At 64.5% G+C, this 57,671-nt stretch carries 48 protein-coding genes and 1 pseudogene (2 of these 49 running past the window's edge); 21 read left to right on the top strand and 28 right to left on the bottom strand.

The window, feature by feature from the left end:
- Together QE394_RS12465 and QE394_RS12460 are read left to right on the top strand one after the other, a co-directional pair.
- Positions 1–1,353: the 3' portion of a DUF3100 domain-containing protein gene (locus QE394_RS12465; protein ID WP_349034666.1), read on the top strand. It extends 24 nt beyond the left edge of the window; the window shows 1,353 of its 1,377 coding nt (coding positions 25–1,377); its start codon lies off the left edge, out of view; it ends in the stop codon at positions 1,351–1,353.
- A 185-nt stretch (positions 1,354–1,538) separates the two neighbouring features.
- Positions 1,539–2,075 (top strand): flavodoxin domain-containing protein, encoded by a 537-nt coding sequence (locus tag QE394_RS12460; protein WP_349034665.1) that lies wholly within the window; start codon positions 1,539–1,541, stop codon positions 2,073–2,075.
- A 118-nt stretch (positions 2,076–2,193) separates the two neighbouring features.
- Here the strand turns inward: QE394_RS12460 and QE394_RS12455 are convergent, their stop codons facing one another.
- Both QE394_RS12455 and QE394_RS12450 read right to left on the bottom strand, forming a co-directional pair.
- Entirely contained in the window at positions 2,194–3,045 is an 852-nt protein-coding gene (locus QE394_RS12455) for a hypothetical protein (protein WP_349034664.1), read from the bottom strand.
- Between the two features lie 20 nt (positions 3,046–3,065).
- Complete coding sequence (locus tag QE394_RS12450; protein WP_349034663.1) at positions 3,066–4,004, bottom strand: LysR substrate-binding domain-containing protein; 939 nt, start codon at positions 4,002–4,004, stop codon at positions 3,066–3,068.
- Positions 4,005–4,246: 242 nt separating this feature from the next.
- On the opposite strand from QE394_RS12450, the gene QE394_RS12445 reads away from it, so the two are divergent.
- From QE394_RS12445 to QE394_RS12415, 7 genes are all read left to right on the top strand, one after another.
- A complete protein-coding gene (locus QE394_RS12445) occupies positions 4,247–5,380 on the top strand; it encodes a PrpF domain-containing protein (RefSeq protein ID WP_349034662.1) in 1,134 nt (377 codons plus the stop codon).
- Between the two features lie 120 nt (positions 5,381–5,500).
- On the top strand, positions 5,501–6,850 hold the full coding sequence (locus tag QE394_RS12440) for an SLC13 family permease (protein WP_235501469.1): 1,350 nt from the start codon (positions 5,501–5,503) through the stop codon (positions 6,848–6,850).
- A 195-nt stretch (positions 6,851–7,045) separates the two neighbouring features.
- Complete coding sequence (locus QE394_RS12435) at positions 7,046–8,197, top strand: DUF6226 family protein (protein ID WP_349034661.1); 1,152 nt, start codon at positions 7,046–7,048, stop codon at positions 8,195–8,197.
- Positions 8,198–8,341: 144 nt separating this feature from the next.
- The gene (locus QE394_RS12430) at positions 8,342–8,575 is read left to right on the top strand and encodes a hypothetical protein (protein WP_261621085.1); all 234 of its coding nucleotides are present in this window, start codon (positions 8,342–8,344) and stop codon (positions 8,573–8,575) included.
- A 100-nt stretch (positions 8,576–8,675) separates the two neighbouring features.
- Complete coding sequence (locus QE394_RS12425) at positions 8,676–9,230, top strand: hypothetical protein (protein ID WP_349034660.1); 555 nt, start codon at positions 8,676–8,678, stop codon at positions 9,228–9,230.
- Positions 9,227–12,103: an ATP-binding cassette domain-containing protein gene (locus tag QE394_RS12420; protein ID WP_349034659.1), complete on the top strand. Its 2,877-nt coding sequence runs from the start codon at positions 9,227–9,229 to the stop codon at positions 12,101–12,103. Before QE394_RS12425 ends, QE394_RS12420 begins: the two co-directional genes overlap by 4 nt.
- Before the next feature lie 446 nt (positions 12,104–12,549).
- Positions 12,550–13,500, top strand: a complete 951-nt coding sequence (locus tag QE394_RS12415; RefSeq protein ID WP_314214943.1) for a serine protease — start codon at positions 12,550–12,552, stop codon at positions 13,498–13,500.
- A 135-nt stretch (positions 13,501–13,635) separates the two neighbouring features.
- On the opposite strand, the gene QE394_RS12410 is transcribed toward QE394_RS12415, so the two are convergent.
- A complete protein-coding gene (locus QE394_RS12410; RefSeq protein ID WP_015938498.1) occupies positions 13,636–13,788 on the bottom strand; it encodes a hypothetical protein in 153 nt (50 codons plus the stop codon).
- A 206-nt stretch (positions 13,789–13,994) separates the two neighbouring features.
- On the opposite strand from QE394_RS12410, the gene QE394_RS12405 reads away from it, so the two are divergent.
- On the top strand, positions 13,995–14,819 hold the full coding sequence (locus QE394_RS12405; RefSeq protein ID WP_349034658.1) for an alpha/beta hydrolase: 825 nt from the start codon (positions 13,995–13,997) through the stop codon (positions 14,817–14,819).
- A 23-nt stretch (positions 14,820–14,842) separates the two neighbouring features.
- Here QE394_RS12405 and QE394_RS12400 read toward each other — a convergent pair whose 3' ends face one another.
- The 5 genes from QE394_RS12400 to QE394_RS12380 all read right to left on the bottom strand — a co-directional run bounded on the left by QE394_RS12400 (position 14,843) and on the right by QE394_RS12380 (position 20,283).
- On the bottom strand, positions 14,843–15,997 hold the full coding sequence (locus tag QE394_RS12400; protein WP_349035406.1) for an enoyl-ACP reductase: 1,155 nt from the start codon (positions 15,995–15,997) through the stop codon (positions 14,843–14,845).
- 154 nt (positions 15,998–16,151) lie between these two features.
- Entirely contained in the window at positions 16,152–17,111 is a 960-nt protein-coding gene (locus QE394_RS12395; protein WP_349034657.1) for a carbohydrate kinase, read from the bottom strand.
- Positions 17,112–17,215: 104 nt separating this feature from the next.
- Positions 17,216–18,010 carry an ATP-binding cassette domain-containing protein gene (locus tag QE394_RS12390; RefSeq protein WP_056077930.1) on the bottom strand — a complete coding sequence of 265 codons (795 nt, stop codon included), beginning with the start codon at positions 18,008–18,010 and terminating at the stop codon, positions 17,216–17,218.
- A complete protein-coding gene (locus QE394_RS12385; RefSeq protein ID WP_056077933.1) occupies positions 18,007–19,053 on the bottom strand; it encodes an ABC transporter permease in 1,047 nt (348 codons plus the stop codon). The genes QE394_RS12390 and QE394_RS12385 overlap by 4 nt, the downstream gene beginning before the upstream one ends.
- A gap of 111 nt (positions 19,054–19,164) precedes the next feature.
- A complete protein-coding gene (locus QE394_RS12380; protein WP_349034656.1) occupies positions 19,165–20,283 on the bottom strand; it encodes a substrate-binding domain-containing protein in 1,119 nt (372 codons plus the stop codon).
- A 165-nt stretch (positions 20,284–20,448) separates the two neighbouring features.
- Here QE394_RS12380 and QE394_RS12375 point away from each other — a divergent pair, with 165 nt between their 5' ends.
- From QE394_RS12375 to QE394_RS12365, 3 genes are all read left to right on the top strand, one after another.
- Positions 20,449–21,447, top strand: a complete 999-nt coding sequence (locus QE394_RS12375; protein WP_056077938.1) for a LacI family DNA-binding transcriptional regulator — start codon at positions 20,449–20,451, stop codon at positions 21,445–21,447.
- 53 nt (positions 21,448–21,500) lie between these two features.
- Positions 21,501–21,794 (top strand): antibiotic biosynthesis monooxygenase, encoded by a 294-nt coding sequence (locus tag QE394_RS12370; protein WP_268155864.1) that lies wholly within the window; start codon positions 21,501–21,503, stop codon positions 21,792–21,794.
- 260 nt (positions 21,795–22,054) lie between these two features.
- Positions 22,055–24,676 (top strand): GH32 C-terminal domain-containing protein, encoded by a 2,622-nt coding sequence (locus tag QE394_RS12365; protein WP_349034655.1) that lies wholly within the window; start codon positions 22,055–22,057, stop codon positions 24,674–24,676.
- 119 nt (positions 24,677–24,795) lie between these two features.
- On the opposite strand, the gene QE394_RS12360 is transcribed toward QE394_RS12365, so the two are convergent.
- Together QE394_RS12360 and metH are read right to left on the bottom strand one after the other, a co-directional pair.
- On the bottom strand, positions 24,796–25,209 hold the full coding sequence (locus QE394_RS12360; RefSeq protein ID WP_056077946.1) for an ester cyclase: 414 nt from the start codon (positions 25,207–25,209) through the stop codon (positions 24,796–24,798).
- Between the two features lie 329 nt (positions 25,210–25,538).
- Positions 25,539–29,183: a methionine synthase gene (gene metH, locus QE394_RS12355; protein ID WP_349034654.1), complete on the bottom strand. Its 3,645-nt coding sequence runs from the start codon at positions 29,181–29,183 to the stop codon at positions 25,539–25,541.
- Positions 29,184–29,421: 238 nt separating this feature from the next.
- On the opposite strand from metH, the gene QE394_RS12350 reads away from it, so the two are divergent.
- Complete coding sequence (locus QE394_RS12350) at positions 29,422–30,513, top strand: type I restriction endonuclease (RefSeq protein ID WP_349034653.1); 1,092 nt, start codon at positions 29,422–29,424, stop codon at positions 30,511–30,513.
- Complete coding sequence (locus QE394_RS12345; RefSeq protein ID WP_349034652.1) at positions 30,510–31,175, top strand: hypothetical protein; 666 nt, start codon at positions 30,510–30,512, stop codon at positions 31,173–31,175. Before QE394_RS12350 ends, QE394_RS12345 begins: the two co-directional genes overlap by 4 nt.
- Before the next feature lie 34 nt (positions 31,176–31,209).
- Here the strand turns inward: QE394_RS12345 and QE394_RS12340 are convergent, their stop codons facing one another.
- Together QE394_RS12340 and QE394_RS12335 are read right to left on the bottom strand one after the other, a co-directional pair.
- Positions 31,210–31,365, bottom strand: a complete 156-nt coding sequence (locus QE394_RS12340) for a hypothetical protein (RefSeq protein WP_349034651.1) — start codon at positions 31,363–31,365, stop codon at positions 31,210–31,212.
- Positions 31,362–31,616 (bottom strand): annotated as a pseudogene (locus QE394_RS12335) (CpaF family protein); the annotation flags it as partial. The gene QE394_RS12340 and the pseudogene QE394_RS12335, both read right to left, overlap by 4 nt.
- A gap of 73 nt (positions 31,617–31,689) precedes the next feature.
- Here QE394_RS12335 and QE394_RS12330 point away from each other — a divergent pair.
- On the top strand, positions 31,690–32,715 hold the full coding sequence (locus QE394_RS12330) for a hypothetical protein (RefSeq protein ID WP_349034650.1): 1,026 nt from the start codon (positions 31,690–31,692) through the stop codon (positions 32,713–32,715).
- A 25-nt stretch (positions 32,716–32,740) separates the two neighbouring features.
- On the top strand, positions 32,741–33,688 hold the full coding sequence (locus QE394_RS12325) for a hypothetical protein (protein ID WP_349034649.1): 948 nt from the start codon (positions 32,741–32,743) through the stop codon (positions 33,686–33,688).
- A 231-nt stretch (positions 33,689–33,919) separates the two neighbouring features.
- On the opposite strand, the gene QE394_RS12320 is transcribed toward QE394_RS12325, so the two are convergent.
- From QE394_RS12320 to QE394_RS12265, 12 genes are all read right to left on the bottom strand, one after another.
- Positions 33,920–35,221, bottom strand: coding sequence for a hypothetical protein (locus QE394_RS12320; RefSeq protein WP_349034648.1), 1,302 nt, complete (start codon positions 35,219–35,221; stop codon positions 33,920–33,922).
- A 275-nt stretch (positions 35,222–35,496) separates the two neighbouring features.
- Positions 35,497–37,584, bottom strand: coding sequence for an ABC transporter ATP-binding protein (locus QE394_RS12315; protein ID WP_349034647.1), 2,088 nt, complete (start codon positions 37,582–37,584; stop codon positions 35,497–35,499).
- 202 nt (positions 37,585–37,786) lie between these two features.
- Positions 37,787–39,502, bottom strand: coding sequence for a thiamine pyrophosphate-dependent enzyme (locus QE394_RS12310; RefSeq protein WP_349034646.1), 1,716 nt, complete (start codon positions 39,500–39,502; stop codon positions 37,787–37,789).
- Positions 39,503–39,565: 63 nt separating this feature from the next.
- Positions 39,566–41,107 carry an amino acid permease gene (locus tag QE394_RS12305; protein ID WP_349034645.1) on the bottom strand — a complete coding sequence of 514 codons (1,542 nt, stop codon included), beginning with the start codon at positions 41,105–41,107 and terminating at the stop codon, positions 39,566–39,568.
- A 72-nt stretch (positions 41,108–41,179) separates the two neighbouring features.
- Entirely contained in the window at positions 41,180–42,112 is a 933-nt protein-coding gene (locus QE394_RS12300) for a glutaminase (protein ID WP_349034644.1), read from the bottom strand.
- The gene (locus QE394_RS12295; RefSeq protein WP_349034643.1) at positions 42,109–43,707 is read right to left on the bottom strand and encodes a helix-turn-helix domain-containing protein; all 1,599 of its coding nucleotides are present in this window, start codon (positions 43,705–43,707) and stop codon (positions 42,109–42,111) included. Before QE394_RS12295 ends, QE394_RS12300 begins: the two co-directional genes overlap by 4 nt.
- Positions 43,708–43,916: 209 nt before the next feature.
- A complete protein-coding gene (locus QE394_RS12290) occupies positions 43,917–45,662 on the bottom strand; it encodes an ABC transporter ATP-binding protein (RefSeq protein WP_349034642.1) in 1,746 nt (581 codons plus the stop codon).
- Between the two features lie 78 nt (positions 45,663–45,740).
- Positions 45,741–46,694 carry a carbohydrate kinase gene (locus QE394_RS12285; RefSeq protein ID WP_349034641.1) on the bottom strand — a complete coding sequence of 318 codons (954 nt, stop codon included), beginning with the start codon at positions 46,692–46,694 and terminating at the stop codon, positions 45,741–45,743.
- Positions 46,695–46,696: 2 nt separating this feature from the next.
- Positions 46,697–47,758: an NAD(P)-dependent alcohol dehydrogenase gene (locus tag QE394_RS12280; RefSeq protein ID WP_261620850.1), complete on the bottom strand. Its 1,062-nt coding sequence runs from the start codon at positions 47,756–47,758 to the stop codon at positions 46,697–46,699.
- Between the two features lie 29 nt (positions 47,759–47,787).
- The gene (locus tag QE394_RS12275) at positions 47,788–48,726 is read right to left on the bottom strand and encodes a carbohydrate ABC transporter permease (protein ID WP_056080655.1); all 939 of its coding nucleotides are present in this window, start codon (positions 48,724–48,726) and stop codon (positions 47,788–47,790) included.
- A complete protein-coding gene (locus tag QE394_RS12270) occupies positions 48,723–49,691 on the bottom strand; it encodes a sugar ABC transporter permease (protein WP_261620848.1) in 969 nt (322 codons plus the stop codon). The genes QE394_RS12275 and QE394_RS12270 overlap by 4 nt, the downstream gene beginning before the upstream one ends.
- 20 nt (positions 49,692–49,711) lie before the next feature.
- Positions 49,712–51,064, bottom strand: a complete 1,353-nt coding sequence (locus QE394_RS12265) for a sugar ABC transporter substrate-binding protein (RefSeq protein WP_349034640.1) — start codon at positions 51,062–51,064, stop codon at positions 49,712–49,714.
- A gap of 282 nt (positions 51,065–51,346) precedes the next feature.
- On the opposite strand from QE394_RS12265, the gene QE394_RS12260 reads away from it, so the two are divergent.
- Complete coding sequence (locus QE394_RS12260) at positions 51,347–52,270, top strand: AraC family transcriptional regulator (RefSeq protein ID WP_082497425.1); 924 nt, start codon at positions 51,347–51,349, stop codon at positions 52,268–52,270.
- 74 nt (positions 52,271–52,344) lie between these two features.
- On the opposite strand, the gene QE394_RS12255 is transcribed toward QE394_RS12260, so the two are convergent.
- Entirely contained in the window at positions 52,345–53,307 is a 963-nt protein-coding gene (locus QE394_RS12255; RefSeq protein WP_349034639.1) for a helix-turn-helix domain-containing protein, read from the bottom strand.
- 126 nt (positions 53,308–53,433) lie between these two features.
- On the opposite strand from QE394_RS12255, the gene QE394_RS12250 reads away from it, so the two are divergent.
- The 3 genes from QE394_RS12250 (at position 53,434) to QE394_RS12240 (ending at position 54,860) form a co-directional block, all read left to right on the top strand.
- Positions 53,434–54,072, top strand: a complete 639-nt coding sequence (locus QE394_RS12250; RefSeq protein WP_349034638.1) for an isochorismatase family protein — start codon at positions 53,434–53,436, stop codon at positions 54,070–54,072.
- A gap of 114 nt (positions 54,073–54,186) precedes the next feature.
- Positions 54,187–54,543, top strand: coding sequence for an SMR family transporter (locus tag QE394_RS12245; RefSeq protein ID WP_349034637.1), 357 nt, complete (start codon positions 54,187–54,189; stop codon positions 54,541–54,543).
- Positions 54,540–54,860, top strand: coding sequence for an SMR family transporter (locus tag QE394_RS12240; protein WP_261620843.1), 321 nt, complete (start codon positions 54,540–54,542; stop codon positions 54,858–54,860). The genes QE394_RS12245 and QE394_RS12240 overlap by 4 nt, the downstream gene beginning before the upstream one ends.
- Positions 54,861–54,945: 85 nt before the next feature.
- Here QE394_RS12240 and QE394_RS12235 read toward each other — a convergent pair whose 3' ends face one another.
- The 3 genes in view from QE394_RS12235 to ligK are tightly spaced (at most 34 nt apart) and all read right to left on the bottom strand, a layout consistent with a single transcriptional unit that may run on beyond the window.
- On the bottom strand, positions 54,946–56,325 hold the full coding sequence (locus QE394_RS12235) for an MFS transporter (protein ID WP_349034636.1): 1,380 nt from the start codon (positions 56,323–56,325) through the stop codon (positions 54,946–54,948).
- 34 nt (positions 56,326–56,359) lie between these two features.
- Positions 56,360–57,283 carry an amidohydrolase family protein gene (locus QE394_RS12230; protein WP_261620841.1) on the bottom strand — a complete coding sequence of 308 codons (924 nt, stop codon included), beginning with the start codon at positions 57,281–57,283 and terminating at the stop codon, positions 56,360–56,362.
- Between the two features lie 25 nt (positions 57,284–57,308).
- On the bottom strand, positions 57,309–57,671 hold the 3' portion of the coding sequence (gene ligK / locus QE394_RS12225) for a 4-carboxy-4-hydroxy-2-oxoadipate aldolase/oxaloacetate decarboxylase (protein WP_349034635.1). Its footprint extends 321 nt past the window's final position; the window shows 363 of its 684 coding nt (coding positions 322–684); its start codon lies off the right edge, out of view; the stop codon is at positions 57,309–57,311.

The raw sequence follows: 57,671 nt of genomic DNA, 5'->3' as shown, positions 1-57,671 counted from the left end.
ACGGACACTGCCGGCACCAGGCTGACCATCCCCATCGCCGCCCTGGCGTTCGTCATCGCCCTGACCGTCCAGTTCATTGGGCAGGCCAAGATCGATCTTGGAATCGGCGCCATCATCATCTTCCCCATGGTGTGGGGCCTGATCCTCGGCCTGCTGGTCTCGGTCCAGAAGTTCAAGCCGCTGGGCATCGACCTGCAGCGGGTGGCCGCGGCCCTGGTGGGCGTGGCGGTGCTGCTGCTGGTGGCGCGGCTGGCGTTCAACATCGGCCCCAGCCTGCCCACCATGCTGAAGGCGGGCCCCGCGCTGCTGCTGCAGGAAGTGGGCCACCTGCTGGGCACCATCGTGCTGGCGCTGCCCCTGGCCGTGCTGCTGCGCATGGGCAAAGCCACCGTGGGTGCCACGTTCTCGCTGGACCGCGAACCGTCCTTCGCCATGGTGTCCGAGAAGTACGGGCCGGACTCGGACCAGTACCGCGGCGTGCTGGCCATGTACGTGTTCGGGACGCTGTTCGGCGCCGTGTTCATTACGCTGCTGACCTCGCTGGTGGCCAACTGGAAGATCTTCGATCCGCTGGCCCTCGCCATGGGCGCCGGCGTGGGCTCGGGTTCCATGATGGCTGCCTCGGTGGCGAGCATCACCGCCGCCTACCCGGGCGACCAGGAAGCAGTGCTGGGCATGGCCGCCGTTTCCAACCTGATCACCACCGTGCTGGGCGTCTACGTGGGCATCTACATTGCGCTGCCGCTGGCGGACAAGTTCTACCGGGCGCTGACCCGCAAGCAGGAAACCCGGCAGGCAGTGGCTGCCGGTGCCGCCGGAACCACGGCCGGGCCCAGCGCCGCAGACCTTGAGCGTGAGGCAGCACAGGCCGAGGAAAACCGGCTGTTCCGGGAGCGCGTGGCCGAATCGTCCGCGGCGATCAAGCTGCCGCTGTGGCTTTCGCTGTCCGTGCTGACGGTCCTCGGCATCGGCACGGCGTCGGTGGCGGCCAAGGGCTTCAGCCTCAGCATTGTGGGCGGCTACGCCGTGATGCTGGCGCTGGTGCTGGTCAGCATCGTGCTGGCGAAGCTGACCCGGAAAATCTCGGCCATCGTGTTCATCACCACCATCGGCGCCTACATCTCCAGCCCGTGGTTCTTCGGGGCCGAACCGCTCAACGCCGCCGTCAAGACCGTTGACTTCCTGTCCATCGCCACCGTGATGCTCACGTTGGCCGGCCTGTCCCTCGGCAAGGACATCCCGCTGCTGAAGAACATCGGCTGGAAGATCATCCCGGTGGGCCTGGTGGCCATCACGGCCTCCTTCCTCCTCTCCACGGTGATCGCCGAGTTCGCCCTGGGGCTCTGGCACTGACACCTGCACGGCCCTAGCGGAACCTACGGAAGCGGACGGCGGCGGGTACATCCCGGCGTCGTCCGCTTCCGTTTCATTGGCACGTTCCGGAAAGCTGTGCGCGCCGGGGACGTTCGGCCCTACGCCTGCGGGGAAGGGCTTGGCAGAGTGGCTTCGACAGGCACGCCATCCCGAGGAGGCCAGCGATGAGCAGGATCTACATTCCCTACGGAACCACCGAGGGGCAGACGGCAAAGATCGCCGAGTTCATCGCGGACGTGTTCCAGGCACACGGCCATGACGCCACAGCGGCGGACATCAAGGACGCCGGCGAAGCCATCCCCGACGGGTATGACGCTGTCCTGGTGGGTGCCTCCGTCCACGTGGGCAAGCACGAGAAGTACGTTGGGGAGTTCGTCCGGAAGAACCGCGAAACCCTGGAGCGGCTGCCCTCCGCGCTGTTCTCGGTGAGCATGGCGGCGCACGGCGACACCGAAAGTGCCGAGGGCTACGTGGGCAAATTCGAGGACGAAACCGGGTGGCGGCCCGCGCAGGTGGGGCTGTTCAGCGGTGCCATCCCCTACACCCACTACGGGTTCGTCAAACGCCTCATCATGAAGCGGATCGCCAGCAGCCAGGGTTCAACGGACACGGACACGTCCCGCGATTACGTCTACACGGAGTGGGACGGCGTGAAGCATTTCGCGGAGGATTTCCTGGCGCGGCTCCAGCCGGCCACCTGAGTTTCCGGGCGCGGTCCGATTCCACATCACAGACGGACGGACGACGGCGTGAGGTTGCCGCCGCCGCCCGTCTTCCTGCCGTGGTATTCGTGCCATCGGGCGAACCTCCGTGATCCATCTACCGTGCTGCGGACTCCGCCGACTGGTCCTTCGGCGCGCGCGGCGTTGCCTGTTTTGCCTTGGGGCGGCGCTTCCCCCTCCGCCGGCGTTGGCCGGGGATGACGAACGGCGGCCGGGGAGCGCCGAGCTTCGGCCCGATCCAGTGCCGCCCGCCGATCAGGATCCCGGCGAGGGTGCCGAAGGCCCACGCGTGGGGGATCCCGATCTGGCCGACGGCACCACCTACGAAGCCCATCGCGATGTAGACCACCGGAATAGCCAGCAGCAGTCCGTTCCTGATACCCAGGGGCGGCGGGAACCGGAAAAGCGCCCACCCCGCCAACATGGCTGTGGCCAGAACGGCGGCGCTGCCCGCCGTCGGTGAGAGCAGCAGCAGTTGCCACGCTCCTACCGCCAAGAGCACCAGCGCGCAGGCCGCGTTGATGAGCGCGAGCCGCCATCCGCCGTCGTACGTGCCGTCATCCCTGAGGACGCGCTTGCGGGACTGCCGGAACTCCGCACCCGCCGCCCGCCCGGACCAGACGTGCCCGCCGACGATGCCGCCCACCAGGAACCCGACAAACCACGGTGCCGACGCGGGGACGGCCAGCCGGTCCGCCACATCGATGGAAATCAGGGTGAAGTAGTTCAGCAGGAGGGTCCACTGCATCACCACGAAAGCCCTGACAGATTGCGAGACCACGCGGTACATGACGAACGCGTACACCGCGCCCACCAAGAGGAACGGCAGGGTCTGCAGAATCCTGCCTCCGGCCAGCCACGCGAACACTCCGAGCACCACAGCGATCAGGGTGCCGTAGAAAATCCGCCCGGCCCACACGTCGTTCTTCAATAAGTCCTTAACCCCCACAGGTCCAAGGGTAGGGGAACCTAGAGGTAGTCGCCGGCCCGTTCGCGGGCGATCTCCAGCAGTGTGGTCTGGAAGGCCACCTCGGCCGGGGCGTAGACCTTGTCCTGCCGCTGGGCGAGCAGGACGCGGCGCAGCGGCGCTTCGTCGCCAAGGCTGAGCACCCGGACGTCGGGGTGTTGAAGCGCGACGGCGGTTTTGGGCACCATGGCCACGCCCATACCCACGCTCACCATGGCCTGGGCTTCCTGGTAGTCGTTGGCGAGGAACCCGATGGCCGGTTCGAACCCGGCGTCGTGCGCTGAACGCTGCAGGACCTCCACCACCGGGTGTGCCTCCGCGCGGACAATCCAGGACTCGTTGCGCAGGTCCTCCATGCTCACCTGTTCCTTCCCGGCCAGCGGGTGGCTGGCCGCCACCAGGATGACGGTGCTTTCGCGGAACACCTCGGTGACCCGAATGGAATCGTTCTGGAACCTGTTCCACGGGTAGTCCCACAGCAGGCACAGTCCCGTCACCCCGGACTGCAGGTCTGCCACGAGCTCGTCGAAGCGGGCGCTGCGCAGCGACAGGCTGATGGCCGGGTACCGCTTCTTGAAGGAACGGATGACGATCGGCAGGAAGGACCCGGCCAGCGTGGGGAACGTGCCCACCGTCAGGGCGCCCCGCTTGAGGCCGGCGATCTGGTCCAGGTCTGACTGCGCCGCCTTCATCTGGCGCAGGATCTGGCGTGCGTGGCCGGCCAGCACCTGCCCCGCCTCGGTGGGCACCACCCCGCGGGAACGGCGGGTCAGCAGCGGCTGCCCCACCTCCTGCTCCAGCTTCCGCAGCTGTTGGGACACCGCGGACGGCGAATACAGCATCAGGTCCGCCGCCGCCGTGATGGAACCCTGCTCCACCACCTCCAGCAACACGGCCAGGCGGCGTACATCGAAAAGTTGGGCTTCGTCATCGTGAAGCATTGCTTTACCCCTTGGCGGAACTGGTTAAAACGGTTCATGCGGACTGGCATCCCTGCGGTAGCAACGACGCAAGCTGCGCCGTATGTGGCCAATAGCCAGCGAAAAGAGTCAGCAACCACAGTGATTGAAGCAATGCTACATCCCCCTTCAATTATTGAACATTGTCTTAATTTGTGATCCGGATCAATCTTTTATCAGGGCCCCTCGCAGTAACCGAGGCAATGAGGAGATGTGAAAGACCAATGAAGATCGAAGCAGAGTGGATGCGCGGAGGCACGAGCAAGTGCTGGGTGTTTGAAGCCGGCCATCTGCGCGAAGGCACCAGCCTGGACGCGCTGCTCCCCCGCGTATTCGGCAGCCCGGACTCGCGGCAGATCGACGGCGTTGGCGGGGCAACCTCCACCACCAGCAAGGCCATGATCCTGCACCGTCCCGACGACGAGGGCATCGACGTCGACTTCACCTTCGCCCAGGTTGGCATTGAGGAAGCCGCCGTGGACTGGGGCAGCAACTGCGGAAACTGTTCCGCCGTGGTTGGCCTCTACGCCATCGAAAAGGGCTGGGTGGTTCCCGGCGGCGACGTCACCAGGATTGTCACCCGCAACACCAACACCGGCCAGGTCATCGTCCAGCGGGTAGCCACCCCCGCCGGCGCCCTGCCCATCGTCCCCGACGCGCAGATGCCGGGCGTCCCGTTCCCCGGCTACCGCGTGGGGCTCGGCTTCCAGGATCCTGCCGGGAAAACCACCGGTGCGCTGCTGCCCACCGGATCGGCCACGGACACCATCACCGCCGGCGGAACCCGGTGGACGGTATCCATGGTGGACGCCGGCGCCCCCGTGGTGATCGTCCGCGCCGAGGACCTCGGCCTGGACCCCGCCCGCTACGAAAGTTGGCTGCCCGGCGTCGAACTCCAGCTCGACACCCTGGACCAGATCCGCCGCCAGGCCGCCGTCCGCATGGGCCTGGCCGCCACCACCGCCAGCGCGGCGCGGGCCATCCCGAAGCTCGCTGTCGCCGCAGCCCCCGCTCCGGCGGGTTCGTCTCCGGCAGAAGCGGAAGCCAGCGACCTCAACGTCATGATGCTCTCGATGGGCCGACCCCACCCGGCGCTGGCCATCACCGGCAGCATCGCGCTGACCCTGGCAGCCCGCACACCGGGCACCGTCCTGCACCAGATGACAGGCGGCACCCAAGGTGCCGCACTGAAGCTGCGGACCCCCGCCGGGGTCCTCGAAACCTGGACCGAAGAGAACGCCGGCGGAGTGCTCGTCGGCGTCGACCGCACGGCCCGGACCATTGCCACCACCGTTATCCACCTCCCCGAGGCCCTCGGCAACGCTGCCGAGGAAGCCCTCGCGGGAGCCACTCGATGAGGAGTAACCGCCATGACTAACACCGTGCAGCAGCCCACCAGCACCGTTGAGGAAACCCGGGACCAGCAGTCACCGGACCAGAGGTCACCGCGTCCCAACCGCCGCCGCCGTATCCTGCTGATGGCGGTGGTGGGCATCACCCTCCTGGGCGCGCTTGCCCTGTTCCTGGCGGGAGGCGTCTTCAACCAGGCGCCAACCGCAGGATCGGAGCCGAGCATGACCGCAGTGCAGATCATCCCGCTGATCATCCTGGTGGTGATGTTCGTCGTCGCCACCAAGTGGCCGCTCAACATCGGCGTGATGGGGCTGGTAGCGTCCTTCGGCGTCGGCTATTTCATGCTGGGCATGACCGACAAGGAGATCCTGGCGGACTTCCCGGCCAACATCGTCATCACCATCATCGGCGTCACCTACTTCTTCAGCATGGCGCAGCGCAACGGCACCATCGACATCATTGTCCAGTCCTGCGTCCGCATGGTCCGGGGCAAGACGCTCCTGCTCCCCTGGGTGTTCTTCCTGATGGCCGCAGCACTGACCTCGCTGGGCACCTTCTCCCCCGCCGCCGTCGCGCTTCTTGCACCCGCTGCCATCGGCCTGGCCTATGAGTCCCGCATCCACCCGGTAGTGATGGGCGCGTTCCTCATCAACGGCGCCCACGCCGGCGGCTTCTCCCCGCTCTCCGTGGCCGGCGTGCTGGTGCACGACATCGCGGTGAAGAACGGCTTCCCCATCTCACAGGGCGCACTGTTCACCGCCAGCTTCGCGATCAACCTGATCCTCTCCGTACTGACCGTGGTGCTGTTCGCCCTGCTGGGCAAGCTGCGCGAAGGCGACGGCCAGCACGCCGACCTCGAAACAGGCAGCACCGGCCGCCCGCACGGCCAGCAGATCCTGACCCTGGTACTGATCGTCGCCATGCTGGTCTGCGCACTGGGCTTCCACATGCCCATCGGCTTCGTGGCCCTCTCCGCAGGCCTCCTGCTGGCCTTCGTCAACATCAAGGAACACCAGACCTTCATCGGCGGCATCTCCTGGTCCACCGTCCTGCTGGTGGCCGGCATGATCACCTACGTATCCCTGCTGCAGCACGTCGGCGTCATCGACACCCTCGCCGAGCAGGCCCTCGCCCTGGGCGCACCGCTGCTGGTGGCACTGGTGCTCTGCTACGTGATCGGCGTCGGCTCGGCCTTCGCATCGTCGACGGCGCTGCTCACCGCGTTCATCCCGCTGGCCGGGCCGCTGCTGGCCACCAGCTCGCTGAGCGCCTCCGGCACCGTGGCGGCCCTGGCCATCGCGGCCACCGTTGTGGACGTCTCCCCGTTCTCCACCGACGGCGCCCTGGTGGTGGCCAACGCCCGTGAGAACGACCGCCAGCGCGTGTACAAGCAGCTGATGATGTACGCCGGCGGCGTGGTGCTGGTTGCCCCGGCACTGGCCTGGGTCCTGCTGGTTCCCACCGGCATCATGTAAGCCCGGATGCCGCTCCCGCACTCCCTTCGCAACAGGAACCCCGAAAGTCGGGCGCAGGAGCGCGCATCCGTCAGTCAAAAGGCAGGACCCTCCAGAGGTCCTGCCTTTTGGCATGTGCGGCCGACGCGCACCGCAGCCCGTAACCGGCGCTGCTTCCCGGCTGCGGCCTGTTGCCGCTCCGGCTAGGATCGCGGCATGGGGTCAGCGGAGGAGTTGTTCGAAGGAAAGCCAACAGGATTGCCGGAGCCCATGGCGCGCGGCAGTGCAACCTACCGGCTGGCGTCGGACCCGGCCCCACCCGTCAGGCACCTTGGCGGCTACGAGCGGTTTGTTGAGTTCTGCACGGGCCAGGGCGTCGAGGCCGGGGAGCTCGCCGCGGATCCGATCAGGCTCTTTCGGTTCCTGCGCGATGTGGGCCAGGACATCGCGGACGACGCAGCCCTCAAGCATGCGGCGGGCGTGTTTGCGGGCAACGCCCTCGCGAGTGCCAGGCCGGACGCGGAATGGACAGCGTACGAGGGCGCGCCCGTCATGGTGGGAACGGAAGACCTGCGGTTCGACGTTGACCGCCTGCTCGACGCCCTGCGCGAAGTGGACGAGGCAGCGCTCCAGGGGTTCATCGCCAAGGTGTCCGAGTGGTCCGGGGACCAGCCCGATCCGCCGATGATGCAGCCGCAGCCGAAGTCCCTGCCAGCAGCCCGCGCCTATATCCGGCCCGCACTCCCGGAGGATAGGTACTACGCCGAAGACGGCACTGCCATCCCCTACGGCCGGAGGTGGGGCGATGGACCACCTGACCCGGATTCGTACAGTGTGGACAGCCACACCGAGAGGTTCGCGGGGCTGCACCTGGTGGCCCGCGCCCTCATCGATCACCTGGTGGCCGTGTACGACGTGGAGGTCCGCGAGGACAACGCGGTGGCTGCCGACCTGCTGGTGGACGTCAGGGACGTGGTGGCCCCCATCAAAGTCACGCCGCGGGCTTCCGGCGCAGCCCCGCTGACATTTGTGCTGACCGGCTACCCGGGAGTTGTGGTCCACGCCGGGATGCTGCACAGCTTCCCTTTTCCCGTGTGTGGCTGCGATGCGTGCGACGAGACCGTCCTGACCGAGGCCGACAGGCTGGAGCGGCTGGTTCTCAGCGTGGCGGCCGGCGGATATGCCGAACGCTACCCGGTGGGGCGCCGGCGATGGCGGGAATATGCACTGACAGCGTTCGACGGATCCGGCGCCGAAAGCGGCAAAGGCGAGCCCGGCCCCATCGATGAAGCCATACTCCACAAGGCGGAAATCCGGCTCAGGGACGTACAGGGCGGCTGGGCTCCCTGGCCGCTGCGGCAGCGCTGAGGACCGGGGCAAGGCACTGACGGAAGCGTACGACGGCGGGCGCCCACCCGGCGTCGTACGCTTCCGTTCTGGTGCGCGGGGCCGCAGCCCGCAAACGGCGCACCGCTACACTGGCGGATACCAGCCATCACAGGGGGAAGTGCAGTGCTGAACAATTTTCGCGAGGCAGCGGAGGCCAGGCGGGCAACACGGGGCCGACGAATGTACGGCTACATTTCCGCGGCCATCATTGTCGTTTTGATCCTGGCAGTCATTTTCTGGAGCCTGCCTCTGTGGCTGTTCATCGCCATCGTGGTGGCCGGGATCGCGCTCGACATCGTCCTGCTCCGCAAATGGGTCAACGAGGACCTTCTCAGCAAGTCCAGAGCCGGGCAGTAGCGCCAGGGTCTTGCTGACCGGGAAGCACCCGGCCCGGAACGCAGCGTCACACAACGTGACGGCACCTGTATCCGGCCGGGCAACGCCCTACCCTTGACAGGTGACTTTGACTACGATGCGCACCGCCGCCGCGAGCTCCCTCGCCGCCGCCGGTCTCCTGTTGACCCTTGCCGCCTGTTCCACGCCGGCCGCCACCCAGCCTTCCTCTTCCGCCCCCGCCTCCTCCGCGAGCGCATCCGCCAGCGCCGATGCCGGCCCCTGCACCGGTGTGAAGGTCATTGTCGATTCCGGTTCGCTGGACCAGGCCGCCGCGGACACCTCGGTCTGCGTGGACGCGGACGGACCCACCCTGGCCTCGGACGTGCTGGGCAAAGCTGACGTGAAGATCGAAGGCACCGCCAAGTACCCCACGAGCTTCGCGTGCCGCGTCAACGGTGTGCCCGCTGCGGACTTCGACATCAAGCACAAGGGCGGAACTGTCCGCGAAGCGTGCGATGACAAAAACACTGTCTCCTATTGGGCCCTCTGGGTGAAGCCCGCCGCCGGCACGTGGGGTTACGCGCAGGAAGGCCTGGACAGCCTCAAGCTCAACCCGGGCGACAGCCTTGAACTGCTCTACACGGTGGACAACGAACCGGCAGCCCCCGCGGCATGACCTTCCGACCCGCGCCGTTACGCGCAGCGGCGGTTCTCGCCGTTGTGTTTATCGCGGCGCGGGTCATCTACCGCGTTCTCTTCAACGGGGCGGGCCTCGGTGCGCCGCTCCTGCTGGACCTGCCCCCGCTGCGGCTGCCGGCCCCTTATGCCCATGTGGTCCTCCTCGGCCCGGTCTCGGCGCCGGGGGTGTGGGCGGCAGTCGTTTCAGCCCTCCCCATTGCCGCGACCATCCTCGCGTTCGGCCTGCTGAACGCCTGGGTGGACGTGGCCCGCGGCTTCGTCCACCTGGCCCGCCGCGGCCCCCTGCAGGGCATCGCCCGCATGCTGGTGGTGGCGTGGTCCGCGCTCCCTGCGCTTGCCGACGCCGTCACTTCCGTGCGCCTGGCGTTCCGGTTGCGGGGCGAACGGTTCGGTCCGCGCGCCCTGGTGCCGATACTGGAGCGGACGCTGGAGCACGCCGGCCGGGTTGCCGCCGCCCTGGAGCTGCGCGGCTTCGGCAGCAGGGGTACGCCCGGTTCCCTTGACGACGACGGCGGCCCGCTTCAGGTGCGCGGCGCCCGGTTCCGCATTGGCCGGACGCAGCTCCGCGTCGCCGAGTTCACGCCGTCGTCCGGGACGGTGTCGGTGATGACCGGGCCTACCGGTTCCGGCAAGTCCACCATCCTGCGGGGCATTGCCGGGCTGCTGTCCCATGTTGACGGCGGTGAGGTGGCCGGGACGGTGCGCGTTGGCGGGCTGGACCGGGTGTCGACGCCGCCGCGGGAGACCGCCGGGGTGGTTGGGGTGGTCCTGCAGAACCCCCGGGCCGCGTTCGCCACCACCCGGGTCCGTGACGAGATCGCCCTGGCCCTGGACCTCCGCGGTGTGGCAGCGGCCGATTCCAAGGCCCGCGTGCAGGAAGTGGCGGACCGCATCGGCGTTTCGGCATTGCTGGACCGGACCATCAGCACGCTCTCCGCGGGCGAGGCGACGCTGGTGGCCATCGCCGCCGCGGTGGTGGAGCAGCCGGCGCTGCTCCTGGTGGACGAGCCCCTGGCCGACCTCGACACCACAGCACGCGCCCGCGTCATTGCCGTGCTCCACGCTCTCGCCCGCGACGCCGGTGTCTGCGTCATTGTGGCGGAGCACCGGGCGGAAGCGCTGGTCCCCGTCGCCGATTCGTGGTGGACCATCCGCGACGGCGCACTGGTGCCAGGGGTGGCTCCAGCTGCTGCTGCGCCCGCCCCCGTCATGGCCGCCGTCGTTCCCAGCCCGGCGGCCGCGGCCGTACTGGCCGCGAAGAACCTCGCCGTGCACCGCGACGGCAAGCCGCTGGTGCAGGACGCATCCATGACCCTGCACCGCGGCGAAGTGGTGGCGCTGGTGGGCCCAAACGGCGCCGGGAAGTCCTCCGTCCTGGTGGCGCTGGCGCTCAGCGAAGTCAAAGGTGCCCGGGGCAAGGCCTGCAAGGGAACAATCCGGAGGGGAACAGCCGACGGCGGCAGGGTGGCCCTGGTGCCGGACGCCTCGGACGACCTCTTCACCAGGGACACCGTGGCCGGCGAACTCAAGGCCGCCGAGCGGCGCCTGGCCCGCCGGACGAACGCCGCACCGCTGCCGCCCGGCTACGCCGCTGAGCATCTCGCCCGGCTGCGCGGGAATGGCGGCATGCCGATCGGGCACGAGCATCCCCGGGACCTTTCCGCCGGTGAACGCAGGATCCTCGCCATCGCGCTGCAGACCCTGGACCGGCCCCAGGTCCTCCTCATCGACGAGCCCACCCGCGGGCTCGACCCGGCAGCCCGTTCTGCAGTGGCGGCGGCGTTGCGTGCTGCGGCCGACGACGGCACGTCAGTCCTGATTGCCACCCACGACCACTCCTTCGCCCACGGCCTCGGCGCCCGCATCCTGCCGATGCGTGACGGCGTGGTGCCCGCGGTTGCGTTGGCGCCCGCGGAATCCGCGGCTCCTGTCCCTGCCACCGCGGCCCGGCCGCTCACGGTTCCCCGTTTCCTCGACAGGCTGCCGGACGTCCCGGCCCGGCAGAAGTCGCACCGCCTCCGGATGCCGCGGCCTGTTGAGCTCGCTGTCCTCGCAGCCGCGAACCTGCTGGCGCTCGGTGCTTTCTGCTGGCCCCTGCTGGCCGCGGCCCTCCCGGCGGATGCCGCCGCAGCCCTCCCCTACGCGGCCCTGGCCATCGCACCCGTGGCGGCTGTCGCCGTCGTGGTTCTGCTGGACGGATCGGTGCGCTCGGCGCACACCGTGGCACTGCTCGGTGTGCTCGCAGCGGTGGGTTCGGCGGTGCGGGTGGCGAGCACCGGCGTCGGGGGCGTGGAAGCGGTGTTCATCCTGCTGGTCCTGGCCGGCCGGGCGTTCGGGGCCCGGTTCGGACTCCTCCTTGGTGCCGCGACCATCGCGTTGTCGAGTGCGCTGTGGGGCGGAATCGGGCCGTGGACGCCGTTCCAGGTTTTCGCGTGTGCGTGGGTGGGCGCCGGGGCGGGTCTGCTCCCCAGGAAGGTGCGCGGGAAGGCCGAACTGTGGATGCTGTGCGGGTACGGGATTGTGGCGTCGTACCTGTTCGGGCTGCTGACCAACCTGTGGTTCTGGCCCTTCGCGGTGGGTGCCGGCACCGGCATTTCGTACGTGCCGGGGGCGCCGCTGGGCACCAACCTGAGCAGCTTCCTGCTCTACTCGCTCCTGACCTCGACGGCGGGGTGGGACACACTGCGGGCCGTCACCACCGTCGTCGGGATCGTCGTGGTGGGCCGGGCGATCCTCGCGGCTCTGCGCCGGGTGAAGCCGGTCTCCGGCGGAATTTCGAAAGACCGCGCCCGAGAGGTCCAGTCACCTGAGTCATCCTCGAATGGGACCCGCCACCAGCTCACGTCCTAGGGTTTTGCTGAGCTATTGAGACGTCAAACAAAACCCCCTATTTACGGTCCAGAAAAATAGGGGGGTCTTGCTACGGAAATTGTTCTTTTCGCGGATTAGCTTTTAGGTAGTCGTCTTCCGCGGCTGCCCGCCGAGCGTTAGGACCAAATTCAATGAAGACCAGAAAGCTTCTAGCCCCGGCAATTCTTCCATATATCACTGCTGTTTCCCTGTCCGCGCTGTTGCTCGCCGGATGTACTGCGCCTGTCGCGTCACCGCCTCGGGAAAGTTCACCAACAACATCTGCCACGGTGACGCAACAACCGTCACCGACCAGCCCCGTCCCGAGTCCTTCGCCGACGACTGCACTGCCCACGTCATCGGAGCGGGCGGCGCCGGCGTCCTGGCCGGAGGTGGTGGCCGAAGTGCAGTCCGGGGTGGGACAACTGAGCGTCACAGGCTGCGCCGTGAACTCCACCGGCACCGGCTTTCTGGTCGCTCCCGATCTTGTGGTCACTGCGGCCCACGTCGTTGACGATGCTGCAGCCATCAGCATCGACTTTGGCGGCACCTCGGTCGGCGGCGTGATCTTGGGGTTCAATGAACTTGCAGACCTGGCACTAGTACGCCTGGAGTCTAAAGCGGCAGGCCATCAGTTCCAGTTTCAATCCTCGGAGCCACCAATTGGAACCGAAGTTGCCGCCCTCGGCTTTCCTCAGAGAGAGTCGTTAACCCTTACCAGGGGTGTTGTAAGCGGGCTGAACCGCGATATCAACTTCGGGAGCGGAGTTATCGGCAACATGCTGCAAACTGACACCGCAATCAATCCAGGAAACAGCGGTGGACCTCTGCTCAACCTGGAAGGGAAAGTCACTGGAGTAGTTAGCGCAACCCGGAAGGACTCGGAAGGCATGGCCTACGCAGTCACCGCACCTAGAGTTACTGAAGCGGTATCAGAATGGCAAAAACGGGGAGTACCGATGGCACCCGTTGATTGCGGGGAGGCTCCCGCGCCAAATTCCGGGATATTCCCCATGAAAGTCAGCTCGAACCATGATCAGGCCAACAACATCGGCCAGGCTTTGTTACTGCACGGCCAAGGCATCAACCGCGGCGCTTACTCTGCAGCTTTCAAACAATTCACACCGGAGTTGGGGGCAAGTTTCGGTGGCGAGGCAAAGTGGAGTGAAGGACTCGGCTCGTCTTACTGGACGAAGCTCGAGGTAGTCAACGTGACAGGAGCAGGAGATTCCCTGGAAGCTAACGTTCTTTTGCAGACACGACAGGACGCCGGACATGGAGTCGATGGACAAACCTGTTCCAACTGGCGAATCACCTACACCATCGTGTGGGACGGAGCAGCTTGGCGCATAGCGGGAACTTCCTTGCCTCACGGCAAGCCCCAGCCCTGCAACTAGGACTGCCGCTCTCGGGAATCACTAAGGCGCCGGGGCAGCGGTGGCAGCTTGGGAAAGCTGCAGCGCACACAAAAAGGCGGACGACGGCGGGTGGGCACCCGCCGTCGTCCGCTTCTTTAGCTCTGACGCTTCAGGTCAGGCGTGAGTTTTCCGTTTCAGCCAGCCCCATACGGCCGTGGCGACGAACAGGACCAGGCCGATGATGGCCAGCCACAGCAGTCCCTTCACCACGAATCCGAGAACGGAGAGGACAAGCCAGATAATAAGCAATGTGATGATAATTCCCATACGGGAAGCTTAGGCCCTCTGAGCTGCGGAAACGGGCACCAACTCACACCTTGAAGTACTTGGCCTCTGGGTGGTGGAACCGCGTCAGTACGTAATGGGTTGGATCGAAACAGCCTTGAAGGTCATAGTGGGAGGATCCTTAGGATTCGTTGTTTCCCGTGGACAGTCTGGGATTGGACGCCGCCCGACGAAGGGTCAGTGAGAATGTGATCGAAGCAGCTGCTGCGGTAATTGGCCGGAACAACGTGACCATATCCGGGCGGGATGATGGGCCCGTGATGATGTTTGCCCACGGTTTTGGCTGCGATCAGGCGATGTGGCGGAAGCTGCTGCCCTATTTCGCTGATGATTACCGGCTGGTGCTTTTCGACCATGTGGGTGCAGGACACTCGGATATCAGCGCCTATGACTGGGAGAAGTACGGGTCCCTCAACGGGTACGCGTCGGACCTGCTGGAGATCTGCGCCGCCCTTGAGCTGGAGGACGTCATCCTGGTGGGCCACAGTGTCAGCACGATGATCGCCGTGTCCGCCGCCGTGCAGGACCCCAACCGTTTCTCCCACCTGGTCCTGCTTGCTCCTTCACCCCGTCATACGGATGACCCGTACGACGGTTACGTGGGCGGGTTCTCACGGGAAGACATCGAGGGCCTGCTGGCATCCCTGGACAGCAACTATTTCGCCTGGGCCGCAGCCTTGGCGCCCATCGTCATGGGCAACCCGCAGGAGCCGGACTTGGCGGAGGACCTGCGGGCCAGTTTCTGCCGGACAGATCCGACCATCGCACGGCATTTCGCCGGGGTAACCTTTTTCTCCGATACCCGGCCTGAACTGAGAAAGGTGCGCACCAGCTGCCTGATTCTGCAGTGCTCCGAGGATCGGCTTGCCCCGCCGGAAGTGGGCGCCTACCTGCACAAGAATCTGGAACACAGCACCCTGGTGCAGCTTCAGGCCACCGGGCACTGCCCCCACCTCAGCGCTCCGGAGGAAACGGCCCGGGCGATTCTGCAGTACCTCGACACCCGCTCGTGACAGGCGAGCTGCAGGACCCGGGTTCAGGCCAGTTTGGTTACCTGGTAGGTGTGGCCGGCGGCACGGAGCCGCTGTATGAGCACGTTGCCGAGTGCAGTGGCCGGTGTCAGCGACCCTTTAGCGGCGGGCAGCCTGTCACCGTCGAGGGCAAGAGCAAGTGCACTCTCTCCTGCCATCACGGCGGTGGCGGCATAGCCGGGATCACCGGGGCCAGCAGCAATGGCCTGGTGGCGCTGGCCGGATTCGGTCCGGGCGGTCACCTGCGAGTGGAACCAGCCCGCGCGCTGCGTGCCGGTGCTCGGACCCGCACCTGGTGCCGGAAGAAAGCGGTCGAGCACTTTCCGGCTGGGTGGGAACGCCATCGCGCCCATGAATGACCGGAGCCCGAGTGCCATTGCCCTGGCGGTGACCGCTCCTGCCGGTCCGGGCGCCACCCCCATCACCTCGCCGTACTGAAGGGAGCGGCCGTAGGCCCAGTCCTGCAGTGCGTTGCTGCGGCGCACTATCCGGGTCTTGAACGGGGCCATGATGAAAGGCGCAGTCCAGGTGCCGTCATCGGAACGGTGCACGGGACCGGCGTCAGGCGGCTGTGGTGTCGTCGGTTCCCGTGTGCGGTCGGGGCTCAGGGCGTAGGGGTCCGCAGCCAGTGACCTCAGGGCGCTGTTTGATCGCATTGCGTCGAGCTGCCCGCGCATCGATTCGAGCGTGCCTCCGCTGATGCCGGCCTTGGCCGTCGCAACGAGCTGGACCTCGGCTAAACCGCCAGCGGCATCGGCTTCTGCCGCCTGATGAAGCAGCAGCACGGCGAGGTCGGACGGCACGGAGTCGTAGCCGCAGGAGTGCACTATCCGGGCCCCGTTCATCTTGGCCAGATCGTCGTAGCGGTCGATCGCCTCCCGGATGAAGGACACCTCACCGGCAAGGTCGGCGTAGTGGGTGCCGGCCCGGGCGCAAGCCTCGACGACGGGCAGTCCGTGTTTCGCGTATGGACCGACGGTGGTGAAGAGGACGCGTGTGGTCGCAGCCATGGCGGCGATTGAGTCCGCGTCCGCGGAGTCGGCTTCGATGAGGGCCCATCCGTGCGCCGCGGCCGGCAACTGCCGCCGAACCGCCTCGAGCCTGGACGTGGACCGGCCCGCGAGTCCGACCCTCATACCGGCCGGTGCATGCTCGGCGATGTAGGCGGCGATCAGTCAGCCAACGAAACCCGTCGCTCCGTAGAGAACGAGGTCATGTTCCCGAGATGAGGTGTCCATGACTGCAGCCTCTCACAGCGGCGTTGCTCTTACACCAGCGAAACCGTCGTGACGAGCCCTCGTTGATGGATGTGTTTCAGGCACCTGCGTACTGAGCGGGGGCGTTGGCTTCAACCGCAGCGTTTAGTTCCTCAAGGGTCGGCGGATTTGCTCCGGGGCGCTGCACGGTGATGGCCGCTGCTGCAGCTGCGGTGTGCCCAAGCTGCTCCAGGACAGCCGGGGCGAAGCCTTCGGTTCCCCGCGTCAGGAACCCGAGGATCAGGGCTGACATGTAGGAGTCGCCGGCGCCGATGGTGTCTGCGACTGTCGTTTTCACGGCAGGGATGCTGATGGTGGCGGCAGCTGTGGTGAATTGCGATCCTTCGGCGCCTTTAGTAATGACCGTCAACCGTGTGCCCAGTCCGAGGATGTGCGCTGCGGTTTCGTCCAGGCTTTTCCCGGGGTACAGCCACTGGGCATCCTCATCGCTGAGCTTGACCACGTCCGTGAAAGCAACGAGCTCTTCGAAAATGGCTTTCGCTTCCGAGTGACTTCCCAGCAGCGCCGGCCGGATGTTGGGGTCGTAGGTAATCATGCAGTGCCGGTGGGCCCGTTCCAGCAGGGATTTCACTGCGGTGGCACCCGGGCTCAGGAAAGTGGCGATGGATCCCGTGTGCAGGATTTTGGGGAAGTAGGCGGGCGGGGTGGGGGCCAGGTCCCAGGAGATGTCGAACTCGTACGTGGCGGAGCCGTCCGAAGCGAGGGTTGCTGTTGCCGACGGCGTCCGCGTGAGGGATTTTGAACCGGGCAGGAGTGTGACTCCCGCGCTGCGGAGATGGTCTTCGATGGCGGTCCCCCGGGCGTCCGGGGCGATGGCCGTGAGCAGACCTGTGGTGACGCCGAGGCGGCCGAGTCCGTAGGCGACGTTCGCCGGCGATCCGCCCGGGTGTTCCACCTGGCCATTTGAGGTTGTGACCACGTCGATCAACGCTTCGCCTACGACAGTAACGTCAAGTGTCGAGTGAATGTCCTGCCGGGCTGTTGTGAGGTAATCCATGGTCTGTCTCTCGTGTGGAGCTTATGGTGTGGGGCTGTTCAAGCGACGTCAGTCCGCGGACCGGTGATCTGGTCCGCGGACTGACGTCGGGGGCAATCAGTTGGTCAGGCGGTGGCTGCGCCGGTCATGATGGCCACTGCATCGGTCATATTGTGGGACTGCGGGGTGATGGTAGCCGCGCATTTACCGAGCCGCTGGATGTGGATCCGGTCTGCCACGTCGAACACGTGGGGCATGTTGTGGCTGATCAGGATGACGGGCAGGCCGCGGTCCCGGAGGTCCCGGACCAGCTGCAGGACCTGGTTGGATTCGCGCACGCCCAGCGCCGCCGTCGGCTCATCCAGCACGACAACCTTTGAACCGAACGCCGCTGCCCGGGCCACGGCAACGGCCTGGCGCTGGCCGCCGGAGAGGTTCTCCACAGGGACTGTGACGTCCTGGAGCGTGGAGATGCCCAGCCGCGTGAGCTCGTCCTTGGCTTTGCGGCGCATTCCCTTCGTGTCCAGGACGCGGAAGAGCTTGCCCAGCGGACCGGGGACCCGCTCTTCCCGGCCGAGGAACAGGTTCGACGCGACATCGAGTGCCGGCGAGACCGCCAGGTTCTGATAGACGGTTTCGATGCCGTGCACCCTGGCGTCCTGCGGCCGCTTGAAGTGCACCGGCTGGCCTGAGACGAAGAGCTCGCCGGAATCAGGAACTTCTGCTCCCGTGAGGCATTTGATCAGGGTTGATTTGCCTGCCCCGTTGTCGCCGATGACTGCCAGGACTTCGCCCGGATACAGGTCGAGGCTGACACCGTCCAGGCCAACAACGCGGCCGAAGGTCTTGACCAGGTTCCTCGCTGACAGGATGGGTTCGCGGGTCGCGGTGTGGGAGGCTGCTGATTCTGTCATGGTCATGACTTGACCTTTCGGATCCACTGGTCGATGGACACAGCGAGGATGATCAGGACACCGACGGCGAGGGTCTGGTACAGAACGTCCAGGCCTGCGAGGGAGAGTCCGTTGCGGAAGACGCCGACGATCAGGGCGCCGAGGAGTGTTCCCCAGACGGAGCCGCGGCCACCGAAGAGGCTGGTTCCGCCGATGACGACGGCGGTAATGGAGTCGAGGTTCAGGTCCACGCCGGCGTTGGGGCTGGCTGCGTTGGTGCGGCCGATCTGGATCCAGGCGCCGATGGCCAGGACGGCCCCGGCGGCGAGGTAGACACTCATGAGGACTTTGTTCACGGCGATGCCGGCCAGGCGGGCGGCTTCCTTGTCATCGCCCACGGCGTAGACGTGCCGGCCCCAGGCGGTCTTGCCGAGGATGAAGGCGATGGCGATGTAGAGCAGGAGCATCACGACGACGCCGGTGGAGATCCTGACGCCGCCCACCGGGAAGGTGGTTCCGGTCCAGGTCAGCAGGCCCGGCATTGCCGAGCCACGCACTGTAGCCCCGTTGGAGTACAGCAGTGTCAGGGCGATGAAGATGTTCAGGGTACCGAGGGTGACGATGAACGGCGGGAGCCGGAACCTGGTGACCAGGAATCCGTTCACCGCTCCGGCGGCGAGTCCCACCACCAGGCCCGCGAACAGGGCAACTGGCGCGGGGAGTCCGTTGTTGACGGCGAGCTGGGCCACCACCATGGAGGACAGGATCATCACGGCTCCGACGGACAGGTCAATCCCGGCCGTGAGGATGATGAGTGTCTGGGCAATGGCCAGGGTGCCGACGACCGAAACCTGCTGGGTAATCAGCGAGAGGTTTTCAACCCGCAGGAACCTGTCGTTGAGCAGGCCGAACACCACCACCGCGATGAGAAGTACGAGGGCCGGGCTGAGGGCGGGGTAGCGGTGGAGGATGTTGCGTATCCGGCTGAGCGGGGTCTGGCGGTCAAGGAATTCCTCCGCCAGGTCGGCATGCCCGGCGCTGGGCGGGCCGGCGGTCTGTTGCTGGGTCACGATGGGTCCTGATCTTCGATGATGGTTTGCTGACGCGTAGCTGACGCGGAAGTGGTGCACCGGGGAGGCCGGAGCGGAGCGCGGCCTCCCCGGGCGCATGGCTGCAGGGTTCTACTTACCCCAGCAGATCTCGGACGCTTCGGTGGTGGTGATGCTCTTGATGCCGTCGGCCGGCTTGTCAGTGACGAGTTCGACGCCGGTGTTGTAGAAGTCCAGGCCGGGCGAGTTGGCAGGCTTGTTACCGGTCTTGGCCAGGTCCACGATGGCCTTCACGCCCAGTTCGGCCATCTTGACCGGGTACTGCTGGGCGGTGGCACCGATAACGCCGGACTTCACGTTGTTCACGCCCGTGCAGCCGCCATCAACCGAAACCACGAGCACGTCCTTCTCCTTGCCGGCTGACTTCAGTGCCTCGAAGGCGCCGGCGGCGGCGGGTTCGTTGATGGTGTAGACAACGTTGACATTCGGGTTCTTGGCGAGGAGGGTTTCCATCGCCGTGCGTCCGCCGTCCTCGGCGCCCTGGGAGGCCTGGCTGCCGACGATTTCGTACTCTCCGCCCTTGCCACCGGTGTACTTGCCGTTCTTGGCCTCGTCACCGTTCTTCTTCTTGTCAGCGGTGTCGATGCCCAACCCGGTCAGGAAGCCCTGGTCCCGGTTGTAGTCCACCGAGACGACTTTGTCGTCGAAGAGGTCCAGCAGCGCGATGGTGGCCTTCTTGCCGTCCAACTGCGCGGCAGTCCACTTACCGATCAGCTCGCCGGCGGCGAAGTTGTCCGTCGCGAACGTGATGTCGGCGGCATCGGCGGGGTCCGGCGGAGTGTCCAGGGCGATGACGAACAGGCCTGCATCCTTCGCCTTCTTCAGGGCATCAACCACGGAAGGGCCGTTGGGCGTGATCAGGATCCCCTTATCCCCCTTGGAGATGGCGTTCTCGATCGCCTGGATCTGCGTTTCCTCATCGCCGTCGGCCTTGCCGGCTGCCAGCTTCAGGTCAACCCCGTCTGCTTCGGCGGCCTTCTTTGCACCGTCCTGCATGGAAACAAAGAACGGGTTGGTGGTGGTCTTCACGATCAGGGAGACGCCCACCTTCTCGTCAGTGGAACCTCCGCTGGCCGAGGGGCCACTGGAACTGCCGCCACAGGCAGAAAGACTGACCGCTCCCAACGTCAGGACCGCTCCTGCCGCGAACAGGCGGGTGGCCATTGAACGAGGTGCTTTGGAACTCAACATTGAATCTCCTGGTGTTTGAGGCCCTAGCTGGCCTCGACAACGATGTCATACAGAGGTAATCAGGATCACAGGTTAGAGTCAATAGGAAAAGAACGAGAAGGAGCGACTTTCTTGACAACGATGTCCGATCGTTACCAGCCACCCCTGTCTCCGACGCGACCCACGATGCGCCATGTAGCGGCACTCGCGGGCGTCGGAATCAAAACCGTTTCACGGGTAATCAACGACGAGGCCGGGGTCTCTGAGGCCACCCGGCAAAAGGTGCTCGATGCCATCGCCCAGCTCAACTACCAGCTGGACGTCACAGCCGGCAGCCTCCGCCGGGCTGGCAGGAGGACCCTCTCGGTTGGCCTCCTGCTGCCCAGCGTCTCGAACCCGTTCAGCGGTGAGATACACCGGGCCATGGAGGATGCGCTTGGCACCCGGGGAATAGCAGTTTTCGCCGCCAGCCTCGACGACGACCCTCAACGGGAGCAGGCCATCATCGCGGCCTTCCTGGGCAGGAGGGTGGACGGCCTTGTCCTGACGCCGATCGCAAAAAACCAGGCCTACATGATTCCTGAGCACTCCAGAAACCTGCCAATGGTCTTTATTGACCGTGAGCCGGTAGGCGTGGAGGCTGATGCCGTGGTCACTGACAACGCAGTGGGCGCGGGCAAAGCGGCCGCACATCTGCTGGCGCATGGGCACACCAAATTGGCCTACCTGGGCGACCGCACAGACATTCAAACCGCACGGGAGCGGCGGCGGGGCTTCCTCGAGGAGGTCGCCCGGGCAGGCCTTCCCACCTCCGCACTGCCCGTCGTTGACGAGCTTCATGATGAGGAAGCAGCGAGGCGGGCGGCCCTTGAACTATTGAATTCCGAGGATCCTCCGACGGCAATCTTCTCCAGCCAGAACCTCGTCACCTTCGGAACGATGCGCGCGCTGAAGGAGCTTGCCGCACACAAGCGTGTGGCACTTGTCGGCTTTGACGACTTCACGCTGGCAGACATGATGGACCCCGGGGTCACTGTCATCGCCCAACACCCCGAGCGGATTGGCGTCAAATCCGCTGAACGGCTTCTGGCGAGAATCGACGGCGACGAACAACCTGCGCAGACCTACGTTGTCCCCTCCGAGCTCATCCAGAGGGGCTCCGGCGAAATCCGCCCGCCGGCATAACCCCCTCCCCCAAACGAGATAGACCTCTGCAAATCCCCCTGAAGAGAGAGATCATGACCAAAACCCTGTATGCCGAATTCACCGTCAAAGCCGGCAGTGAGGCCCGCGTTGCCGAAATGATGGTCGAACTGACCCGGCACGTCCGCAACGAACCAGGCAACGAACTGTTCCTTCCCTACACCCGCGAAGAAAATCCGCGGGAATACTTCGTCTTCGAGGTCTACCGGGATGAAGCCGCATTCCAGGAGCACATCACCGCGGACTACGGAGCCAGGTTCAACGAGGAATTGGCCAGTCACATCGAAGGTGACGGCTCGGAGCTGACCTGGCTGAACCCGGTCCTATAACCAGTTGCAAACAGCGGCCAGAGGGTAGGCGCCACCGAGGGCCTTTCCCTTAGAGACCGCACCTTCGCACGCCTCAGCCCCCGTCCTGCGGACGCGGGGCCAGTCGTCGTTCCCTCATCCCGGCGGCCTGTTCATACGCGAAAAAACCGGTCGCAAAATGACCGTTGACTTGTCTGATGGACATCTTTTAGAGTCCATCGCACCGATTGACAACGTTGTCTACTGACTGGACACGCGCGATGAAGGGCGACACAAGCAACATGAAACAATCCACCATGCGGAGCACGCGCAGCGTCTCTGCACTGACACTGGCCAGCCTCTCGCTCGCCACTGCATTGGCCGGTGCCATGCCTGCGTCCGCCGCTGAACTTGGGGATGAGCAGCACCGGCCGGCGATCCATTACACGCCGGAGAAGAACTGGATGAACGACCCCAACGGGCTCGTTTTCTACAAGGGCGTCTACCACATGTACTACCAGCACAACCCCTCCGGTAACACCTGGGGGAACATGTCCTGGGGCCACGCCACATCCAAGGACCTGGTCCACTGGGAAGAGCAGCCGCTGGCCATCCCCACCGATGCCCAGGAGGATGTCTTCTCCGGCAGCATCGTCGTCGACAAAAACAACACGTCCGGTTTGGGCACTAAAAAGAATCCCCCGTTGATCGCGATCTACACCAGCGCCTACAAGGACCCGTCCCCGCACCGCGGCCTGCAGGCCCAATCCCTGGCCTACAGCCTTGACGACGGCCAGACCTGGACCAAGTACGACGGCAATCCGGTGCTGAGCCGGAACTCAGCCAACTTCCGTGACCCGAAGGTCTTCTGGTACGACAAGCCCGGCGGTGGCGGCTACTGGGTCATGACCGCCGTGGAATCGCAGGAGCACAAGGTTGTCCTCTACAAGTCCGACAACCTCAAGGACTGGACGGTGCTGAGCGAATTCGGGCCCGCCAACGCCACCGGCGGGCAGTGGGAATGCCCCGACCTGTTCCCCTTAGCTGTTGATGGCGACCCGAACAACGTCAAATGGGTCATGATAGTCAGCATCAACCCCGGCGGTGTCGCTGGAGGCTCCGCCGTCCAGTACTTCGTGGGCAACTTCGACGGCACCACATTCACCTCCGAAACCACCAAACCAGCCGTTGCCCCGCCGGCCGGCACCGTCCTGGCCGGATTCAACGACGGAACCTACAACAGCTGGACGGTGAACAACGAACCGGGCAACTGGAAGAACGGCCCCTTCGGTGACGCCCCGGCGACCGGTTCGATTTCCGGCCAGAGCCCCGTGACCGGATTCGGCGGCAGCGGACTGATCAACTCCTTCAATGACGGGGACTGGCCGCTCGGTTCCATGCAGTCGCCCACATTCACCGTCACCGACGACTACCTGAACTTCCTGGTGGGCGGCGGCAAGCACCCCCACGTCTCCGACAAGCTGGACAACAACCCGCCTGAAGGAGAGCTCAAGTTTGACGGCTTCGAAGTTCCTGACGGGACGACGCTGGCCGCAGCAGGCTGGACCGGAACAGGAGACCTGACGCCCAATTACCAGCCGGCCACCAGCGGCGGGGACTATTACATCGGCGCCAAACGGATCAACACGTTTGAAACCGGCACCGTACCCGGTGATGACCGCCAAGGCACCCTGACATCACCCGCGTTCCCCCTCACGAAGAACTTCATGAGCATGTTGGTGGGAGGCGGCAACCGCACCGCCGACTCCGGACAGACCCTGGCTGTCCAGCTGCTCATCAATGGCAACGTGGTCCGCTCCCTGGCCGGCGACAATGCCGGGTTGCTGAACTGGAAGGGCTGGGACGTCTCCGAATTCGCCGGGCAAAACGCCCAGCTGCGGATCGTTGACCAAGCTACCGGCGGGTGGGGACACCTCACCCTTGACCACGTCATGCTCACCGACACCGCAGCTGTGCCCAGGTCCGATGAAGAAACGGTGAACCTGGTAGTCGACGGACAGGTGGTGCGTACTGCCACCGGCAACGACAGTGAATCCCTTGACTGGGCATCATGGGACGTCAAGGAATTCGTTGGCCGGCAGGCACACATCAAGGTGGTCGACAACAACCGGTTCGGCTGGGGACACATACTCGCGGACGAATTCACTGCGAGCCCCACACCGGCGGCATCCCGCTTGGAGGCCTACGACTGGCTTGATTACGGACGGGACTACTACGCCGCCGTATCCTTCGCCAACATGCCCGACGACAAGCGGATCATGCTCGGCTGGATGAGCAACTGGGACTACGCAAACAACATCCCAACCAACCCCTGGCGCAGCGCCATGGCCCTTCCCCGCGAAGTAAAACTCACCCAAACCCCTGACGGCCCCCGCCTTACCCAAAGCGCCGTAAAGCAGGTGGAAAAACTGGGAGGGAATGCCGCCTACAAGGACAAGAAGGGCGGACCGATTTCCGCAGGAACGCACCCGCTGCCGGCACAGTCGGCAGGGCAGGTGCAGCAGGTGGACATCACCTTCGACCCCGGAACCGCAACAAAATCCGGCATCACCGTCCTCGGCGACGGAACCTCATCCACCGTCATCGGCTACGACGCCACAACCGGCAAGATGTTCGTTGACCGCAGGAACTCAGGCAACACAACATTCCACCAGGCGTTCGCCTCCATCGAGGACGCCCCGGTTACGCCGGACAAGAACGGCACCATCACCATGCGGATCTACCTCGACCGCTCCTCCGTGGAGGTGTTTGCCCAGAACGGCCTGAAGACCATCACCGACCAGGTGTTCCCCAACCCGGGAGCCGACAAGATGGCCCTCTTCGCTGAAGGCGGGACCGCCCAGCTCAAATCACTCACCGTGACATCGCTGGACAAGGCAATGTTCCTTCCCGAAAAGAAATAACCCACCGGTAGGGCCAGCTCCCCCGCGAGCTGGAGCTGAAGGGATTGGGTTCGGTATTAAACCGGGCCCAGTCCCTTCAGCTATATTCGCCAAGCAACCAAGGTCCTGATTCCCTACATCTAGGCGTCGATTGGCCGGATTTGCATCATCAGCCCGAAGAGGTCCGGGAGGCCGTGCTCCTCAGTGATTTGACCATTTGTGAATCGATAGACGTTCATCGCCTGCGCTTGGATTGGTTTGCCTGTTGCAGGTACGCCGAGGAAGTCCCCTTGGTGTGTGCCACGAAGGATGAATCGTGCGGCTACCGTGTTTCCTTCAATAATGGTTTCTTCCAGTGACCACTGGACGTCGGGAAACGCTTGCCGCATTATGCCGATTATTTTCAGGTAGCCGCTTGGACCCTGCACCGGCTCCGGCAGGAAGGGCACGTGGAACGTCGCCGACGGTGAAATGACCTCAACACCGATCTTTTCGTCGGCTGAATTGATGAATTCGACGAAACGATCCATGCGTTCACGGAGTTCTTCACTCATTTGCTTGCTTCCTTCACGTCTCAGTGCCTGACCGTACACCGTGGCTAGTGGCGGGTAGATGATGACTATTTCGCAGTCGGCCCAGCAGTTCCACGAGATCATCTTCCTGACTCATGCCAACAGCATTCGACAATCGGCCATTGGCTCGATGAGGGAGGACCTGCGGTCCAGCTCTTCCTCCGACGATAATGTCCGGCCTTTTCCACGCGGTCAAGAGCTCGCTCGTGCCTCCGATGTTAATCGCAAGGGCCGAAGCTAGATCGAAAACCCGGCTTGAGCCGTGAACCGATCATGCATCGGTTCCGCACAGGCTGAAGGTCCGGCTCCACTCACACCTTGAAGTACTTGGCCTCCGGGTGGTGGAACACGAACGCGTCGGTGGACTGTTCCGGGTGCAGCATCAGCTCGTCGCTGAGGATCACGCCCATCCTCTCGGGCTTGAGGAGCTCCACCACCTTGCGGCGGTCCTCCATGTCCGGGCAGGCCGGGTAGCCCAGCGAGAACCGGGCGCCGCGGTAGTCCAGCTTGAACAGGCCTGCCTTGTCCTTGGGCTCCTCCGCAGCGAAGCCCAGCTCCTTGCGGATCCGGGAGTGCCAGAACTCGGCCAGGGACTCGGTGAGCTGCATGACCAGGCCGTTGAGCTCGTAGTAGTCGCGGTACTGGTTGGCGGCGAACATCTTGGAGGTGAACTCCTCGATCTTCGAACCGGCGGTGACCAGCTGCACCGGCAGCACGTCGATCTGGCCCGACTCACGGGAGCGCACAAAGTCAGCCAGGCAGAGGTGCCGGTCGCGGCGCTGGCGCGGGAAGTTGAAGCGCAGCCGCTCCGTGCCGATGGGGCCGCCTGAACCGCCGTCCGGGGCGAGCAGGCCCGCAGCGCCCAGGACGCCGTCGCGGTCTTCACCGTGGTGCAGCACCACCACGTCCTCTCCCTCGGTGACCACCGGGAAGTAGCCGTACGCCACGGAAGCGTCCAGCATGCCCTCGCCGAGGATGCGGTCCAGCCAGTAGCGCAGGCGCGGCCTGCCTTCGCGTTCCACGAGTTCCTCGTAGGAAGCGCCGTCCTCGCCGCGGCCGGGCTTGAGGCCCCACTGGCCCATGAAGGTGGCGCGCTCGTCGAGGAAGCTGGCGTAATCGTTCAGGGCCACGCCGCGCACAATGCGGGTGCCCCAGAACGGCGGCGCGGGCACGGGATTGTCGGTGACGACGTCGGACCGGCCGGGCATTGCCTCGGGCTCGGTCACGGTGAACTTAGGTCCGCCCTTGTGGATGCGCTTCTTCAGCGGCGGCAGGCCGACGGTGTCCGGGTCCTCGCCGCGGGCCACGCGGACCAGTGGTTCCATCAGGGCCAGGCCCTCGAAGGCGTCCTTGGCGTAGCGGACGGTGCCTTCGAACTGCTCGGCGAGGTCCTGCTCCACGTAGGCGCGGGTGAGGGCGGCGCCGCCCAGGATGATGGGCCACTTCTTCGCCAGGCCGCGGGTCTGCAGCTCGGCGAGGTTGTCCTTCATCACCACGGTGGACTTCACCAGCAGCCCGGACATGCCGATGACGTCCGCGTCGTGCTCCTCCGCTGCGGCCATGATCTCGGCGATGCCCTGCTTGATGCCGATGTTGATCACGTTGTAGCCGTTGTTGGTGAGGATGATGTCCACGAGGTTCTTGCCAATGTCGTGAACGTCGCCGCGGACGGTGGCGATCACCATGGTGCCCTTACCGGAGGAATCGGACTTCTCCATGTGCGGCTCCAGCAGGGCCACGGCGTTCTTCATGACCTCGGCGGACTGCAGCACGAAGGGCAGCTGCATCTCGCCGGCGCCGAACCGCTCACCCACCACCTTCATGCCTTCAAGGAGCTGGTCGTTGATGATGGACAGCGGGCTCATGCCTTCGCTGCGGGCCAGGTCCAGGTCCGCTTCGAGGCCCTTGCCTTCGCCGTCGATGATGCGGCGCTGCAGGCGTTCGCCGGTGGGCAGCGCGGCGAGTTCCGCGGCGCGCTGGTCCTTCAGCGCTGCGGTGTCGACGCCGGCGAACAGGTCCAGCATGATGGCCAGCGGATCGTACGTGACGTTCCCGTCGGCGTCGTACTCGCGGCGGTCATAGACGAGGTCCAGCGCCACCTTGCGCTGCTCCTCCGGGAGGGAGGCGAGCGGGACGATCTTGGCGGCGTCGATGATGCCGCTGGTGAGGCCGGCCTGGACGGCTTCGTGCAGGAACACGGAGTTGAGCACCATGCGCGCTGCCGGGTTCAGGCCGAAGGAGACGTTGGAGACGCCGAGTGTGGTGTTGATGCCGGGGTACTTGGTGGTGATCTGGCGGATGGCCTCGATGGTTTCGATGCCGTCGCGGCGGGTCTCCTCCTGGCCGGTGGCGACGGGGAACGTGAGGGCGTCCACGATGATGTCCTCGACGCGCATGCCCCAGTCGCCCACCAGGGAGTCCACCAGGCGGGAGGCGATGGCCACCTTGCCCTCGGTGGTGCGGGCCTGGCCCTGTTCGTCGATGGTCAGGGCGATCACGGCGGTGCCGTGTTCCTTCACCAGCGGCATGATGCGGGCGAAGCGGCTGGTGGGGCCGTCGCCGTCCTCGTAGTTGACGGAGTTGACCACCGGACGGCCGCCGATGAGCTCGAGTCCGGCCTGCAGCACGGGCGGTTCCGTGGAGTCGATGACCAGCGGGAGGGTGGAAGCCGACGCGAACCGGGAGACGATCTCCTTGATGTCCGCCACGCCGTCGCGCCCTACATAGTCGATGCAGACGTCCAACAGGTGTGCGCCCACGCGGACCTGCTCGCGGGCGATGTCCACGCAGTCGTCCCAGCGTTCCTCGAGCATGGCCTGACGGAACGCCTTGGAGCCGTTGGCGTTGGTGCGCTCGCCGATGGCCAGGTAGGCGGATTCCTGGTCGAAGTTCACGTGGTGGTAGAGGGAGGCGATGCCGGCTTCGCGCTCGGTGGGGGTACGGGCTGGTTCTGTTGCCGCGTTGGCGGGCACGGCTTGCTGGCGGAAGGGCTCGAGACGTTCGACGACGGCGGCCATGTGCTCCGGCGTCGTACCGCAGCAGCCGCCCACCAGGCCCAGGCCGAATTCGCGGACGAACTGTTCGTGGGCGGTGGCGAGTTCGCTGGGTGTGAGGGGGTAGTGCGCGCCGTTGGGGCCGAGGACGGGCAGGCCGGCGTTGGGCATGCAGGCGATGGCGACGGTGGACTGCTTGGAGAGGTGGCGCAGGTGCTCGCTCATCTCGTCAGGGCCGGTGGCGCAGTTCAGGCCGATGGCGTCGACGCCGAGCGGTTCCAGGGCAGTGAGCGCGGCGCCGATTTCGGAGCCCATGAGCATGGTGCCGGTGGTTTCGACCGTCACTTCGACGAAGATGGGGAGGCGGATTCCCTTGGAGACGATGGCCTGCTTGCAGCCGTTGACGGCGGCTTTGGTCTGCAGGAGGTCCTGGCTGGTTTCGATGAGGAACGCGTCCGCGCCGCCGTCGATGAGGCCCTCGGCTTGCAGGGCGAAGGTCTGCTTGAGGTACTCGTAGGTGGTGTGGCCGAGGCTGGGGAGCTTGGTGCCGGGGCCCATGGAGCCGAGCACCCAGCGCATCCGGCCGTCGGTTTCTTCTGCGGCTTCGGCGCGTTCGCGGGCGATCCTGGCGCCCTTGTGTGCCAGTTCTTCGATGCGGTCGTCGATGCCGTAGTCGGAGAGGTTGGACCAGTTGGCGCCGAAGGTGTTGGTTTCCACGGCGTCGATGCCGGTGGCGAAGTAGGCGTCGTGGATGTCCGCGAGGACGTCCGGCCGGGTGTCGTTGAGGATCTCGTTACAGCCTTCGAGTCCCAGGAAGTCATCCTCGAGCGAGAGGTCCCGGCCCTGCAGCATGGTTCCCATGGCCCCGTCGGCAATGACGACCCTGTGGTTGACGGCGTCCAGGAGCGCCTGCGCGCGGACGGGACGGGCGACGGAGTCTATATCAAGAGCAAAACGAGGCATCTCAACAGGTTACGTGTGGGGGCTGGCACGTTGCGCTGTGTGTCCGAGTGCTACGGCGGGGGCCTCCTTGCGGTCTGCTCCCTGGACGAGTCGGGCAGCCGGGAAGGGTCAGCGTCCAAATGCCCATAGCGAGTTGCGTGTAAAAGTCGCTGGTCACATGTAGGTTTTTGCTACACAGCTTGAAATTGCATCTGGCACGTAGACGTGACCAGTTATAGCGGCCTTACTGGGGGTAAGAATGGAATTCGCGGAAAAGCTTTCGGCTCTGGCGGCAAAGGTGCGGCAGCAGCGGGGTGTGATCCAAACAGAAGAGGCAACGAAGAACGCCTTCGTCATGCCTTTTATCTCGACGATCCTTGGCTACGACGTCTTCAACCCTATGGAGGTCGTACCTGAGTTCATTGCGGACGTGGGGCTGAAGAAGGGCGAGAAGATCGACTATGCCATCGTCAAGGACGGCGAAGTTCAGATCCTGATCGAGTGCAAGAAGTCGACTGAGCCCGTGAAAATCGAGCATGCTTCACAGCTTTTCCGCTACTTCGCGGTGACCAATGCTCGCATTGCGATCCTGACGAATGGAGAGGTCTACCAGTTCTTCACTGACTTGGACGCTCCGAACCGCATGGATGCCAAGCCGTTCCTCGTCCTGGATCTGAACGACATCGACCAGTCGCTGATCCCTGAGCTCCAAAAACTGTCCAAAGACGTTTTCGACCTGGATTCGATCATTAGCGCCGCCGGAGAGCTGAAGTACATCGGCGAACTCAAGCGCACGCTTGCAGCGCAATTCAAGGAACCAGAAGATGAGTGGGTCAAGTTCCTTACCACGAGGGTTTACACGGGCCCCTACACGCAAAAGGTTCGGGAGCAGTTCACCACCTTGGTTTCGAAAGCAACCAAGCAATTCCTCAATGACCAGGTCAACGAGCGGCTGAAGAAAGCTCTTGGCAACCCGGGGTTTCCGCAGACAGAAGAGACAGCCATCCCCACCGCTGTCACCAGCACGCCAGTCGCGGAAGCGGATCTCGCCGAGGTCGACGCGCTGGAAACAACGCTTGAGGAGATTGAGGGCTACCAGATCGTGCGAGCGATCGTCTGCAGCGAGGTCAAACCTGTCCGCATCGCGCAGCGCGACGCAAAGTCCTACTTCGCCGTTCTCCTGGACGATAACAACCGCAAGCCGATCGCCCGTCTGCATTTCAACCGGACACAGAAATACATCGGGATCTTCGATGAGAATAAGGATGAAACCCGGGTGCCGATTAACTCCCTCGAGGAGATCTACGAGCACACTGAAGCACTCCGCGCGACAGTCAAGAGCTACCTATGAACGTGCCCGCATCCGACCTCGATCGGCTACTCGTTGCGATTGCAGCGATGCCAACGCCGTGGAAAGAATGGCCCGGCGGATATCCCACTCGCTTGGATCTGGCCTTGATAGATGCTGTCATGTCCATCCGATTTCGGTATGGTCGAGAACGCAAAGACGGCACTTGGAGTGGTGCGCGTGGTGCAGTTCTGCGCTACCAGAAGCACTCAGAGCACGTGGCACCTTCGGAAAAGATGCGCCACTTGGCGACGTACGACCCAGTCGCCCTTGAGAAGATTCTAAATCGCCAAAAGGTGCACGCAGGAAAGACCAAGGCGTCCGCAATTGTGGAAGCAGCCCAACGCTTCGCGGATATCGGAGTTACAGAGGCCTCGCATTTGGTTCCCGACAAAGCCGAACATCGTCAGACATACACCGGAGTTTCAGGCCTCGGCCCTGTGACTTGGGAGTATTTCACGATGCTCCTGAGCCACGACGGGGTGAAGGCAGACACGTGGATCACGGAATTCGTCGGGCGGGCCATCGGGCGGCGGGTTTCGTCCGAAGGTGCCAGAGGCTTGCTGAAGGAAGCCGCCCAGAAACTGAGCGTGAACGAAAAGACGCTCGACCATGCCATATGGAGTTACTCCAGTGCCACGGGGCAAAAAGATATGCCCACCTAGTCGTCATGATGATGCCCTCACGTATACATGCCCCTTACCTATAGACCTTTTCGACTCCTGCGGCGGCCAGCAGGTCGGCGATCCGGCTGGGCTTGCTTCGGCGGGGCGTGCCCTCCGGCGATTCCCACAGTGACCACCAAATAAGGAACAGGCCCGTTCCCGCAGTGGCTCCCAGCAGTGCGGACATCATCGGGGATCCAGCAGGGCTGCAACGTCATAGCCTGCGCGGGCAAACTTCTCTATTGCAGGCATCGCGTTGGCGCGTGACCGCAGAACGCCGTCGGCCATGGCGAAAACCGGTGATGACTCAATGATGCCGTTTTCAACCCGCCGCCCAAGGGAAAGGATCTCGGTCACCTCCCGGCGTCCGTTGGCAAGCCGGCTGCAGTGAACCACCAGGTCAATACAGGATGCCACCGTTGGCACGACGAAAGCGGAAGCGTTAGGCGTCAAAGGACTACAAGCCTGTCATCGTCAGCGACCGCCTGATACGGAGCCATGATCCAATGGGAGCGTGAAAAACTCCATGATATTAAGCGATTTCGCCCCGGGGCTCAAGCGTCTCAACGGAGCGTTAAACGAATCTTTCAACGACTCTGAAAATGATTATCTGGCCCGACTCCGCGCAAGCGACGTGGTGCAGATGTGGTGGGACGCATTAAACGACTATCAGTTCATGGAGAACTATGTCGCCCTCGTCCTCAATGACAGGGATGAGGTTAAGGACTACGACGTCACTGTCACTAACTTAGAGCAATCTATACGTGGAGGCGCGGATCGGGACATAGAGATTTGGGCTGACAGGTTATTGGGTTTCCTCAAAACCTACGTGGCCAAAGTGAAAAATCTGGTGTTGGAGCGAGTGCGTTCCGGGCATAGGGCGCCGAAAGTCGAAGACCACACATATATATCTGCGCACATGGAGTTTAGCGCCGTGAGCCTTCTTGTTGCACGCATAGAGAATATTGACTACTCCCTGCAACTCCGCAGAGCCGTTCGCGACGCTAGGCAGGATTCAGTCGATGCACACACTGCCGCTGAGGCAGCGAGGAACGCGGCAGGCATGGCATCCGGATCGACGCTCACAGCAAGATTCAACTCGTTAGCAACCCGTCACTTCTTGGCGGCGACATTGTTCCGTGTCTTGACGGCGGCTGGCGTGATTGTGGGACTTTGGTTCGCGTTGGCGGTCTCTATTGGGGAGACGGTTGCAGGGCCCGTCGGGTCGCCGGGCCATGCAATTCTCCGCGTTTCATTGCTGGCAGGTGTATTGGGATTAGCTACCTACTTCGGCAGGCAAGCCGCATACCACCGGGACGTCAGTACATGGGCCCGCACAATCAAAGAACAATTGTTGACCTTTGACGGCTACATGGAACCTGTAACAGACGATGATCTCCGTCACCAAATGCGGGCCACTTTCGCTGCCCGCGTCTTTGGCCCGTCCCCCGAATCGAAGGAAGACGGGGGCGTCACCCTCAGCTCGCCAGTCCTCAGCGAACTTGCTGCGGCCGTCGCAAAGGCAGGCGCAAAACCCTAGCCAGGAGGCGTGGCACCATTTCTCCATGGAATCGAAAAGCGAAGGCCGTAAGCCCCCGCGCACTAGGCCAGCAGCAACGGCAAAACATGACGGAACCGAGGATGAGCTAAACCCTGACAGAACCTCACCCAAACGTGTTTTTGTGGTGTCCCCTATCGGAACTCCCGGTACAGACATCTATAAGCGGGCGCAGTATGCACTGAAATTCATCTTCAAGCGTGCTTTGCCGGCACCGGAGTGGGAGGTTCACCGCGCGGATGAAGGAAAGCTCTTCGACTCCATCGGCCAGCATGTTATTCGAAGCATCATGGACGCAGACCTGATTATCGCGGACCTCACCGGTCATAATCCGAACGTGTTTTACGAACTAGCCGTAGCTCACGCTTCACGTAAGCCTGTTGTTCACTTAATCTCCAAGGGCGAAAGGCTTCCTTTCGATGTGTTTGACCAGCGAACGATTCACTACGACATTTCTGACCTTGAGTCGGTCGAGGAAGCCGTTGAAGAAGTACGCGCCTACGCCGACGCGGTTATGGGTCAGGCTGACGAAGTGGTCAATCCGCTGACGAACTATGTGGCCTTCGACAGGATCCGGGGTGATGGAACAGGTGAAAGCGCCAACGATGCGCTCGCAGACCTGCTAGAACAGGTTGTCGCCAGGCTCTCCAATCTGGAGCAGACAGTAACCATCAGTCGGGCCCGCGATTACAGGATCAGACAGGAAAGGGCTTTCGACCCCCTGACAGATGATGCCCTCACACCCGATCGCGCTGCCAGACGAGAGCGCGAGCGAGCCTATATGCGCGATCAGGCCTATCGCCAGCAAGCTAACGAGCTGTCCATCGCAGAACGGCGGCAACGTGAGCAAAATAGAATTCTCACGGTGGAAGACCTGGGTAGGGTCACTAAGGAAGATATGGACGGAGAACAGCGTCGCGGCGGGAGTCGTCGCCCTCCGGAGTCAGCCAACTAGCTCTCAGCTTCCGAAGATGAACAAAAAGCCCCGCAACACGGTTGTGTTGCGGGGCTTCTGTTTCCTATCTGCTGCGCTGGTTGCCGGAGCAGTGGCTTCCATCGTTCCCTGTCTGCCGTGCACCGAGGGTGAGGTTTACGGGCGTCCGAATCGCTGGGAGAAGTAGGGCGGCCCCCTGTTGCCGGCAGCGGTCCTTCTCGCCCCGATGGGAACCCGGGGGCACGCGCGCGACTATAATTCTCCCTCGCCTTCCACTATTCGCCTTATGTGCTCAAGTGCTTGCTCATTTCCGGGATTGGATATCTCCACTAATTTAGGAGCGCTCTTTTTGAAATCATTATCGCGAAGCACCAGATCAAAAGGATAGTACGACCCCGTCGCCTTCACTGAAAATTCTTCATCCAGCACTTTCGTTGCAAATACGGATTGAACAAATTTTAGCTTTCGAGCTCCTGGCCAAATTATAGGGCTGGGAAAATCCTTAAACGTGCATCGAATTAACTCAATATTCTTAGACGTGGCGGCATTACTCAGAACCAGGAACGTGCCGTCGAAAACGCATCCAAGAAATGCCACCCGATGCCCGACAGCAACACCAGATAGGTCGAGAATCCCTCCGCTGAAGGAGCAGCCTTGGAATTCGATACGCTCATGACGGGACCGAGCAAAGCTCAACACTCCCCCATCGACCAAAGTTGTAGCTTGAACTAGCATGGGCTTGTCCGAAGTGGTACGGGAAAAATCCAGGCTTCCGTCTATACGTAGATCTATCAAGCCGGAGTCTGGATTTCTTATTCCGCTAAAATCCAAGTGACTGCCCACCCAGCGTCGCCCGTGGTTACTTTTTGATTTGAACCTATCAATGACTGTCCGCCATATTGCGGATTTCGTCTCTAACGCACCAGGCTCAGTACCCTCCGCAGAAGCCCGATAGGTCGCTACCAGCAAATCAATGCACGTTTGTCGATCTGCAAACGAGTTTTCCTGACGGTCCCAGTCATCGGCCAGGGTCGCCAGGGCAAACACGCCGGCTAATTTACTAGCCAGGGCAGGCTCACCCATTTGGTCGGCCGCGCGCGAATAGCGGGAACGGAGATCAGCAACGACGGCGTCCTGTCGCCTTTCGCGCTCAAGCTCGTACTGCTTGTTACTAAGTTCCAAGGCCTTCGCGGCAGTGTCTTGAGCAGCGGCCGCCGTTAGTTGGGCTTCAGCTGTAATTCGCTGTGTCGCTTCCGTAGTGCGTTGGCGACGGTACGAGAAGAAGAGCGTTATCCCCACCCCGAGAGCAGCCGCCGTTGTGACGGCATTGCGAATAATGTCGAAAAGTCTATCTTGGCTAAGACGTGGTTCATGGAGCCAAGGACGCCACCGTGCCGTCTCGTATGCGGCAAACAGCCAGCTGAGCCCGGCGACAACTGCGACTGAAAATATGAACCCGAAAAGGAAAACTATTAAAAGGCGAAAAGGCTTCCGGTTTTCTCCATCCGATCTGATCCACTCATCGATTCGCCGCAAGAGACGTCCCTGCTTCACCAGCAATTCTCATCGTTACCGCCGCCCATCCGAGCAACTCCCCCCATATTCATGATCCTCATCGTAGATGCCGTCGCTTCAACTTCTCGCATTGCTCTCACTGCGGCCCGCGAGCGGATTCTCAAGCGCTAAAGACGGACCAGCGGCAGGCCCGTGGCGTTCTCGTTTCTTGCTTGGGCTTCAAGCCGAACCCATTCATACAGGGCAGGCTCCCTGTGCTCGCGCGTGAAGCGGTGTCCTTTGGTGTGCCCTACTTACGAAAAACCGGAGTGTACTCAGACCTCCGCCGCCGGCGCCGCGAACTGCGCCTCATACAGCCGCGCGTAAGCCCCACCGGCGGCCAAGAGTGAAGCGTGCGTCCCCTGCTCCACGATCTGGCCGGCCTCCATCACCAGGATGAGGTCGGCGTCGCGGATCGTGGACAGGCGGTGCGCGATCACGAAGGACGTCCGGTCGGACCGCAACGCACTCATCGCCTTCTGCACCAGCACCTCGGTCCGGGTGTCCACCGAGGACGTTGCTTCATCCAGGATCAGCACCGACGGCCTGGCCAGGAACGCCCGGGCAATGGTGAGTAGCTGCTTCTCACCGGCGGATACGTTTGAGCCCTCGTCGTCCAGCACGGTGTCGTACCCCTCGGGCAGCGAGTGCACGAACCGGTCCACGTACGTTGCCTGCGCCGCCTCCAGAATCTCCGCCTCGGATGCCCCGGGCCGGCCGTACGCAATGTTGTCCCGGATGGTCCCGCCGAACAGCCACGTATCCTGCAGCACCATCCCCATCCGCGAGCGCAGGTCATGCCGGCTCATGGCGGTGATGTCCACGCCGTCCAGCGTGATCCGGCCGGCGTCCAGCTCGTAGAACCGCATCATGAGGTTCACCAGCGTGGTCTTCCCCGCCCCGGTGGGCCCCACGATCGCCACCGTTTGCCCCGGCTCGGCCACCAGGGAAAGGTTGGAAATCAGCGGCTTGTCCGGCGAATACGCGAAGGACACCGCCTCAAACTCGAGCCGACCCCGCATCGCACGGCCGCCGTCGTACGCGTCCTCCGAAGCCGAAGCCGCGGCACCCAAAGCACCAGCACCCACACCGGAACCAGCACCAACAGAACCAGAAGGATCCGCCGACTGCTCCTCCGTATCCAGCAGCTCAAACACCCTCTCGGCAGAGGCAACCCCGGACTGCAGCAGGTTGGCCATGGACCCCAGCTGCGCCAGCGGCTGCGTGAACTGCCGCGAGTACTGGATGAACGCCTGCACATCGCCCAGCTGCATTGCCCCGGACGCCACCTGCAGGCCGCCCACCACGGCGATCCCCACGTACACCAGGTTCCCAATGAACGTCATGGCCGGCATGATCAGCCCGGAAATGAACTGCGCCCCGAAGCTCGCCTCATACAGCTCCTGGTTCTTCTGCCGGAACTGCTCCCCCACCTCGCGCTGCCGGCCGAACACCTTCACCAGCGCATGCCCGGTGTACGTCTCCTCGATCTGCCCGTTCAGCTGCCCCGTATTCTTCCACTGCGCCACGAACAGCTTCTGCGAACGCTTGGCAATCAGCGCCGTGATCCCCAGCGTCAGCGGAATGGTCACCAGCGCGATCAGCGCCAGCGTGGGCGAAAGGATGAACATCATCACCAGCACACCCACCACGGACAGCACGGACGTTACCGCCTGGGAGATGGACTGCTGCAGGCTCTGCGAAATGTTGTCCACATCGTTGGTGACCCGGCTCAGCAGCTCACCGCGCTGGATGGAATCAAAGTACTTCAGCGGCAGCCGGTTGATCTTCGCCTCGATCTCCTCACGCAGCCCGAACACCGTCCGCTGCACCACCCCGTTCAGCACATACGCCTGCCCCCACATGAACGCCGACGCCAGCACATACAGCACCAGCGCCCACGTCAGCACGCTCCCCAGCGCAGTGAAGTCGATCCCGGCCCCGGGCGTCAGCGTCATGGCGCTGAGCATGTCCGCCTTCTGGTTGTCCCCCGCCGCGCGCAGCTGCGCAATCAGCTGCTCCTGCGTCACGCCCGCCGGCAGCTCCTTGGACACCACACCGGAGAAGATCAGGTTGGTGCCCTCGCCCAGCAGCCGCGGCCCGATCACCTGCAGCACCACGCCCGCCACGGCCATCAGCAGCACCAGGGTGAGCCAGGCACGTTCCGGCCGCAGCGTCCCCAGCAGCCGCTTGGCGGACGCGCCGAAGTTCATCGCCTTCTCCGCCGGAATGTTCATCCCGCCGAACGGCCCGCCACGTCCGGGTCCGCCGGCCGGACGCGGGATGCGTACGACGTCGGCGTCCGCGGTTTTGGTGCCGGCCGCGGCCTTGGTGCCGGGTGCCGACGCGGGTTCGGGGCTCATGCCGTCTCCTCCGCCGCGGGCCGGAAGAACACGCGCCGGCTTACTGCCTGCCGCAACGGGCGCGGCGGCAGGTGTTCAAGAAACAGTCTCCAGAGCATGCCGGCTCCAACCTGACTCGAAGCTCACGGGAAGTGATGCGAAGGTCAGTTTACGTCCGGAGGCTGGGAATCACCGGGCAGATTCGCCACAGGAAATGCCCCTCTCAATAGGCTTTGACCCGCTGTTCCACAATGAGGTGGATCAGCGCGAAGACGCCGTCCTCATCGATGGCCGCCAACGCCGCGTCCAGGGCGGCCGGAACGTCCCGGTCCTCGGTAACGGTGATCCCAAAACCGCCGAAGGCCCGGGCCATCAGGCCGAAATCCGGATTCTTCAGCTGCGTCCCGGAAACGCGGGCCGGGTAGTGCCGCTCCTGGTGGGTGCGGATGGTGCCGTACTCCTGGTTGTCCATCACGATCACCAGCGGCGTGGCCCCGTACTGCGCCGCGGTGGCCAGTTCCTGGCCGTTCATCAGGAACTCGCCGTCCCCTGCGATGGTGACCACCCGGCGTCGTGGGTTAGCCAGCGAGGCCGCAATGGCCGACGGGACCGAATATCCCATGGAACCGTTGCGGGCACTGATCATGGAGACGTAGCGGCGGGTGGGAAAATAGCGGTGCGCCCAGTTGGTGTGCTCCCCCGCACCGAAGGTGACCATCGAATCTTCGGGCAGCCTGGGCACCAGGTTCGCCATCAACGTGTCCATCCTCGCCTGCCCCGCGGCCGGTTCCGCCGGAGGCAGCGTGGCGAACCGTTCCTGCTCGCCACGCATCCGGGCGGTCCACGCTTTCCACTCGTCCTTCACGGGCAGGTCGATGCCCGCAAGGTCGCGGACAAACGCGTCAGGCTTGGCCAGGATCTGGCGCGAAACGGGCCCCGAACGTCCCCGGAGTGAGGGGTCCACCGTGACCAGGAAGTTCTTCTTGTTCCAGTCCTGCCGGCAGAGGAACCCGTCGGTAATCACATCGCCCGGCACCGTCCCCACAAACACCAGCAGGTCGGTTTCCTCCAGCAGGTCGTAAGTGGGCCGGGGGCGGCCATAACCGATGGGTCCCACATAGGAGGGGGAATCGAAGGAAACCGTGCCCTGCGTCCGCCATTCCGCTGCTGCCGGGATGTGATGCCGTTCCAGCCATCCGGTCAGCTGGTCCGCTGCCTCCTGCGTCCAGTCGTTGCCGCCGGTGACAAACAGGGGTTTGCGGGATTCTGCCAGCGCAGCCTGCAGGGTGGTGGCGTCGGTGCTGCTCATCCCGCCGGCTGCCACCGGAATGACGGGGTGGACCGCCGGGTCGATCTGCTGCCGGATGATGTCTTCCGGCAGGCCCACCACCACCGGGCCCGGCCGCCCGCTCATGGCCGCGAACATCGCCTCAGCCACGATCTCGGACGCCCGTTCCGGGTGGTCCAGCACCATGACACGTTTGGCGCCGGTATCAAACCAGGCCTTGATGTCGAACTCCTGGAACGCCTCACGGTCACGGTGCGCGAACGGGATCAGGCCCACGAACAGCAGCATCGGGGTTGAATCCTGCCACGCGGTGTGCAGCCCCACATGCGCGTTGGCCGCCCCCGGCCCCCGGGTCACCATGGCCACCCCGGGACGCTGCTGCATTTTCCCGTCCGCCTCGGCCATGTACGCCGCGCCGCCTTCGTGCCGGCAGACGATGGTTTCAATTTTCGAGTGGTGCAGGCCGTCCAGCACGTCCAGGAAGCTCTCGCCGGGGACAACGTAGGTGCGTTCCACCCCGTGGGCCAGCAGCGAATCAACAATCACGTGCCCGGCGGACTTCCGCGCCGGGCGTGGGTCGGCAGTGGAAGGAACGACGGCGACGGGCCGGGTGTGGGATGCGGTCAGGGTTGCTTCGGTTTCCGTTGTCATGGGCTTTCTTTGGCAGTGCGGACAGGTTTGGCGGTGTCAGGTTTGGCGTTCGTATGGCCGTCTTTACCTGAACGTCTCCGCAGGTGGGTTGGCTACCACGGGTGCGGTGCCGGTGTGGCCTTCGCGGGTTGCGGCGATTTCGTGGATGCGTTTGCGGCAGGCGTACCAGCCGAAGACCATCAGGACTGAGGCGATGGCGGTGACCATCATGGTCAGTGGTGAGTCGATGAACACCATGATGAGGACACCCACCAGGAAGACCAGGGAGAGGTATCCGGTGTAGGGGGCGCCGAACATCCGGAAGGAGGGCCGTTCCACCCATCCTTTATCGGCCCAGCGTTTGAGCTGGATCTGGCACAGGACGATGGTGGCCCAGGTCATGATGATGCCTACGGAGGCGATGTTCAGCACGATCTCGAACGCTTCGGCCGGGACCAGGTAGTTCAGCGGGACGCCGAGGAGGGAGACGCCGGCGGTGATGGCGATCCCGCCGTAGGGGACACCTGCCTTGTTCATCCGGGACGCGAATTTCGGGGCGGAGCCGTTCACGGACATCGAGCGCAGGATCCGGCCGGTGGAGTACAGGCCGGCGTTCAGCGAGGACAGGGCCGCGGTGAGGACCACGAGGTTCATGATCACGTCCACGCCCTGGACGCCGATGGAGCCGAAGAACGTCACGAACGGGCTGACGCCCTTCTGGTAGGACGTGTAGGGCAGCAGCAGGGCCAGCAGGATCACGGAGCCGACGTAGAACACGGCGATGCGGAAGACCACGGAGTTGATGGCCTTGGGCATGATCTTTTCGGGGTTCTCGGTCTCGCCGGCCGCGGTGCCCACCAGTTCGATCGAGGCGTAGGCGAACAGGACGCCCTGCATGAGGATGATCATGGGCAGCAGGCCGTTGGGGAAGACGCCGCCGTTGTCCGAGAGGAGGTTCAGGCCCACTTCCTGGCCGTCCACCGGGGTCCCGAAGATCACGAAGTAGGTGCCCACCAGGAGGAACGCGACGAGGGCGGCGACCTTGATGAGGGCGAACCAGAATTCCATCTCGCCGAAGACCTTCACGGAGACCAGGTTCAGGCTCAGGACCACCACCAGGGCAATCAGGGCCCACGCCCACTGCGGCACGTCAGCCATCCAGGGGACGTAGTTGCCGAAGAAGTGCATGTAGAGGGCGGCGGCGGTGATGTCCACGATGGTGGTGGTGGCCCAGTTGATCCAGTAGAACCAGCCGGAAACGAACGCGGCCTTCTCCCCGAAGAACTCACGGGCATAGGACACGAACGAACCCGACGAGGGCCGGTGGAGGACCAGCTCACCGAGGGCGCGCAGGATCAGGAACGCGAAGAAACCACACACGGCGTACGCGATGACCAGCGACGGGCCGGCTGCGTTGAGGCGGCCGCCGGCACCAAGGAACAAACCGGTACCAATAGCACCGCCAATAGCGATCATCTGGATCTGCCGCGGCTTCAGGCTCTTGTGATAACCCTTATCCTCGGCATGCAGCGAGGACTCGGTGGCATGGGCATGACCACCATCAATCAGGTGGTCCGGTGCGGCGGTGCGGTCCGCTACAACCTCGTCATTGGGGTTGTTGGGCATGGTTGAGCCTTTCAGTAGGGGAACATCAAGCAGGATTGGGGATGAATGTGGCGGGCTGTGCAGCCCGGGCATTTAGAAAACGGACCAGCCGGTGCGGTCCGAAAGGTCGGCCAGGGCGGCAGTGCCTGCCAGGGAATTTCCCTTGGCGTCCAGGCGGGGGCTCCAGACGCAGATGGCACATTCGCCTGGAACGATCACCAGGATCCCGCCGCCCACGCCGCTTTTTCCGGGCAAGCCAACCCGGTAGGCGAACTCGCCGGCGGCGTCATACATGCCGCACGTCAGCATGATGGAGCCGATGCGTTTCGCTTCGCTTCGCGACACTACAGGTCCGTGGGTCCCCTGGCCGTCCCGGGCCAGGAAAAGTCCCGCTTTGGCTAGTTCCATGCAGGTCATCATGATGGAGCATTGCCGGACATAGTTTTCCACCACTGATTCGGCTGGCCGCGCCAGGTTGCCGAAGTCCTTGAGGAAATGCGCCAGGGCCAGGTTGCGGCTGCTGCTGGAAAGCTCGCTGGCCGCGGCGTCCTCATCGATGAACGGCCCTGCGCTGCCTGCCTCGTCGGTGAGGAACCGCAACAGCCGGGTGGCGGCGTCGGGCGTTTCATTCATCAGGTGGTCGGTGACCACCAGGGCACCGGCATTGATGAAGGGGTTCCGCGGGATGCCGTGCTCCACTTCCAGCTGGACCAGGGAGTTGAACGAGGTACCGGACGGCTCCCGCAGCACGCGGGACCACAGTGTTCCGGCGCCGTCCCCCCGGAGCGCCATGGCCAGGGTGAACACCTTGGAAATGCTTTGGATGGAGAACGGAACGCTGGCATCGCCGGAACTGAACAGTTCACCGGACGTGGTGGCAACAGCGATCCCGAACCTGTTGAACGGCACCGCTGCCAGGTGAGGGATAGTGGCGGGTACTGAGCCGCTTTCCCGCTGGGGTGTGTGGCTGCGGACGATGTCGTCCAGTAACGGGCCCAGCGGAGGTGCCATGAGTGCTGTGGTCATTTCCTGCCTAAAAGTTCTTTGTGTGTACCGGCCCATTCCTGGATGTGCAGCAGGGCCACCAACGCATCCCGGGGGTCGCTGAAATCGAGGCCGGTCAGCCTGGATGCCTTACTGATCCGGTAGTAGACGGTGTTCTTGTGGAGCTTCATCCTGGCGGCGCACCCGGCCACATCAAGGGAGGCCTCGAAATACGCGTGCAGGGTTTCGGCGAGTTCGCCGCCCTCCCGCAGCAACGCGGAAAGGCTGCGGTGACGGAACGTTGAGGACGTGAAATTTTGGACTGCTTCGCGGAAGAGGATTTCGGCTTCGAAGTCGTCCACGGTGGCAACGGACGCGTCCGGAGATGCGCCAACGCAGCCCAGCAGGGCGCCTGTGATGCGGGTGGTTGAATGCAGCGACAGCAGGTCCGGGACCACCGGACCCACGGCGGCGAACGGACGGATGCCGAGGTGCTTGCCTGCATCCCGCACGATCGATTCAGCCAGGCTGCGCAGCCCCGGTTCCGCGGCGGTTGACTGCAGCCCAGGGACAATCACGGCGGTGTCGCCCTTGAACTGGCCCACGATGGCGGAGGCTTTATACGCGGCCGCATGAATGGATGCCAGATTGGCCAGCTCGCCGTGCTTCAGTGCTGCGTCGTCGGCCTGTGCCTCGGCATCCGAGATGCCCAGCAGGATCAAAGCTGCCGGGCGGTCAGCGGGGATCTTCTCGCTGTGGGCGCTGGCCGCGGCTTCCGCCGGGCCCGACAGGATCCGTGCCACACGGTCTTCGCGCATGTGCACGGACTGCTGGTTGCGGTAACGGATCAGCTCTGCCGAGGCCCTGGCGGCGGATCCGTTGAGCACGTAATCAACGTCCGCGCCGAAGCCTGCCCCGGTTTCCTGGAGCCAGATGTACCCCATGATCCGGTCGCCGGCGAACAGCGTGATGGCCACCCGTTCCCGCAGCCCGTCCTGTGGCCGGGCCGGCACCCGCACGGGCAGCCTGGTCCGGTGCAGTTCCCGGTAGGCGCCCAGGTCCTTGAGCAGCAGTTCATATTTCCGCGGACCGCGCCGGGTCAGGATGGAAGCTTTGCGCAGCTCGTCAATGTCATTTGAAACAGTGGAGTAGGCCAGCACCTTATTGGCGGCGTCTTCGATGAGCACATGGCTGGAGGTGAGCCTGGCCGTGGTCTGGGCGATCGCAAACAGATCCTCTTCCAGCAGGGTCAGCACTTCGCTCTGGTAGCTGCGGGGCTGGATCCTGTCCTTGGCGATGGACAGCAGGCGGTCCCAGTCAGCCGCCGGATCCACCAGGAGCAGGCCGGTGCCCGCATCGCGGAGCAGCTCTTCGGCCTCGATGAGCTCTTCCCGTTTTCCCTTGAGGGCGATCACCGGCGGGGGATTCTTCACGAGCCGCCGCAACGCGGGCAGTGCCGAGCGGCCGCGGACGCCGATCAGCAGCACAAAGGCCGCACCGCCGTCGGACGTTTCATCATCGGCGTCCACAATCAGGAACCGTTCGATGGCGGAGCCGGCCGGAACAGGCCTGAGGACGAGGGTGGCGAAACCCAGGGGGAGATCCGAGAGGATGTCGTCCACCGTCACCGCTGCCATGGGCTTCCTTCTGCGTCGAACTGGCCGGACGGCTCTGTCCGGACACCTCATGCTATCGAGGCGGGGACCTGCAAAATATGGGCGCGAGCCTAAAGGCAGGGGCAGCTTTTCGGTCCGCGGACCATGCCTGCGGGCCTGCAGGGTCTCCAGGTGCCCTGCCTGGGGCCACAGCCAGCCAGGTTCCGCCGGTGACGGACGCGGGCCATGGGTCAGACCGTCTCCTCCGCAGCGAGCTGGGACGAGACAATCTCGCGGTACGTCTCGGACGTCTCCAGCAGCTCGTGGTGCGTTCCGCGCGCCACGATCCTGCCGTCGTCGAGCACCAGGATCTGGTCCGCCTCCACGATGCTGGACACCCGCTGGGCGATCACCACCATGGTGGCGCCGGCCGTGCTCCGCTTCAGTGCCCGCCGCAGCCGCGCGTCCGTGCCGGTGTCCAGGGAGGAGAAGGAGTCATCGAAAATGTAGAGCTCGGGCCGTTTCACCAGGGCCCGGGCGATGGCCAGCCGCTGCCGCTGCCCGCCGGAAACGTTGGTTCCGCCCTGGCTGATGGGCGCGTCCAGCCCCTCCTCCATCTCTTCCACGAAATCGCGGGCCTGCGCGATCTCGAGCGCCTCCCACAGCTCATCCTCGGTGGCTGCGGGGTTGCCGTAGAGCAGGTTGCTGCGGACCGTGCCGGTGAACAGGTAGGGCCGCTGCGGCACCAGGCCGATGTGTCCCCAGAGCAGGTCCGGGTGCAGGTCGCGGACGTCCACCCCGTCAATCAGCACGGCCCCGGTAGTGACGTCAAACAGGCGCGGCATCAGGTTCACCAGGGTGGTCTTGCCCGCGCCGGTGCTGCCGATGATCGCCGTCGTCTGCCCTGCCCGCGCGGTGAAGCTGATGCCGGAAAGGACGGGTTGATCGGCACCGGGGTAGGCGAATCCGACGTCGCGCATCTCCAACTCGCCCCGCCGCTGCCTGCCCCCGGCCGCGGCGGTGACCGGGTCCAGTGGCGGCAGCACGCTGGACCTGGTGCCCAGCACCTCGCCGATGCGGTCCGCGGACACCGAGGCGCGCGGGATCATCACCGCCATGAACGTGGCCATCATGACGGACATCAGGATCTGCATCAGGTAGCTCAGGAACGCGATCAGGGTGCCCACCTGCATGGACCCGTCCCCGATCCGGAACGAGCCAAACCAGATCACCGCCACTGACGAAACGTTCAGCACCAGCATCACCACCGGGAACATCAGCGCCATCAGCCGGCCGGCGTGCAGGGCCACGTCCGTGACGTCCGCGTTGGCCTTAGTGAACCGGGCCGTTTCCACGTCCTCCCGCACGAAGGCCCGCACCACCCGGATGCCCGTGAGCTGCTCGCGGAGCACCCGGTTCACGGTGTCGATCCGCTTCTGCATCTTCCGGAACAGCGGCACCATCCGGGTGACGATCAGGCCCACGGCGATCAGCAGCACCGGCACGCACACCGCGATCAGCCAGGACAACTGGACATCCTGCTGGATGGCCATGATCACGCCGCCGATGCTGAGCATGGGCGCCGCCACCATCAGCGTGGCGCTCATCAGCACCAGCTGCTGGACCTGCTGGACATCGTTGGTGGACCTGGTGATCAGGCTGGGGGCGCCGAACCGGGTGACCTCCTGCTCGGAGAACTCGCCCACCCGCTCGAAGATCGCCCCGCGCAGGTCCCGGCCCAAACCCATCGCCGCCTTGGCGCCGAAGTAGACGGCCACCACCGCGCACGCGATCTGCGCCAGGGTGATGACCAGCATGATGGTGCCGGTGGACAGGATGTACCCGGTATCCCCCTTGGCCACGCCCTCATCGATGATGTCCGCATTCAGCGTGGGCAGGTACAGAGACGCGATGGACTGCGCCAGCTGGAAGATTACGACGGCGGCCAGCAGCGCGCGGTGCGGCCGCAGGTATTCAACAAGCAGTTTCCAGAGCATTCCGGTTCCAACCTGACGGAGTGTCCACAAAACGTGGTGCGAGCGTCAGTTTACGTCCGGAGGCTGGGAGTTGGGCGGCTAAAGTGATGGTCTTTGAGTCACCGCGGCTGCCAGCGGCGCAAGCTCGGCGGTATGCGGCGGGTCCGCTCCCGGCCGGGAGCAGGTGACCGCGGCGGCGCGGTTGGCGTAGGCAGCCAGGGCAGAAAGCTGTTCCGGCCGCAGTGCCCGCAAACGCTGCCTTCCCGCTGCCCCGAGCGCTTCCAGCTGCCCAAGGCCGGCGATGAGGGCGGCCATGAAAGAGTCGCCGGCGCCCACGGTGTCAGCCACCGTCACTGGCTCCGCCGGCAGCTCCACCCGTCCCTGCCTGCTGAGGAGAACGGGACCCGCAGCTCCTCGGGTCAGGGCTGCCAGGGACGGCCCGAGGTCCAGCCAGGCTTCGAGGGTTTCCTCAGGGGTGCGGTGCGGGTAGAGCCAGGCCAGGTCCTCATCGCTGGCCTTCACAATGTCGCTGGCCGCCACGAACCGCTCCGCCTGTTCGCGGACGGCATTGACCTCAGGGCTGATGGCGGGCCGGAAGTTGGGGTCGTAGCTGACGGTTGCCCGCTCCCCCGCCGCCGCAAGGAGACCAAGGACGGACTGGTCCCCCGGTCCCAGCACAGCAGCAATTGACCCTGTATGCACGTGGGAGGACGCCTCGACGGCGGCCAGTGCCGGCAGGGTTGCTCCAGTGAGGTCCCAGCCGATGTCGAAAACATAGGTGGCGGCGCCGTCGGTCCCCAGCGTTGCCGTGGCCGTCGATGTGGGCGCGTTGCCGCCCCTGATCACCGTGACGCCGTTGGCCAGCAGATGCTCTTCGATCATGAGCCCGTACCGGTCCTCTGCGAAGTGCGTCACGAGGTTCGCCGCGAGGCCCAGCCGCGCAACCCCCACCGCCACGTTGAGGGGGCTGCCGCCGGGGTGTGCCTGGACTTCGCGCGGCCGCCGCGGATCGCTGATGATGTCCACAAGGGATTCGCCGATGACGGTGATCATAATCAGCGGCCCGGGTAGACCACGGCTTTGAGCTGTCCGGGCTGCTTTCCCGCTTTGAGCGCCTCTTCCGAGTCCGCGAGGGCGAACTTTCCGGTGACCAGGATGTCCAGGTCCACTTTTCCGTCCGCGATCAGCTGGATGGCCAGCGGCCACGTGTTGGTGTAGCGGAACACGCCGGAGAGCCAGATCTCCCGGTTCTGGATGTAGGAGACGGGCAGTTCGACGTCATCGGCGCCGAGTCCCACGAGGATCACGCGCCCGGCCGGGGCCACGGCCTTGATGCCCGCGCGGACGGCCTGGGGTGCGCCGGAAGCGTCGATGAACGCATCGACGTCGAGCCCTTCCACGCTGTCTGTCTTCGCGTTGAGCGCGTGCGTGGCGCCGTGTTTGAGGGCGAACGCGAGCCGGTCTTCGGCGATGTCCGAAATGTAGATTTCAGTGGCACCGAAGGCGCGCGCGGCCTGGGCGGCGATGATGCCAATGGGGCCGGCGCCGGCGATGAGGACCCGGCTGCCGGGCTTGATCTCCGCGCGTTCGCAGGCCCAAAGGCCCACGGAGAGCGGTTCGATCAGGGCGGCGGCTTCGTCGCTGACGCTGTCCGGAATGTCGTACGCGAAATCGGACTGGATGGTCACGTATTCGGCGAACGCACCGTCGATCGGCGGGGTGGCGTAGAACTCGATGTCCGGGCACAGGTTGTAGCGGCCGGCTTTGCACTGCTTGCAGGTGCGGCAGGGGCGCTGGGGTTCGACGGCGACGCGCTGGCCGACCCGCGAGGGATCGACGGCGCTTCCGACGGCGGCGATGCGGCCGGAGAGTTCGTGACCGAGGATGAGCGGGTGGTCCACCACGTAGGGGCCGATCCTGCCGTGTTCGTAGTAGTGGACGTCGCTGCCGCAGACGCCGACCGCGGCCACCTGCACCAGGACCTGGTCGGCGTCGAGCTGCGGGAGGGGCAGGGTTTCCATTGCCATGTCACCCTGGCGCTTCAGGATGTTGGCGCGCATCGTGGCCGGCAGGCCGGGCTGCGCGAAGGGGCGGGACTGGGTGGTGGGGATTGTCATCGGAGCGATCCTTTCGAAAGCGGGAGGGGTTACTTGACGGCGCCGAGGGAGAGGCCCTGGACGAGTTTGTCCTGGGCCGCGAAGCCTGCGAAGAGCACCGGGAGGGAAATCACGACGGCGGCGGCGCAGACTTTGGCGAGGAAGAGGCCCTGGCCGGAGACGAAGCCTGTCAGGAAGACCGGGGCGGTGCCTGCCACCACGCCGGTGAGGACCCTTGCCAGGAGCAGTTCGTTCCAGCTGAAGATGAAGCAGATCAGGGCGGTGGCGGCGATGCCGGGCATGGCCACGGGGGCGATGATTTTGCGGAGGATGAGCAGCAGGTTGGCGCCGTCGATCTGGGCTGCCTCCAGCATTTCCTCAGGCACTTCAGCGAGGAAGGAGCGCATCATCCAGACGGCGATGGGCAGGTTCATGGACGTGTACATCAGGATGAGGAACCAGATGTTGTCCAAAGCCCCGACGGTCCTGGCGAAGAGGTAGAGCGGCAGGATCGCGGCCACGACGGGCATCATTTTGGTGGAGAGGAAGAAGAACATCACGTCGGTCCACTTCTTCACCGGCCTGATGGACAGGGCGTAGGCGGCCGGGAAGGCCAGGAGCAGCACGAGGACCGTGGACAGGATCGAGGCGGTGGCGGAGTTGATCAGTGACGGCCAGGGGCTGACGCCGGAGGTTTCGCCGAAGAACTCCCGGTAGGCGTCCAGGGTGAGGTTCGCGGCGACCGAGGGCGGGTTGGTGGCGGCGTCGGTTTCGGAGTGGAACGAGGTGAGGACCATCCACAGGACGGGGACTGCGAAGAGCAGGGCGAGCAGCCAGGCCGCGATGCCGGCGGCGGTGTTGTTGCGGGTGGGGTCCATGCGCGCCTTGCCGCGGCGGCGCGCCGCCCGGCTGCCGGTGTTCAGTGCGGTGGGCGATGTGGGACGGGCAGGGCCCGAATTCTGCGGTGCAGCGGGGGTGAGGGTGCTCATCGTGCTGCCTCCTTCTTGAAGAGTGAAAAGACGGTGCGGAGCGCGAAGGTAGCCACGATGATGGTGCCGATGACCACCACGACGCCGGCGGCGGAGGCCAGGCCGTATTCGTTGGCGAAGTAGAACGTCTGGTAGATCGCGTAGGGCAGGTTGGCGGTGCCGAGGCCGCCGGCGGTGAGGGTGAAGACGGCATCGAAGTTCTGCACGATGTAAATGGCACCCAGCAGCCCGCCGAGCTCCAGGTACTGGCGCAGGTGCGGCAGCGTCAGGTGGCGGAAGATCCCCCAGGGTGTGGCGCCGTCCATCTGGGCAGCTTCCACGGTGTCCATGGGGCGTGACTGCAGGCCGGCCAGCAGGATGAGCATCATGAACGGGGTCCACTGCCACACCAGGGAGAGGATCACGGCCATCATCGGTGCCTGTGAGAGCAGGTCCAGCTGGGGCGCCTCAGCGCTGCCGAACAGCGACCACACCCAGGTGAGGACACCGTTGATCAGCCCGAACGTCGGGTTGAGCAGGGCATGCTTCCAGATCAGGGCCGCTGCCACCGGCACCACCAGGAACGGGGCGATCAGAAGGGTGCGTGCCAGTCCCCGGCCGAGGAACTTCTTGTCCAGCAGCAGGGCCAGCCCCAGGCCGATGAGCAGGCTGATCAGCACCACGGAGACGGTGAGGAGGATGGTGGTGAAGATGGCCTGGCGGAGGTCAGGGTCGGTGAGGACGGTGGCGTAGTTCTCCAGGCCTGCGAAGGCGGTCTTGTCCGGGCTGAGGCTGTTCCAGTTCATGAACGAGATGACCAGTGTTGCCACGAATGGGAGCTGCGTGACCAGGATGAGGAAGACGAGGGCCGGGAGCAGTGGTGCCCGCCGCGCCCATGCGAGGGCCCGTTCGCGCGACTTTGCTTCTCGTGAGGGGTTGGCTGCATTGTGTCCCGGGCGGGAGATGCGCGCCGTTGCGGTAGTCATGATGTTCTCCTGCGGTTCGGTTAAGGCTGCTTGTACTTGTCGCCGACCTTTTGGGCGGCTTCCTGGCCCTTGGCCAGCGCGTCAGCCACGCTGCCCTGGCCTGCGATGGCGGAACTGACGCCCTGGGAGACGTTGGTGCCCAGGGCTGCGAATTCGGGGATACCGACAAACTGGATGCCGACGGCGGGACGTGCCTGCGCGCCGGGGTTCTTCGGGTCGGCGTTCTCGATGGCGAAGCGTTCGGCTTCGAAGAACGGGGCGGCCTTCTGGAACTCGGGGTTCTCGTAAGTGGAGATGCGCTTGCCGGACGGGACCTTGGCCCAGCCGAGCTCGGAGGCGACCAGTTCCTCATAGTCCTTGGAGCTGGCCCAGGCAATGAACTTCTCGGCGGCGTCCTGCTTCTTGGATGCGGCCTGCATGGCCCAGGACCAGGTCCACAGCCAGCCGGAGGACGTGGTTTCCTTGACCGGTGCCTGGGCGTAGCCGATCTTGCCCTTCACCGGGGAGTTCTGGGCTTCCAAGGCCCCTGCGGCGGACGTTGCGTCGTACCACATGGCGGTTTTGCTCTGGCCCATGTTGTTCAGGCACTCGGTGAACCCGGCCTGGGCGGCGCCTGCTTCACCGTGTTCGCGGACCAGCTTGGTGTAGAACTCCACTGCTTCGGTGAACTTCGGGGAGTTGACCTGGGCGTTCCAGTCTTTGTCGAACCACGTGCCGCCGAAGGTGTTAACCACGGTGGTCAGCGGTGCGAAGACCTGGCCCCATCCCGGTTGGCCTCGGAGGCAGATGCCCTTCATCCCCGGTTCCGCGCCGTCCACCTTTGCTGCGATGTCGGCCACCTCGTCCCAGGTGGGCTTGGCCGGCATGGTCAGGCCCTTGGCGTCCAGGATGTCCTTGCGGTACATGAGGAAGGAGGACTCACCGTAGAACGGTTCACCGTAGAGCTTGCCGTCCTCGCCGGTGAGGGACGCTGTGTAGGCGGGCAGGACGTCGTCCTGGTCAAACGCAGGGTCCGCGGCAACGTCATTCAACGGTGCCAGCCAGCCGTTGGCCGAGTAGAAGGGTATTTCGTAGTTGGAGAGGGAGGCCACGTCATACTGGCCGGCCTGGCTGGAGAACTCCTGGCTGATCTTGGCGCGGACGTCATTCTCCGGCAGGATCGTGTAGTTGACCCTGATGCCCGTTTCCTTGGTGAAGTTCTCTGCGGTGAGCCGCTGCAGATCCTCCATCTGGGGGTTGTTGACCATCAGGACACTGATGCTGTTCGGGTCTCCGGCAGAATTGCCACCGCCGGCACCTGCGCAGGCCGAGGCACTCAGCGCGACACACAAAGCGCCGGCGGCCAGGGTCGCAGCACGCATTTTTGGGCGCATTAAGGACTCCTTTGTTCTTCAGGGATGCACAGTCACCGCACCACGACCGCTACGTCGGGGTACTGGACCTGGTGGGCGAGGGCCATCCACCGGAGATCCCGGTGTTCCTCGCTGATGTTCTTCCAGATTAGGCGCGGGAGTCAGGTCACAACTAGCGTTCTGGTTGCTACTTTCTGATACTTATTTTCCTGATATGCCGTCCCGGGCAGCCGCTACTCTGGGATCAGGACGCTGCGTCCCTGTCCAGAGTTCATAAAACAGCCCAACCACTGGAGCGCCATGATGACTGCCGCGGATACTGCTGACGGAGCCACCGCCAGGCTCGCCGAACGCCTGCTGGGGATGCGGGCCAACCGGGAAGTCATCCCCCCTGACCCCAACCACTCCGTCCGTTGGCACCAGCACAGTTATCCCAGCCCCGTGGCACGCTGGAACTACCACCCCGAGTACGAGATCCACCTCATCCGCAAGGGCACCGGAAAGTTCATTGTCGGTGACCACATCGGCACCTTCGAGGCCGGACACGTTGCCCTGGTGGGGTCAGGACTTCCGCACGACTGGGTCAGCGACCTTGAACCGGGTGAGGTTCTGGAGAACCGGGACGCGGTGATCCAGTTCGACGGGAAATGGGTGGAGCAGACTGCCGCCCTGGTGCCCGAGATGGTCGAGGTGAAGCCGCTGCTGGAGCAGTCACAGCGGGGCATCGAGTTCCTGGGCAGGTCGGCTGAGGCGGCGGCAGCGGCGATCGAGGCCATGGGCGCCACCACCGGACTGGTGCGCCTCCAGCACTTGTTTACCCTCTTCGGTATCTTGGTCCGCGCACCTGAAACGGACCGGCGATACCTGGCTGAGGAATGGTTCCGGCCGCAGCTGGACGGCCAAGCGGCTGCCGTCGTCGACCTCGTTTTGGAGTATGTGTTCAGCAACCATGCCGGCAGCGTGAAAATGTCCGAGGCGGCGGCGCTGGTAGGTATGCAGGAAGCCTCCTTCTCGAAGTACTTCAAACGCGCTACCGGGCAGAACTTCAGCGACCTGGTCCGTAAGCTGCGCCTGGCCCACGCACGGCGCCTGCTCGAACGCAGCGACAAACCAATTTCCGACATCTGCTACGAAGTGGGCTTCTCCAACCTGTCCAACTTCAACAGGCACTTCCTGAACGATGCCGGGGAAACTCCGCGGCAGTACCGGCAACGGGTCAGCGGCTGACCTGACCGTCCCGGGATGATGCACTGCGTCGAATCGACAGAGCCGAAGGGGAAACGGAAGGGCGAAGGACGGCGTTAGCCGGACCGCATATCAAACCGCCGCCGGTATTCCGTAGGCGCCGTGGAGAATGCAGCCGCGAAGTTTTGCCGCAGCGTGACGGCGTTGCCGAACCCGCAGTCGTCCGCGATCTGTTCCACTGACAGGTCGGTGGTCTCCAGCAGCCGCCGGGCAGCGTCCAGGCGCCGCGCACGGATCCAGGCGGCCGGCGTCGTACCCGTCGCGGCCCGGAAGGCGCGGACGAAGGTCCGGCGGCTCAGGTGCGCCTGCGCCGCGAGCCGGTCGATGGTCAGCGGCTCCCCCAGGCGGGCCAACGCCCACTCGAGGAGGCTCGAGACCGGGTCGTCAGCCGTACGCTGCGGCACCGGCCGCTCGATGTACTGCGCCTGTCCGCCGTCCCGGTGGGGCGCAATGACCAGGCTGCGTGCCACCTTGTTCGCCGCGTCCGCCCCCAGCCGCGAACGCACCACGTGCAGGCAGGCGTCGAGCGCGGAAGCCGTGCCGGCAGAGGTCAGGACGTCACCGTGATCGATGTACAGCACGGACTGGTCAAGGGCGATATCCGGGTGCCGCACAGCCAGCGAATCAAACGCCTGCCAGTGCGTGACAGCCCGGCGCCCGGCGAGCAAACCGGCGTCGGCCACGGGAATCGCGCCCAGGCACAAGCCCATGATCGTCACCCCACGCCCGTGCGCATCCTGGAGCACCTGCCGCAGCGAATCACCGGGGACGCGGCCGTCGTTGAACCAGGAAGGCACCACCACAACGTCCGCCGCCTCGGCAGCCTCCGGCCCCCTCACTTCACCCAGCCGGTAGCCCTCAGCGGTGGTTACCTCGCCTTCCTGGTCAGAGAACAGAACCGTTTTCCAGCCGGCAAGGCCCTGGCGGGCAACTTCGTCAAAAACCATCTGGGGAACGGCCAGGTGGAACATCGTTGCCCCATCGAAGGCGTATACCGCGCAATCCTCATCCCGCCCCATTCCAACACTTTGGCCTGAATCCATCGTACATTCGCCTTCGTGCCACTGTTGATCCGGGTCATTGGTGGGAAGACTGGATGGGTCGCCAACGGGCGGCCACATCAACCACCAGGGAGAAACCAGAACATGAGCATCCCCCGCCGCGCCCTCATCCTCATCGACGTGCAGCAGCAGTACTTCAGCGGTCCCCTCGAAATCCAGTACCCGGCGCACCAGGAGTCCCTGCCCATGATCACGAAGGCCGTGGACGCCGCGACTGCCGCCGGGATTCCGGTTGCCGTGATCCAGCACTCCGCGGGCGTTGGCGCACCCGTCTTTGCCCCCGGCACGCCGGAGTTCGAGCTGCACCCCGAGATTGAAGGCCGCAGGACCGGCGAATGGAAGTCCGTCGTCAAGCAGTACGGGTCCGTCTACGCGGGCACGGACCTCGCCGACTGGTTGCGGAAGCACGACGTCGATACGGTTACCCTGGCGGGCTACATGACCAACAACTGCGTGCTCGCCTCAGCTGTGGAGGCCGAGTTCCTTGGCTTCAGCACCGAAGTCCTCTCAGACGCCACCGGCGCCATCAACCTCGCCAACGACGCCGGATTCGCCGACGCGAAGACCGTGCACACCACGCTCCTGACGCTGCTGAACTCGAACTGGGCAGCAGTGGCGGATACCGACACGTGGAGCAGTGCTCTGGCTGCGAATCGGGCCCTCAACGGGAGTGACCTCGGCAGCTCGGCCGTCGCCGGCATGGAACTGGCACCCCAGTCATAGCCAATTCCCGGGCTTCACACCGGCGCACAGCGATGGGAAGCCCGGAAACACCAGCGGCCCGCGCGCAGTTGCATCAGGGGGACCAAGCCCCGACGAAATTCAAGGACTGTACAGATGAAGTGGATTCTTCTCGCCGGCGCCATCCTGAGCGAGGTGACGGCGTCGCTCTCCCTGAAAGCGGCCCTTGATAATCCTGCCTTCTTCATCGTGGTGGTTCTCGGCTATACCGCGTCCTTCGCTTTCCTCGCCGGAGTCCTCCGCAAGGGCCTCGGCCTCGGGGTCGCCTACGGCATCTGGGCCGCGCTGGGAGTAACACTCACCGTGCTGCTGGCGGCCGTTCTCTTCGGAGAGGCGTTGACACCGGTGATGATGATCGGCGTGGCCATGGTGATCGGCGGAGTGCTGTGCGTTGAACTCGGGTCACACAAGGAGCCTGCAGCAGAATCCGCCAAAGAAATGGCCGGCTCATGATGTGGCTGTTGCTGACGGCGGCCATCCTTACCGAGGTGAGCGCTACCCTGCTCCTGCGGGTCGCGTCCACCGGAAAGCGGCGCTGGTACATCCCTGTCGCCGTCGGATATTTCCTGGCCTTCACCCTCCTGACGCTGACCCTGCAACAGGGCATGAACCTTGGCGTCGCCTACGGCATCTGGGCCGCGGCCGGGGTCGCGCTGACCGCGCTGGCCAGCCGCATCTTTTTCAGGGAGGCAATCACCCCCGTGATGATGCTGGGGCTCGGACTGATCATCGGCGGTGTCCTGCTGATCGAGCTTGGGGCGGTCCACTAGTCCGCAATCGAATGACGCCCGGCCGGTGAATTCGGCCGGGCGTCGCCACTTCCGATGTTCCGGAGCGTCGTGCCGTTGGTGGTTCCTATGGTGCAGGAGACGGGGCCACAGCGTCTTTCGCGACGGTGTGTGCCAGGGGTTTCGGGCGGGTCTTGGGGCCGAAGATGGCCAGCACCACCGCCCCGAACAGCCAGGTTCCGGCGATGAAGAAGAACACGCTCTGGTAGCCGCTGCCCGTGTAAAGGCCTGCGATGATCAGCGGACCGGCAGCGTTGGAGAGCCTGCCCAGGCCGTAGGAGACGCCGGTGCCCAGGGACCGGCCCGCGGTGTCGAAAACCTCGGGCGAGTAGGCGTAGACGAGTGCTGTGTAGCCGCGTTCGAAGAGGTTCACCAGGAATCCGAAGACGACGATCAGGACCGGGTTGAAAGTCAGCCCGTAGAACAGGCCGCAGACGGCGATGGTGGTTCCGAAGACCACCAGGCACCACTTGCGTTCGAAGCGGTCCGTCACCAGGGACGCCAGGTAGGAACCCAGCGGCGCGCCCACCGTGGTCAGGGCGACGTAGAAGATCGAATCGCTGACGCTGAACCCTTCCTGGGCCAGCAGGGTGGGCGCCCAGCTGGAGTAGCCGAAGAACCCGATGGTCTGGGTTACCCACAGCACAGTCAGGAGGATGGTGGGGCCAAGGTACTTCTTCTGGAGCAGGAGTTTGTACGAAGCCTTCGGCTTGCTCGTCGTGGCTGCGGCGGCTGTGGGGGCCGGGGCGGGCTCCGGCAGGGCACCCTTTTCGGCAGCGACCTGCGCTTCCACCTGGCTCAGAAGGGCATCGGCTTTATCAAACTGGCCTTTGCTCTCATACCAGCGCGGTGACTCCTTGAGGTGCCGGCTGAACAGGAGGAAGACGATGCCCATGGCGCCCCACAGGTAGACCAAACGCCAGGACCAGTCGCTGAGCGGGACCACCCAGCTGGCCAGGAGGTTGGTGGCGGGGGTTCCGCAGATGCCGATCACAATGGCGTACGCCTGGTACTTGCCCCGGACCGCGGCCGGGAAGATCTCGTTGACGTAGATCACCGCGACGACGGTCATCGCCGCCAGGCCGGCGGAGGTCAGGACCCGGAAGATGCCAAGGGAGACGATGTCCCAGGAGAACACCGCGGCGAACGAAAAGACGGAAAACCACACGGTGGTGATGGCGAGGGCCTTCTTGCGTCCCCACCGGTCCGCGAGCCAGCTGGCGACCAGGGAGCCGAAGAACATGCCCACGAAGGACAGCGAGGTGACGTAGGCGATCTGGTTGATGGTGACGCCCCACAGCTTGACGAGCTTGGGGACTGTGGTGGCAAAGCTGTTGATGTCCGCGAACTCGAAGAAGTAGGCGAAGGAAACGGCGATCAGGGTGATCTTGTGCATGCGGGAAATGGGAAGCCGGTCCAGCCGGTTCGCAGCATTGGAGTGCATCATTGGAGTCCTCTGGTGTGTTCTTGGGCGGTGCCGGCTAGGCCCGGGCGTCTTCGCCCGGCCAATAGAGCCGCATGGGGTTGGCAACGAGCAGCTTCTGCTGCAGGTCAGTGGTCACGGCCACCTGCGGGATGTAGTCCACCAGCAGGCCGTCATCGGGCATGTGCCCCTTGAGGTTGGGGTGCGGCCAGTCGGTGCCCCACAGCACACGGTCCGGAAATTCCTGGACCACGCGCCGGCCAAACGGAACCGCATCGGTGTACGCGTGCTGCTCGCCGTCCAGCGCGGGCGGCCCGCTGACGCTGAGCCGCTCCGGGCAGCTGACCTTCACCCACACATCGTTCCGGTCCACGAAACGCAGGAACCTGCTGAACTCGGGACCGTCCACCGGTTTAGTGACATCGGGCCTGCCCATGTGGTCCACCACCAGCGGCGTGGGGAGTGAGCCGAAGAAACCTTCCAGGCCTTCGAGGTCCCCGCCTTCGAAATAGATCACCACATGCCAGCCCAACGGCGCGATTTTCCTGGCGATGGCCGCCAGGTCCTCCTGGGGGGCGGAGCTGACCAGCCGCTTGAGGAAGTTGAACCGGACGCCCCGCACCCCGGCCTCGTCCAGGCTGCGGAGTTCGGATTCTGAAATGTCCGGCCGGACCGTGGCGATCCCGCGGGCCCGGCCCCCTGCGGACCGGACGGCGTCCACCATGGCGCTGTTGTCGGCCCCGTGGCAGGTTGCCTGCACAATAACGTTGCGGCTGACGCCCAGGTGATCGCGCAGGGCGAACAGCTCGTCCTTGCCGCCGTCGCACGGGGTGTACTTTCGTTCCGGTGCGAACGGAAACTCTGCGCCGGGGCCGAAGACGTGGCAGTGGGCGTCCACTGTACCGGCGGGAAGCTGGAATCGCGGCGTGGAGGGGTTGGCGTACCAGTCAAGCCATCCGGGAGTCTTGGTGAAAGTCTCCATGGGGATACTCTGCTCCTTTCCGGTGTCAGTCGACATAGCGCAACCCGGCGGCGGCAAGGGGTTCACGCATGGAATAGATGTCCAGTCCCAGCTCCCCGGCGGCAAAGCGCCGGCGCTTGGACTCTTCGTTGTCTTCGCGTTTGCGGGCAGCTTCTGCGACGTCGGCGGCCCGTGCGGCGGGAACCACCACGACGCCGTCGACGTCGGCCACCACTACATCGCCGGGGTGGACCAGGGCGTTCGCGCACACCACCGGAATGTTGACCGATCCCAGGGTGGCCTTGACTGTGCCCTTGGAGTTGATGGCGCGGCTGAAGACGGGGAAGTCCATCTCCTGGAGGGTGGCGATGTCCCGGCAGCCGCCGTCGATCACCAGGCCGGCGGCGCC

Origin of the sequence: Pseudarthrobacter sp. SORGH_AS 212, assembly GCF_030818145.1 — a bacterium.
GTDB lineage: Bacteria > Actinomycetota > Actinomycetes > Actinomycetales > Micrococcaceae > Arthrobacter.
This window is presented reverse-complemented; position numbering and strand designations above follow the sequence as displayed.

Bases quoted from the DNA above. Each gene is read 5' to 3' on its own strand.
- QE394_RS12460 (WP_349034665.1), top strand. From the start codon at position 1,539: ATGAGCAGGATCTACATTCCCTACGGAACCACCGAGGGGCAGACGGCA.
- QE394_RS12450 (WP_349034663.1), bottom strand. From the start codon at position 4,004: ATGCTTCACGATGACGAAGCCCAACTTTTCGATGTACGCCGCCTGGCC.
- QE394_RS12445 (WP_349034662.1), top strand. From the start codon at position 4,247: ATGAAGATCGAAGCAGAGTGGATGCGCGGAGGCACGAGCAAGTGCTGG.
- QE394_RS12440 (WP_235501469.1), top strand. From the start codon at position 5,501: ATGGCGGTGGTGGGCATCACCCTCCTGGGCGCGCTTGCCCTGTTCCTG.
- QE394_RS12435 (WP_349034661.1), top strand. From the start codon at position 7,046: ATGGGGTCAGCGGAGGAGTTGTTCGAAGGAAAGCCAACAGGATTGCCG.
- QE394_RS12420 (WP_349034659.1), top strand. From the start codon at position 9,227: ATGACCTTCCGACCCGCGCCGTTACGCGCAGCGGCGGTTCTCGCCGTT.
- QE394_RS12410 (WP_015938498.1), bottom strand. From the start codon at position 13,788: ATGGGAATTATCATCACATTGCTTATTATCTGGCTTGTCCTCTCCGTT.
- QE394_RS12395 (WP_349034657.1), bottom strand. From the start codon at position 17,111: ATGGATTACCTCACAACAGCCCGGCAGGACATTCACTCGACACTTGAC.
- QE394_RS12390 (WP_056077930.1), bottom strand. From the start codon at position 18,010: ATGACCATGACAGAATCAGCAGCCTCCCACACCGCGACCCGCGAACCC.
- QE394_RS12380 (WP_349034656.1), bottom strand. From the start codon at position 20,283: ATGTTGAGTTCCAAAGCACCTCGTTCAATGGCCACCCGCCTGTTCGCG.
- QE394_RS12375 (WP_056077938.1), top strand. From the start codon at position 20,449: ATGCGCCATGTAGCGGCACTCGCGGGCGTCGGAATCAAAACCGTTTCA.
- QE394_RS12370 (WP_268155864.1), top strand. From the start codon at position 21,501: ATGACCAAAACCCTGTATGCCGAATTCACCGTCAAAGCCGGCAGTGAG.
- QE394_RS12365 (WP_349034655.1), top strand. From the start codon at position 22,055: ATGAAACAATCCACCATGCGGAGCACGCGCAGCGTCTCTGCACTGACA.
- QE394_RS12360 (WP_056077946.1), bottom strand. From the start codon at position 25,209: ATGAGTGAAGAACTCCGTGAACGCATGGATCGTTTCGTCGAATTCATC.
- metH (WP_349034654.1), bottom strand. From the start codon at position 29,183: ATGCCTCGTTTTGCTCTTGATATAGACTCCGTCGCCCGTCCCGTCCGC.
- QE394_RS12350 (WP_349034653.1), top strand. From the start codon at position 29,422: ATGGAATTCGCGGAAAAGCTTTCGGCTCTGGCGGCAAAGGTGCGGCAG.
- QE394_RS12345 (WP_349034652.1), top strand. From the start codon at position 30,510: ATGAACGTGCCCGCATCCGACCTCGATCGGCTACTCGTTGCGATTGCA.
- QE394_RS12340 (WP_349034651.1), bottom strand. From the start codon at position 31,365: ATGATGTCCGCACTGCTGGGAGCCACTGCGGGAACGGGCCTGTTCCTT.
- QE394_RS12325 (WP_349034649.1), top strand. From the start codon at position 32,741: ATGGAATCGAAAAGCGAAGGCCGTAAGCCCCCGCGCACTAGGCCAGCA.
- QE394_RS12315 (WP_349034647.1), bottom strand. From the start codon at position 37,584: ATGAGCCCCGAACCCGCGTCGGCACCCGGCACCAAGGCCGCGGCCGGC.
- QE394_RS12310 (WP_349034646.1), bottom strand. From the start codon at position 39,502: ATGACAACGGAAACCGAAGCAACCCTGACCGCATCCCACACCCGGCCC.
- QE394_RS12305 (WP_349034645.1), bottom strand. From the start codon at position 41,107: ATGCCCAACAACCCCAATGACGAGGTTGTAGCGGACCGCACCGCCGCA.
- QE394_RS12300 (WP_349034644.1), bottom strand. From the start codon at position 42,112: ATGACCACAGCACTCATGGCACCTCCGCTGGGCCCGTTACTGGACGAC.
- QE394_RS12295 (WP_349034643.1), bottom strand. From the start codon at position 43,707: ATGGCAGCGGTGACGGTGGACGACATCCTCTCGGATCTCCCCCTGGGT.
- QE394_RS12290 (WP_349034642.1), bottom strand. From the start codon at position 45,662: ATGCTCTGGAAACTGCTTGTTGAATACCTGCGGCCGCACCGCGCGCTG.
- QE394_RS12285 (WP_349034641.1), bottom strand. From the start codon at position 46,694: ATGATCACCGTCATCGGCGAATCCCTTGTGGACATCATCAGCGATCCG.
- QE394_RS12280 (WP_261620850.1), bottom strand. From the start codon at position 47,758: ATGACAATCCCCACCACCCAGTCCCGCCCCTTCGCGCAGCCCGGCCTG.
- QE394_RS12275 (WP_056080655.1), bottom strand. From the start codon at position 48,726: ATGAGCACCCTCACCCCCGCTGCACCGCAGAATTCGGGCCCTGCCCGT.
- QE394_RS12270 (WP_261620848.1), bottom strand. From the start codon at position 49,691: ATGACTACCGCAACGGCGCGCATCTCCCGCCCGGGACACAATGCAGCC.
- QE394_RS12265 (WP_349034640.1), bottom strand. From the start codon at position 51,064: ATGCGCCCAAAAATGCGTGCTGCGACCCTGGCCGCCGGCGCTTTGTGT.
- QE394_RS12260 (WP_082497425.1), top strand. From the start codon at position 51,347: ATGACTGCCGCGGATACTGCTGACGGAGCCACCGCCAGGCTCGCCGAA.
- QE394_RS12255 (WP_349034639.1), bottom strand. From the start codon at position 53,307: ATGGGGCGGGATGAGGATTGCGCGGTATACGCCTTCGATGGGGCAACG.
- QE394_RS12250 (WP_349034638.1), top strand. From the start codon at position 53,434: ATGAGCATCCCCCGCCGCGCCCTCATCCTCATCGACGTGCAGCAGCAG.
- QE394_RS12245 (WP_349034637.1), top strand. From the start codon at position 54,187: ATGAAGTGGATTCTTCTCGCCGGCGCCATCCTGAGCGAGGTGACGGCG.
- QE394_RS12240 (WP_261620843.1), top strand. From the start codon at position 54,540: ATGATGTGGCTGTTGCTGACGGCGGCCATCCTTACCGAGGTGAGCGCT.
- QE394_RS12235 (WP_349034636.1), bottom strand. From the start codon at position 56,325: ATGATGCACTCCAATGCTGCGAACCGGCTGGACCGGCTTCCCATTTCC.
- QE394_RS12230 (WP_261620841.1), bottom strand. From the start codon at position 57,283: ATGGAGACTTTCACCAAGACTCCCGGATGGCTTGACTGGTACGCCAAC.